Source organism: Paenibacillus sp. plas6, assembly GCF_057221655.1.
On the sequence record NZ_CM170151.1, the window covers coordinates 3,813,402 to 3,871,072 of the forward strand.

The window sequence follows — 57,671 nt, forward strand, 5'->3', positions numbered from 1 at the left end:
ATTCAAGATAAGAATGTTACAGGTGCTTCTGTTAAGAAAATACGCGATAGTGGTTTGGCACATATTCCTGAGGATCGTTATTTATGGGGAGTGTCAAAAGAAGCGACCGTTTCAGATAATGGAATTATGGGGCATTTATCCTCCACAAGTAAATATGGTATTTTGAATGGAAAGCGAATACGCTCTCTCGTTCAGGGTTGGGTAAATACGTTTGGTATTAAAACAGGTTCACTTGATACAAAGGCACAGTATTTGTCAGGCGGTAATTTGCAGAAGCTGATTGTAGCTCGCGAGCTTGCTCAAAGTTCACCATTTTTAATTGCTGCTGAGCCTACTCGAGGAGTTGACGTAGGGGCAATGGAAATTATTCATGGTGAACTATTGAAGCGACGCGAAGAGCGTGCAGCGATATTGCTTGTTTCAAGTGAATTGACTGAAATTATGAAGCTGTCTGATCGGATTCTCGTTATGTTCGAAGGGAAAATTGTTGGTGAGCTAGATGCTTCCACAGCAACCGAAGAACAAATTAGCTTACTCATGGCAGGAGGTAAGGCGGTTGGATAAATTTAAAGATACACTGAAGTCATTGATACAGCCGCTACTGGCAATTATCGTAGGGCTAATTGTTGGAGCAATCGCGATTGTTATTGATGGCGGAAATATTTTTGAGACTTATCAGGAAATGTGGAAAGGTGCATTCGGCAGCTTTTACTTTACTACGAATACATTTGCGCGTGCAACGCCGATTATTTTAATTGGATTAGGGGTAGCTCTTGCGTTCCGTGCAGGCTTTTTTAATATGGGTTCTGAAGGACAAATGGTGCTTGGAGCATTAAGTGCTGCATTAACTGCCATATACGTTCCAGGATCTGGTATTGTAAAAATGTTAGCTGCGATTTTAGTGGGGATGATTGTCGCTGGTCTGTACAGCGCATTAGCCGGCTGGCTTGAGTCGCGCTTCGGTATGAATTTATTGATTACAACGCTTTTGTTTAACTATATTGCATCATTGTTTGCAAGTTATATGGTAACCTATCCTTTTAAAGATCGGACAGGCTCATCAGCACTATCGCAAACTGAAATGATTGATTCAAGCGTTATGTTTTCAAAGCTATTTAAAGGTATGACGATTCATACAGGTTTTATTATCGCTATCATTTTAACCATCTTACTTCATCTGTTTATCAAATATACTACAAAAGGTTATGAAATACGGATGATGGGTGGAAATCCTTTGTTTGCCAGCTATGGCGGTGTTAATCGCGGTAAACTATTAATCATTAGTATGTTTGCAAGCGGCGCGTTTGCCGGATTAGCAGGTGCTTCCGAGGTATTAGGTACACAATATCGCTATTTGGATGGTGCTTTAACATCAGCAAACTATGCCTGGTCAGGCATAATGGCGACGTTGCTTGCTAACTCGCATCCGCTTGGTACTTTTTTCACTTCTGTACTGCTTGCAGCGTTGCAAACTGGCGGAATGGGAATGGAACGCAATACCGAGGTTCCATCAGAAGTATCCAGCATTATTCAAGCAGTGCTTATTCTATTCATTTCAGCTAAGTTCACGATTTCATTTATAAAACGTAAGAAAGCGGGGGCAAAAGATGGATCAGCTGTTTGATGTATCATTGTTCGCTGCGACGTTACGTATGGTTGCACCAATTTTGCTGGCTGCGCTTGGTGGAGCAATATGTGCTCGTGTCGGTTTGTTTAATGTAGGCTTAGAGGGATTAATCTTAGTCGGAGCATTCTCTGCGATTTTAGGTAACTATTTAACAGGAAGCATTACGGTTGCGATTGCTTTTGCAATTGTTATTACGCTTCTCTTTTCGTTAATATTCGCATATATGAGCATTAATTTACAGGCTAATGCGATTGTTGTCGGGATTGCGCTCAACTTTTTAGCAACAGGATTGACTACCTTTGCTCTACGGGCAATCTTTGACGTTAAAGGTGCATATTATGACAAAGATATGAAAGGATTGCCTAAGCTTGAAATTCCGCTGCTTAAGGATATTCCTTGGATCGGAGATGTATTCTCTGGACAATCATTGCTCGTTTATATTGCGATTTTGATCGTCATTTTGCTTCACATTTATTTATATAAGTCCGTATCGGGCTTTCGTCTGCTTGCCGCAGGTGAAAATCCAGTTGCCGCACGCAGTTTAGGGTTGCATGTCAAAAAAATTCAATATATGGCAGTGCTTATTTGCGGTGTTTTATGTGGACTTGCTGGTGCACAGCTGTCGCTTGGTAATGTTACAATGTTTAGTGAAGGCATGACAAATGGTCGAGGCTTTATCGCACTCGTTGCGACAATGCTTGGTCAATCTAACCCAATTGGTGTAGCTGGCGCGAGCCTATTGTTTGGTTTTATGGAAGCGTTAAGCTATCGTCTGCAAAACTTTTCTATTCCGTCGCAAATTACATCCATGCTGCCTTTTGTCGTGACAATTGTGGCGCTAATTTTCTTCAAAGATAATGGCTACAAGGATGAGGCGAAGAAGTCGAGCGGCAGTACACGTTAGTAATTGGGCTAAGTAAAATGTTTGAAATAAACAGCGATTAAATGAACAGCTAAGAATGAGACATAGGAAAAGGAGGCTTTAATAAATATGCATAATAAAGCAGAGCGATTAAAAAAGACAAAAGCTCCTCTAAAGGCAAATGTGCCACCTGAGCTGGCACATCGAGTTCCACCTGGACAAACGGTAACTGAGCGATTCCCTATTTTGCATGAGGGGGATGTACCAGAGTATGATATGTCCACTTGGAAATTAAAAATTTTTGGTGAGGTTGAGCAGGAGTTAAGCTTTACTTATGATGAGCTGATGAGCTTGCCGCAAACAGATATTACTTGCGACATTCACTGTGTTACACGTTGGTCGAAGTTGGATACGCATTGGCGTGGAATTAAGTTTTCAGATCTTCTTCCAAAGCTAGGTGTAAAGCCTGAAGCCAAATATGTGATGGTTCACGGAGATAATGACTATACAACAAATATTCCACTAGAGGATCTGCTGCGTGATAATATTATTTTAGCGCATACGTATGAAGGTGAACCATTAACTCCAAAGCATGGCGGACCGTTGCGCTTAATTGTTCCGCATTTATACTTTTGGAAAAGTGCAAAATGGCTTACTGGCTTTGAATTTATGAAGGAAGATGCGCCAGGCTTCTGGGAGCAAAACGGTTTCCATAACTATGCTGAGCCATTTGCTGAGCAGCGTTTTTCGCAAGAGGGATTTGATTTGCCTGAGGATGAATGGCATGGGAAGGAGTATGACTAAATGTTTCTATCTATACTAGAAGTTGATTCTGAGCAATTGCCAGGTCTTGCAATTGTATGCGGTGATCCAAGACGTGCAGCGAAAATTGCTGCTAAGCTGGATAATGCGAGAGAACTTGCATACGCACGCGAATACCGTACCTTTGTCGGCAGCTATAAAGGAGTTGAGCTTGCCGTAGTTAGTCATGGTGTAGGCTGTCCTGGGGCAGCTGTTTGCTTTGAAGAATTAATTAAAGGCGGTGTACATACGTTAATTCGCGTTGGTACAGCCGGATCTTATTCTGCTGAGCATCCAGCAGGAAGCTTAATTGTTAGTACAGGCTGTATTCGTACAGATGGGCTTACGAAGCAGCTAGTGCCAGATGGCTTTCCAGCAATTGGAGATAGTGCAGTTGTTGAAGCGTTATATGCTGCAGCAATTGAGCAAGGCGGTATCGTTAAAAAAGGGTTAACTTTAACGCTTGATATGTTTTTCAGTGGGGTAAATGACTTTCCTCATAAGCAATATAAGGCAGCAGGTGCATTAGCAGTAGAAATGGAAATTGCAGCATTATATGTAATAGCTGCATTGCGCGGCGCTCGCGCTGGTGCGATTGTTGCCTTAGATGGCTATGCAGATTCTGATCTTGCTGCAGATTATGATCCGCATACGAATGTAGTAAGCGAAGCAGTAGAACGAGAAATTCAAGCAGCGCTTGAGGCACTTGTAGCTTTGTCAGCTTAAAAGAAATTAAGCAGGAGGAGCAAGGATGAATCAATTATTTGCTAAACATGGACTTACTAGAGCCAGTTTACCGCTATTTAGCGCATATTATTATCGTCAATGGAACAATTATGAAATGGATTTTCATATTCATGATTCGATTGAAATTATGTATGTCATTAACGGAAGCTGTCAAATTGAGTTATGTTTAAGCAGAGCTGATTCTCCTGCTCTTTTTTCATTGAAAAAGGGAGAATTTATCGTTTTGGACGGTAACGTGCCGCATCGCTTAATTGTAAAAGCTGAGAGCGGTTGTCGAATGCTCAATGTTGAATTTACTTTTAAGCAAGGCCTGCCGCTACTTCCTTCCATTTATGAGCTAGCTAACAAAAATGATGAGCTAGCTTATTTTATTAAGCAAGTTAGTGATTATGTCGTTTTACGAGATGTTGATGAAGTATATGCAACCTTGAAAAGCCTTGTACTTGAGCTGGAATGGCAGAGAGAAAGCAGTAATAAGTCTGGCAAGCAAGCTAATCAAGAGCAGGGTAGTCTAAAGCAAGAACTATTATTTACAGGACTTATTTTACATATTGCCAATTTATATAAATTTGCTAACCAATTAGAAAATCGTTTAACGGCAGCACAACAATATGTGAAGCAAGTGCAACATTACATTCAACAAAATTATGATGGTGAGCTTTCAGTAGAGCAGCTTGCTAGACATGTAAATGTCCATCCAAACTATTTGCACCGTATTTTTCGTGCGGAAACAGGAATGACGATTATTCAATATTTGAATCAATTTCGCTTAGATAAAGCGATGATGCTGCTAAGTCAAACAGATATTGCAATCGCAGATATTTGTGAATTTGTTGGGATTAATAGCAGACAATATTTTCATGAATTATTTAAGAAGTACACAGGTTTGACGCCAGTCCAATATCGCGAGCAAAGCAATCGACAATTACCGGATCCTAATGCGAAAAGTATATAGGTTAGAATTGTTGACAGTTTAATAATGTAAAAGTCACTTTTTCGATAACGCTTTCTTTCTCGTTGTTGCTACAATTGAGGCAATTCGAGTTAAGGAGGCTTTTTTTATGTCAACATTTAAAGTAACTTTTATTGGAGCTGGATCAATTGGCTTTACTCGCGGTTTATTGCGCGATTTATTGTCTGTCCAGGAATTTAATCATATTGATATTGCTTTTACAGATATTAATGAGAAAAATCTAGAAATGGTTACTGCACTATGTCAACGAGATATTGATGAAAATGGGTTAAACATTAAAATCCAGGCAACGACCAATCGAAAAGAAGCGCTTCGTGATGCAAAATATGTGATTTGTACCATTCGCGTTGGTGGTTTAGAGGCGTTTGCGACAGACATTGATATTCCATTAAAATATGGCATTGACCAATGTGTCGGTGATACGTTGTGTGCTGGCGGTATTATGTATGGTCAGCGTGGAATTGCCGAGATGTTACAGATTTGTCGAGATATTAAAGAGGTGGCTGCCAAGGATGTGCTGCTGCTAAACTATGCAAATCCGATGGCTATGCTAACATGGGCATGCAATAAATATGGCGGGGTTAACACGATTGGGCTATGTCACGGTGTACAACATGGGCATCAACAAATAGCGGATGTGTTCGGCTTAACGAAAGATGAAGTAGATATTATTTGCGCAGGCATTAATCATCAAACTTGGTATATTTCAATTAAGCATAAGGGACGCGATTTAACAGGGGATTTGCTAGAAGCATTTGAAAAACATCCCGACTATAGCCGAACAGAAAAAGTAAGAATTGATATGCTGCGCCGCTTTGGCTACTACAGTACAGAATCAAATGGGCATTTAAGTGAATATGTTCCTTGGTATCGTAAACGTCCTGAAGAAATTAACGATTGGATTGATCTAGGTTCATGGATAAATGGTGAGACAGGCGGTTATTTACGAGTATGTACAGAGGGGCGAAATTGGTTTGAAACAGACTTTCCTAACTGGATGAAAGATAAGCCGATGGTATTTGCAGAAGAACATCGCGGGGAAGAGCATGGCTCCTATATTATTGAAGCATTAGAAACAGGTCGCGTATATCGTGGACATTTTAATGTCGTAAATCATGGTGTTATTTCGAATTTACCTCATGATGCTATTATTGAAGCGCCAGGTTACGTTGATCGCAATGGTATTTCTATGCCTGTTGTTGGAGAGCTTCCATTAGGACCTGCAGCGGTATGTAATGCAAGTATCTCCGTTCAGCGTCTCGCGGTAGAAGCAGCAGTGCATGGCGACGATTTTCTATTGCGTCAAGCATTTATGATGGATCCGCTTATTGGTGCAGTATGCAATCCAAAAGAAATTTGGCAATTGGTCGATGAAATGCTTGTAGCGGGTGAAAAGTGGCTGCCGCAGTATAAAGAGGCGATTGCAGCCGCTAAGCAACGCTTAGCAACAGAACCACTAATTGCAACGAAGAATTATCAAGGCGCTGCGAGACTTAAAGTAAAAACGATCGAAGAAATGGAGCAAGATCGCGAGCAAGCTAATCGAAATGCAGGCGAATCTGATAAGGGTAAGCAGCGATTCTAAAAAATTAGCAATTGTTCTCTGAAATGGATAGATTGTTAGGATGATGATCGATTATTTGTATCAGTAAATTTCATAATAGGCACTCCTCCCGTCTTATTTGTATGGTAAACTGTCAATGTCTAGACTAGAGGTTTAATACATACTAGGGAGAAAGCGAGATGTTACACTTGAACCTTGTTAGCAAGATTAGCAGCAGATTGAGCAGCAGCTCCATTCCACCACAGCAAAGGTTAAGCAAGGAAGCGATAGTTTCTCTAATTATTCATGCTTTCTTTCAATTTGGGGCATCGATGTCGGGATTGTTTCTTAATTTATATTTGTGGAGACTAACCGAGGATTTTACCATTAATGCTATATACAATATTGTAAACTTTACGTTGACTCCGATTGCTTTTGCCCTAGGTGGATTTATCGCCAAAAAGCTGGATCGTATGGTCGTATATCGACTTGGAATCATGCTTTGTGCAGCATTTTACCTTCTAGTAATCATTACACGGGAAGCAGTACCTGACTACTATATTTTATTTGCGATACTAAATGGAATATCTTCGGGTTTTTATTGGACAGGGTATTTAATTTTACAATATGATGTTTCGACTGATCAAAATCGTGTTCGTTATTTAGCAATTAATATGGTCACTTTTAATACTGCAGGATTAATTGGACCTGCATTAGCAGGCTCGATCATTTCGCGAATGGAAGGCTTGCAAGGCTATATTATTATCTTTATGATCGCATTTATTATGTTTGTCATTGCAGCATTCATTAGTACACGGATAAAAACGACTGTGAATCATCATAAAAAATATTATTTGAATTTCGTTGGCTTAATTATGAAAAAGAATAAGCTATGGCTGTATAGCTTATTCAGTTTCTTTATCTTTGGGTTATTTCAAGGCATTATGTTATTTTTGCCAAATATATTATTGTTCCAAGCATTAGAACGAGAGGACCTTGTTGGATATTTCGGTGTATTATTTTCAGCAATTACCGTTGCCACTGGTTATGTCATTTCTCGCTTTGCGCAAAAGGAGCAGATTCGAAAATATATTTTTTACTCGACAATCTGCATTGTTCTGGCAGCATCATTGCTGCTGTTTGATGTCAAGCTATGGTCTGTTATTCCTTTTATGATCGTGTTCTCAATTTGTAATCCTTTATCTAGCAATTCATTAACATCATATTTTTATCGTCTAATCAGTTTATTGCCACTCAAGGGACAGCTTAAGGTAGAGTCTGTTGTGATGCGCGAGGTATTTTTGAATGCGGGACGGGTTTCTTCGATTGCCTTGCTTGTCTTAATGGCAAATGATCTGCAATCTAGCTGGTTGCCAGTTGTCATCTTTGTCATGGCAGCAGCGCAGTTCTTAATATTATTGTTTGTCAAAGCATCGGAAAATGAATAGACATATTTTAATATTAAAGGGGCTGCTTACTGGTGGAAAATCTACATAGATTTTCTAGTACTTCTTTAACTCATGCAAAGCCTATTATTGGAAAGGCGAACTTTGCATGGGGCTAAACGTTTAATTTCGCCTAAGAAATTCAAAAATATGTTCAAGGGGAAACAATTTATATCCCAAAGCAGGAGCAAATTGATTTTATATTTGCAGCGATAGCAATGAATGTAACAAAAAAATAACAGCTAAATAAATGAGGAGAGGTACATATTAACCTCTCCTCATTTGTATGCCACAACTATTGTCGTATAGACGCGTCTTACATAATACAAGTATTTGCAGCAGCTATTCATTAGTTTAACTAAAGAAACTTAGTAGAAAATACTATATAGCCTTTCTTCTCCAAATTTGAATAATTACGCAGCCTAAAGCGAGCAAAACAATCCTAATTAATGTCAATTTCAAGTGTTTTTGCTGCTCTTCAATCGTTAAGGATGCAGGATTGACTTCATTATTAACATCTGCATCTTCAGTGTTCGTTGGCATCACACCATCCGAAGGCATTTGTGCTTGAACGATCTGAACAGTTTGATTAGTCGTATGCGAAAGCAACTGGACTTGTCCAACATTGCCTGTTTGAGCAGCCGCTTATGAAAATAATGAAAAGGAGTAAGTATAAAGCATAAAACTTATTATGCTGCTTCATCATAGCTCCTCCAATCTTAGGATACATAGTCACCGTTGTAGCTAATTAGTACAGCACTTTGTACTCCTGCGATGGCTGAGATACCGTTTACGAAAGCACCAGTTTTTTCTTTTAAGCGAACTTCATAAGTAACCTCTAAATTACCTGGTGTAACATTTTTTTGCTTAACATTGAATTTTTTAACACCTTTTGTTACGTATTGCTCAACTTGTTGTTCTGCTTGATCATTGCTGCAATTCACTACTAATAAATATGGAGTTTCTGGAGAACTTCCTTTAATAAAGAAGAATAGAATGAGACCTACAATTAACGAGCCGATAATGGCAAGTGTATAGAAGCCAGCACCTGTAACAATACCTGCAACTGCTGCCCAGAACAAGAAGATTAGATCTGTTGGATCTTTAATCGGTGTTCTAAAGCGAACGATCGATAATGCACCAACCATACCTAGTGATAAGACAAGATTTGAATTGATTGCGATAATTACCATAGCTGTAATCATTGTCATACCGATTAAGGCAACATTAAAGCTTTTAGAGTACAATACACCGCTAAAAATACGACGGTATAAGAAATAAATAAATAGACCAATAACAAAGGAAATGCACAATGTAACTAAAATTTCGCTAATCGCAATGTCAGTACCAAAATTATCAAGCACTGAATTTTTAATAATATCACTAAAATTAGTAGATGATTCTGTTGCTGAAGTAACCGTATTTGTTGTTTCCATTAATAGTCCTCCCAATGATTTGATTTATTATATTTGCGACAAATAACATATTTGGATGCTGATGTTCGAAAAATCCCTTCTAGCTGTAATGCTTGCTGAATGGGTGCAGGCAAATATTGATCATACTTAATTTCCATAATAATTTTGTCATCATCTAGCGCTGGAATTGGCTTTAAATCTGGATCGAAAATATTGAGCTGATTTAAGCCAGTATGCAGTTCCTTGTCGAATGTGATACGTACGTTGCCAAAGCGACAAACGTAAGGCTCACGTACATAATCAACAATAACGACTGGCCGTAATAAGCGATGCTTCATCTGATTATAGATCTCCAGCAGCAGCGGCTTATTTCCTTGCTTTAATACCTCGTAGTTTCCGCTCATCAATTGCTCATACATTTCTCTTGTAATTGGCTCTTTTAGCTTAGCAATGTAATCGCGAAACTTTACTTTCTTTTCAAAGTGAATCACTTTGTCAGATTTGTTATAGATGCGAATTCGGTATTTAGCACGTTCGGTTACTCCGCCTAATTTTTCATGCAAGGCGGTATTTGCTACATCGTCGAAGTATAAGCTGCGAATATGATATTCGCCAGATTCACTTGCATGCTGATCGAGAGCGAGAATACCTTTTAGCTTCTGAGCAATGACAAAACGTTGATGAGGGCTAATATAGTATTTGAATTCGTTGCGGTATTGCAGTGATAGATTCATTGGACACCTCATTTCTTGTTCATGTTGTAACGTTATGGCTTTATTGTAGAAGGAATAGCTTATAGTAATCTGAAGTCAAACTGAAAGTAAGCTGAATGATTGTTTAGCTGAAAGTATGTTAAACTTTTGTAAAGCTACAATATAGAGGAGTGAGCATCAATGAAAAATCAAACATTTTATATTATCGGGCTCATTGTTTTATTATTAGCACTACTGGCTTTTGTTGAGTGGGGAAAGTTTAAGTCGGAAGAAAGTGTATACGGTATGAAGCTTTCATTTGATAATGATCTGCAGCGCAGCTTTACTTGGTTATCGGCAAGTTCATATGAAAACAGCATATTGCAAATTAAACCAGAGGAAGCAAGCTGGCAAGGTGGAGAAGTAAAGGAAATCCCAGCGATGCAGAGCTACCTCCAAAACAAGGATGGAGTTCTCTTTACATATCGGGCACAAATTGACGGACTAGCGTGGGGGCAAAACTATACTTACCGCGTTGTTGCAAATAACAAAGTTATTTCAGATGAATATACATTTTCTGTAGCACAGCAGAATCAAAACACATTTCAGTTTATCCACGTTACGGATACGCAGGGGACAAGCGCAGAGCATTTTAAGCAATGGGGCAATACGTTGCAGCAAGCGCTAAAGTTAGCTCCAGAGGCGCAATTTATTGTACATGGCGGAGATATTACCGATGATCCGAGCAAGCTGCAACAATGGCAGTGGTTCTATGAAAATGCGGATGTATTTTCAAAACTTCCTTTGCTTATAACATTTGGTAATCATGAGATAGTGGATAATAAACCAGATTACTATCAAGCACATGTCACTTTCCCGAGCAATGGCACACAAGGCTTGCCAGCGTATACGAGTTACTATGCGTTATATCAAAATACGCTCTTTATTAGTTTAAATACAGAAGCAGATATATCTGCGCAGTCAATGTGGCTGCGTAACGTATTGGAGCAGCATGCCGAGCAAGTGACATGGATTATTGCTTCAATGCATCGCGGCTTATATGGTGCCAGTAAGTTTAAAGATGCAAAGGAATGGGGAGAGCTATTTGATCAATTTAACGTCGATCTCGTATTGCAGGGGCACAATCATTCATATTCTCGCAGCTATCCATTAATGGATGGCGAAGCTGTGAAAGATAAAGAACAAGGAACGGTTTATATTACAATGAATGCAGCGGGAAGTAAGCTGAATGAGGAAAAGAAAGAGAAATCTTATCAAGCAGTAGCTTTCCAAAACGGGAAGTCAATGTTTGGAATTGTTAATGTTGAACCAACGAGACTAACCTATACTGCTTATGATGTGGATGGAAAATTGCTAGACCAAGTGATATTAAGCAAGAATGATTAAAAGTGGTGTGTTCAGAGAAGCACTAGACTGTTTCTGAACACACCACTTTATTTTTGAAATCGTTAATTGCTTCGAAGGAGCGGGAAGCATATGATAAAGATCGTTCCATTTCCTAACGAGCTTTGTACAGAAATTTGTCCTTGATGCTGCTCAATGATCATTTTGCTAATCGCAAGACCTAACCCAGCACCACCTACTGTTCTTGAACGGGCTTTATCAATTCTAAAAAAACGCTGGAATATTTTATGCTGATGTTCTTCGGAAATGCCGATTCCATTGTCTGCAACAGAAAGGAAGAGCTGCTCACCTTTATGCTCTAAAGAAATAATAATGCTGCCTTTTTCAGGATCAGTATGTTGAACGGCATTACTAACCAAATTCAAAATTACTTGCTGAATTTGATGAGCGTTACCAAGGATTTGCAGTTTAGCGTGATCCTGTTCAGTAACATTAAACGAAATTTTTCGCTTTCCAGCCATTAGCTCAAGCTGGAATAGCATTTCTTGAATTAATGGAACAAGCTCAATCGGCTGCAGCTCTTTGACATTAGCTTCTTGATTATCTAGCTTGGCTAGCTGAAGTAAGCTTTCTACTAAACTTTTCATTCTCGTCGATTCCTGCTCCATCGCTTTTAATGACATTTCAAGTTGTTTTGGATGGTTCATTGCACCTCGTTGCAACACCTCGATAAATCCGTGAATGGATGTAATTGGCGTACGCAGTTCATGCGAGGCATCAGCAATAAATTGTCTCATTCGTTCATTGCTTCTTCGTTCAGATTCAAACGCTTTATCTAATCTTCTAAGCATATTATTATAAGCTTCTGCAAGCTGGTTTAGCTCTTCTATCTGCATTGGCGGTAACTGCTCTGTTAGATTTTCCACATTAGTGCGTTTAACGGCATCAATCATGCGATGAAGCGGCTTTAGCGCCTTGCGTAAGCTGAGCAGCATAAGGAAAAAGCCTGCTAACAAAGCAAAAAGTGCGATACCGCTATATATTGCAAGCTGTGTGTAAAGTTGACGCTCTAACGGACGTAAGTCAACATTTACTTGCAGCATTGTATCATTTTTACTAACTTTACCGGATTCACGGAATAACACCATATACGTATTACCGTTTGCGTCATCATATAAGTAGTAGCGAGCTTGAGGTTTATGACGCTTTTGCTTAAAGATCGCTTCATAGTCTTGCTTACTAATTAATGGCAAGGCATCAACGCTATGATCAGTTAGCATCGTTTGCTCTCCATTTTTTGATACAAGGTTAACGATCATATCAGTCTGAAAAATAATCGGGCGATTTGGAGATTTGCCATCCGGAGGATTGCGTTTTTCATCCAGCTCATTCAAATTTGAAAGAAAAAACGGATCAGGCGGCCAAGCACGAATTTGGGCAAGCACGGCTTCAGCCTTATTATTATATAGGAAGTCTTTCATAAAGGTGTACTGCAGTACACCTACTAGCATAAGCAAAAAGGCAATAATAAACAGCGTAATTGAGGTTAATTGACCACGTAAAGTTGCTTTCCATCGTTTCATTCTAAATCCAACCTGTATCCAGCACCGCGCAACGTTCGGATGAGACGATGCTCTTTATCTCCTAATTTTTCACGTAAAGAGCGGACATAAACTTCAACAATATTTTGTTCTCCGCCAAAATCATAGCCCCATACTTTATCTAGTATAGCTGCTTTACTTAAAACCGAGCCGTTATGAACGAGCAGTAGCTTTAATAGTTCATATTCAGTTGGCGATAGCTCCAATACATGATCATGCAGCTTTATTTCTTTACGTCGGTCATTTAATGTAAAATCACCGTATTTAACAGAGCTAAGCAGCATAGGAAATTGATTGCGAATTCGTGCATGAATTCGTGCAAGCAGTTCTGAGAAGCTAAATGGCTTAACTAAATAATCATCAGCTCCAAGTCTTAGTCCCTGTACGCGATCTGAGACATCATCCTTCGCACTTAGAATAATGATCGCCATTTCATCTCCGCTAGCTTTAAGCTGTTGACAAGTTTCAAATCCATCTATGCCCGGCATCATTATATCAAGAATAACAATATGCGGTTTAAATGTACTAGCGACTTCGATTGCTTCAATACCATTACTAGCAGTCGCAATTGTAGCCCCTTCATTGCTTAAACCAAGCTCTAAAAATTGTAAAATATTTTCTTCATCATCGACTAATAATATTTTTACTTCATCTAATTGACTCATTCAAATAGTCCTTCTTTCTCATAGTACCCTGCTGTACTTTTTTTAATTGCATTCCGAGGGATGCTTTAGTAAAAAAAGGATAGTATAATATCAATATTATTACATTATAGGAGTACTTACATGAAATTAAGCTTAAAACAGCGTGTAAATGGATTAATTATTACAGCGGTCATCGGTATGTTTATTTGCTTTCCATTTCAAGATTATTTTATAGGCGGATTGCTGCTTGCTGCATGCACTGCTGCGACTATCGGAGGTTTGGCGGATTCATTTGCCGTAAGTGCCTTATTTGGTCAGCCGCTGCGTATACCATGGCCTACTTGGATGGGAACGAATATTATCGCTCGTAATCGTCAAAGGCTAATTGACGAGTTAGTTGATATGGTTGAGCACGAACTATTATCTAAAGAAATGATTGCAAAACAGCTTGGGCAATACAATGCGATTCAAACGTTAGCAAATTATATTACGAGCACAAATGGGCGACAAGCGATTAGAGAGCTGAGCGCAAATTTAATTGTCGATCTGCTTAAGCTTGCCAACCCTGCAGTATTAAGTCTATCACTTAAACGGTTATTTGCAGAAGGCTTACGTAATACGGAGCCAGTTACATTGATAGCAAAGCTATTGCGTTGGTTAATCAGTGATGGGCGAGATGAAGTCGTAGTTCGAGTATTAAGTAAGCAACTAAAGCAATTTATCGAACAACCTGCAGTTAAGCAATTTATTTATGAATTTATTGCTACAGCTCTTCGTTCCTATGAGCAGAATAAAAAAAGCAGACAATTTGTTAATAGTATAGCTGGTCTTAATGCAGACGAGCTATCTGTTAAGATTATAAGTATTGCAGAGCAAACACTTACTGATTTAGAGCAAGGCAAGCATGAGTGGAACAATAAACTGCGTCAAATGGTGGCGGATCTGCTAGATAGCCTGGAGCAATCGGACGAGAAGGCTAAGCTTTGGAATACGCGTATGCAAACAGCAACTCAAGTTTTATTGCAACGTTTATTTACTGATGAAAAGCTTGCTGAGTGGAAAGAAAGCTTGCTAGCTCAGCTGCAAAAAGCAGAGTTAGAAGGTTCGGAAAGTCAATTAAAGCTTTGGCTAGGTCATAAGTTTGATGAACTTCTGCAGCATTTTGCTAGTCGAACAGAGCTGCTTAACCAACTTAATGATTATATTGTTGCTTCGTTAATCACTTTTGTGGAACGTAATCATAATTATATCGGTACATTAGTTCGTAATAAGCTAGACCAATTTGATACTGAGCAACTGATCGAGCTAGTTCAAGAGAAAGCAGGTAAAGATTTGCAATTTATCCGCTTAAACGGTACGCTAGTTGGCTCTCTTATCGGAATGCTGCTTTATGTGCTACAGGAGTTAATTGGAGGACTGTTATCATGACGATGAGAAAAAAAGCGAATATTAGCCTGCTGTTGCTAGCTATTTTATTTGTCGTTGCGTTAATTGTTAATTGGTCGTTAGATCATCCTTGGTGGGCAAAGGCAATGCTGTTTATTGCTGAGGCAGGGATGGTTGGTGCGCTGGCCGATTGGTTTGCGGTTACAGCTTTGTTTCGTCATCCATTAGGCATGCGCTGGATTCCGCATACCGCAATTGTACCGCGAAATCGCGACAAGCTAATAGATGGGGTAGTGCAACTTGTCGAGCAGCAATTATTAAATAAGCAAATGATTGCTGAGCAACTAAAAAAAATTAACTTTACTTCATTGCTGATTACCCTGTTAGATAAAAAGTGGAATATAAAATTTTCTGAGCAGCTAATACGAAAAATATTACCTTTGTTAATGAAGAATATTAATATTGAAGCAACTGCTAGCGGTATTGAAGATAGCTTAAAGCAGGCGGTACAAAAGCGGAAGCTTGCGCCTACTCTTAGTAACGGATTAGCTTACTTATTAAAAAAGGGTTATGATCAGCAATTGCTTGATTATGCGGTAAATGCGCTGCAAAAGCGAGCACTTTATAGCGATGTAAAGCCCGGCATTAAAAAGTTGCTGGAATCTGAAAAAGATAAAATGTTAGACAGAAGTGGAGGGGGCTGGCTGACAAAGGCACTATTTTCATTTGCTCAGGCAGCAGATGCAGTTAACCTTGATGATGCAGCTGATGTTATTTATCGTGATCTATTGTTGTTACTAGCACAGCTTAAAGATCATGACCATGAGCTAAGAGTGCTTTTGCAGCGCCAGCTATACAATCTTGTCGATGTGCTTGAGTCGGATGAGGCGAGCGAAAGACTTGAGCAATGGAAGAAGCAACTGCTGGAGCAACTATCCCTTTCTCCATTGATTCAACAGTTGCTTACTGCGCTTTTCGCTCAGCTAAACCCAGTTAAGAGAGAAATTAGCCACTATGAAACGACTCTATTGCAAAAATGGGTGGCACGATTAATTCACCAATATTGGCTCTGGTTTAAATCTGATGAGCGTTCACAGCAATTGGTAGAACATGCCTTGCAAGATTTTCTTTCTCATCTCATTGAACAGGAGCATGCTGTAATTGGGAAAGTGGTGCGCAGCACGTTAGATACTTTCTCTGAGGATAGACTTGTTCAGTTTATCGAAAGTAAGGTTGAAGTAGATTTACAGCGGATTCGTGTTAATGGTGCATTAATTGGTGCAGTAGTTGGCGCGATATTGTATGGATTACTTTATGGGGTGTATGAACCAATCGTGAAAAATTGGTTCTAAGCTTATTATTTTCATGAATTATAAGAAAAGAAGGAAGAATAAGGAATGTTGTGAGCAGTTTATTCATATGATTGTCCTAAAGCCGTTTGTTTCCAGCATGCTATAGTAAGGAGTGATCTAATGAATAAGCTAATTGCTCGCTATTATCAGCTTAAGCAAAAGAATAAGCAGATTGAACAAGAGCTTGCCGAACTAAAGGAGCAAATTGTTGAGCATATGAATCAAGAACAAGCGACTGAGCAAACCTTTGGCAACTATAGAGTGAAAATGATCGTATCGGAACGAAAGGAATATCATGAAAACTTACTCTATAATGCTTTGCCTGATCCTCAACTTTGGCGAATGCTCTCTAAGCCCGACCAAGGAAAGATTACTAGCTTATTAAAAGTCGGTGCGTTAAAAGAAGAACATTTAAAGGATACGTATACTGTGAAGCAGCAAGTAGCGCTTATTGTTGATAAGAGATAAAGTGAATGAAGGAAGATGTTTAAACAAATAACAGTTTAAACATCTTCTTTATTTTTAAGCAAATATTGTAAAAATAGAACATATGTTCTATAATAACATTATGCAGTATGTGCCTTTTCTTGCATAAGGTATTTACCACAAATCAAATTGTATGGAGGAATCGAAATGGTTGAGATTGTAAAGGTATATCGTCAGTCGGTCCCTGCAACTAAATTTATCGGCAAAAAATATGGAGATGAAGACCGTGTTAACGGAAGCTTTGGTGCTTGCTGGGAGAAGTGGCTAGGAGAAGGATGGGAAGATATAATTGATGAAGCAGTTGGGGGAAAAGAGGCAGCTAAAGCGTTCTTTGAAGACGGGGAAGCTTGTATCGGATATATGCGCTGTAAGGAAGGAGAACCGTTTCGTTATTATATTGGAAGATTTGTTCCTCCCGAGACAAAAACACCAGATGGTTTAGAGGAAATTCAATTGCCTGCCGCAGAGTTAGGCGTAAGCTGGGTTAAAGGCAAGGAACCGGATATTTATGGTAAAGAAGAAAAATGCGTTGAGGAGCTTGCTAAACAAGGACTAAAAATAAAGTTGGATGAACAAGGGGCGGTTTGGGCATTTGAACGATATTGTTGCCCAAGATTTTTTGAGCAAGACGAAGAGGGGAATGTCATTCTTGATATTTGCTACTATGTTCATCCGGAAGAGAACCTAGCTTAGGGGCCAAATAGAATACCCTCGTATTATGAGCATTAGTTTAACAACTTTTCATTCGCTAAAGCATATTAGCTTATTCTAGACTAATCTAATGTACAAGCTTTATGTGATATACATATCGTATAGTATTAGTGCATTAGATTAGTAGGAGGGGGAAATATGATCCTCGAGGATGAGCTATATGCAATGATAAAGCAATATATTGAGCCAGAAATGCTCATCTTAATTCCAGTCCTTATTTTTTTAGGCTGGGTAATGAAGATGACTCCTAAGTTATCGGATTGGCTAATCCCTTATATTAATATGTTAGTAGCCGTTGCAGGAGGCTTAATTATAACTGATTCTGTTTTTGATGGGATTGTCCAAGGAATTCTTACTGCAGCCATATCGACCTTTTCTCATAATTTATATAAACAATGGACCAAACGAAGGGATTGCTCGCCACCTTCCGAATAGGAGGGTGGTTTTTTATTGCTACTTGTGCAAATCATGCTTTAAACTATTGTGTAACATCAAAATAAAGGTGGAATTAAGATGAATGAAGTGATTCAATTACTTATGGAGCATCGTTCAATTCGTAAATATAGTGAGCGAAAAGTAACGGATGAACAGTTGCATCAAATTATAGCAGCGGGGCAGCAAGCTTCAACCTCCAGCAATATGCAAGCTTACAGTGTTATCCGTATTAAGGATGCTAAGCTGCGCGAGCAATTTGCCGAGCTTAGCGGTCAACAAATGCATATTGTAGAAGCGCCAGAGTTTCTTGTTTGGTGTGCAGATTTATCACGTATTAAGTTAGCGACAAATCATCCTGCTAATGGTGAAAGCAATTATTTAGAGCTGACGGAGAACTTTATCGTTAGTACGGTTGATGTTGCACTTGCGGCCCAAAATAGTGCAATAGCTGCTGAATCAATGGGGTTAGGCATTTTGTATGTCGGTGGCATACGCAACGATATTGTGAAAGCAAGCGAATTGCTACAGCTTCCACCATATGTTTATCCGTTGTTTGGGATGTGTATTGGCTATCCAGCAGAAGAGCCAATTTTAAGACCGCGCTTGCCGCTAGCAGCTATACTTCATGAAAATGGATACGATGCAAGAAAACAGAAAGATTTGGTTGCTCAATATGATGAACTTATGCAGGAGTATACATTCAAACGCAGCAATGGTAAGCAGCAGTTTAGCTGGACAGAGGCAATGAAGAAAAGATTAGAGGGAAAACAAAGAGATAACATTTTACCTTTTCTGCAAAGTAAGGGGTTTATACGTAGATAAAGAAGGAGTAGATAGCCTTGAAGGGGCTGTCTACTCCTAGTTTTATTCAGAGTAATTTTGTTTAGGGGCTGTTAAATATTTACGACCTGTCGCTAGTGAAATGATGAAACAGATGAACAAGACGAGTCCCGATACCCAATACGGATAGTCAATGTCTATATCGTAAAGTGCACCTGCAACAATTGGTCCGAGAATATTTCCTAAACTTGTATATGCGGAATTGAGACCAGCTACATAGCCTTGCTGGCTAATCGTCATTTTTGACATTAATGTGCCAAGTGCTGGTCGCAATATATCCATAGATAAAAATACAAGGAACGTAACTGCGAAAATGAGCCAGTACTTATGTACAAATAATGTCAATACAACAAAAATTGCTGCGCTAAGCAAGCAAAGGGCAATTACTTTAAATTCGCCAAAGCGATTGAGAATACGACCGAAGATAGTAGCTTGTACGACTGCTCCAGCAATGGAACCAAATGTAATAATATAAGCAATATCAAGAGTACTGAAGCCAAACTTATCATCCATAAATAAAGTAAAGATTGTTTCATAGTTGGCAAGGCCAAAGCTAACGATAAAAATAATGATTAAACTGAAAAAATAAGGCTCTCTTACTGACAAAGCAAGCTGCTTCCATAGCGGCAAGTTTTGCTTATCATCATGTTCAGCGGGAGCATGGCTTTCTTCCTCTACTTTTTGTGCATGAGGCAACAATAAAAACGTTATTGTTGCTGCCAATAAACCTGCAATGGCTGCACCGTAAAATGGAGCTCGCACACCAAGCTGAGCTAGTATTCCGCCAACTCCAGGCCCGATAATAAAACCTGTTGTTATTGCGGCATTAATAAACCCCATACCTTGTCCTCGTTCCTGAGCAGTTGTCACATCAGCCGCATAAGCTAGAACAGCAGGCATAATAAGCGCTGCTCCACCCCCTCCTAAAATACGTGCTGCAAATAAAATAAAAGTAGAATTTGCAGCACCGAACATCCATTCAGAAACGGCAAAAACAAGCATGCCGATAATAATAATTGGCTTGCGACCAACCCGATCTGACAATCGACCGGCAATTGGTGAGAACAATAACTGTGATAAAGAAAACACTGCAACCATAAGGCCAATTGTACTGCCGTCAATATTTAACAGCTCCATAAACTTTGGCAGAATTGGAATGACTAAGCCAATCCCCATGAAGACGATAAAAATGTTAATCATCAAAAGCAGAACTGCTCCGCGATTACGTATTAATAAATTCATGATGACCTCCAAGAAGTATAACTTACTACGATTGATTTAGCTTATGCAATTTTTACTGATTTTTATTGATTTTGTAGGAGGAGGAAAAAGGAAATTTCGGTAAGCTAAGAACCATTTAAAGATAAGCATATTATTATATATTAACATGAAAGTGAGCTGAAGTAAAACGCTTACCATGCAGCTTCACATATGCAAACAGGGCTTAAATGTGAAGGTAAACACATATATTTAGTGGTAACACATAGAGAGGGGAAAATGCTATATGAGCAGAAGAACGACACGGATTATCTCTCTTATTATGTACGCGCTGCTATGTGTGGCAGCAGTTATCTCTTATTGTACTCATCAAAGCTAGTTCATTGGATAATATGCAGGTGCAGAATATAATTTTTGGATTAACAGAAAAATGGGTTTGAAGGAAAAAGGCGTCTCATCAATTTGATTGATCGAGATGTCTTTTTTTATAAAAAACGAATTTTTATATGAAAAGATCTTCAATAAAGATAGTGTTCAGCAATGTTACTCATACGATACTTTAATGGTATGATACGGATAAACAAGCAGACTTATTTTAAAAAAAGAGGGTAGGCAACATGTTATTGAAACCGCTTCAAAAGCTGTTCCAGCTGCTAGATAATATCCGTTTGAAAAAGAAGCTGTTTATTTCCTATATTGTCGTAGCATTTGTACCAATTGTTATCGTTGGACTGTATTTAACAGAGCAGTTCCGTAATCATGTCTTAGATCAAGCAACTGAGCAATCGTATAACAATGTGGAAAGGATAAAGCTTCAGCTTGAGGAAGTGCTTCAACGACCGATTGATATTTCAGGCATGCTTATGAGCGACGCAGATTTATCAAGAATTTCAAATACGCATTTTGAAAATACTTATGAGGTGGTTGAAGCTTATCAAAATTATCGCAGCTTTAGAGAATATATTAAGCTGTATAGTGAAATATTTAATATTCGCTTTTATATGGATAATCCAACCTTACTAAATAACTGGGAGTTTATTCAGATTACTAAGGATATTACTGATTCTCCATGGTATGAATACAGCAATCAAAGCGGACTAATTTATTGGGGTTATATTGCTGATGAAACGAAAAAAAATAATAAGTATTTAACACTCGTTCGCAAGGTCGAGTTTCCTCTTTATCGCACTAAAGGCTTATTAGTAATGAACATTAATCCAGATTCCTTGCAAAATATTGTTCGTCAGGAAACCTTTGATACCTATATTTTTGACAGTGAGGACATTATTATCGCTGCAAAAGACCAAACGCTTGTCGGCAAAAAGCTCACAGAGCTTGATTTTGCCGAAGGACGCAATGGCTGGGAAGTAGGACAATATGAAATGAATATCGACAATGAGCCTTCTCGAATTATTGTAGAAGAGCTGCGTCCACAGTATAGTCAGAATAGCATAAAAATAATGTCTATATTTACAATTGAAAGCATTGTTGAAGGGGCAAATCGCATTTCTAGGCAGGGAGCAATGATTATTGCCATTAGCTTGCTGCTGTCGATGATTTTAATTTACGCAACCTCTTCACTTTTATCAAAAAGAATTTTATCGCTTGTTAAAAATATTCATAAGCTTGGCACTGGTAATTTAAATGTAACTTCAAATATTTCAGGTAACGATGAGGTAGGTTTGCTAGCGCGCCAATTTAACAATATGGTTAGCAGCATTCGCGAGTTAATGGAGCGTGTGCGAGTTACAGAGCATCAGCGCAATCAATTGCAACTGCGTCAAGGAGAAATAAAGTTGAAAATGATGGCTAGTCAAATTAACCCTCATTTTTTGTTTAATGCACTGGAGTCAATCCGTATGCATGCTCATTTAAAAGGGGATAAAGAGCTAGCCAATATTGTTCGAATGCTAGGTAAGCTGATTCGCAAAAATTTGGAAGTTGGTTCAGGTTATATTAAGCTATCAGATGAAATTGAAGTAATCACTTATTATCTAGCAATACAGCAATTTCGATTTGGACAGGAACGATTAACTTATGAAATGAACATTGATGAGGAAGCGTTATCAATTAAGCTGCCGCCATTGCTTATTCAGCCAATCGTGGAAAATGCAGTTGTACATGGTCTGGATCAGGTGATGGAGGAAGGAAAAATCGTTTTGCAAATTCGATATGAACATAACGAACTAGTTGTCTCTATTTCAGACAATGGATCAGGGATGAATGAGGATCGCCTAAGACAAGTAATCGAAATGATTAACCAACAGGACGAGGTAGAAGGAGCAAGAATTGGCTTGCGAAATGTCCATCAACGATTAATTTCATTGTATGGTCAAAGCGCAGCATTATCGATTCATTCTAAGCCAGGTGAGGGCACAACCGTTTCCTTTGTATTGAAGCTGGGAGGTGTAATTGATGTTTAAAGTTATGATTGTTGATGACGAACCCATGATTAGACAAGGACTACAATCATTAATTGACTGGGAAAGCTATCAATTTGAAGTATGTACAAGTGCTAGCAACGGTATAGAGGCTCTAGAGAAATTTAACGAGTATAAGCCAGATCTTATACTGCTTGATATTCGGATGCCAATGATGGATGGACTGCAAACGATTCATGAACTTCGCGCCTCTGGAGCGGATTGTAGAATATTAATTTTAAGCGGCTATGGTGAATTTGAATATGCGCAGAAGGCGATTAAATATCGAATTGATGGTTATGTGTTAAAGCCAATTGATGAAGAAGAATTAACGGAATATGTTGAAAAAATTAAAAAGGATTTGCTTAAACGTAAACGCGAGCAGGAATTAAACTCCCAATCAGTGCAATTATTAAAGGATGAATGGTTAAAAGGGCTGGTTAATCAGCAATTAGTAGAAGCCGAACTTAGCTCTGAGCATTGGAAAATACTGTTTCAAAGCGAACCAAAGCAAATTCGCTTAATTTTAATCGATACGTATAGCCGTGAGCACTCATTAACGATAACTCATCAGATTAAGCAACAACTTTCAAAACTGGCTAAACAGCAATGCCTAGGAGAAGTGTTTTTATGTGAAGCTTATATTATGATATTGCTGCAAGGAATTGAAATGAGCAGCTATAAGCGAGAACGACTTACCAGTATGATCGAGCATTCATGTGGCGCTCAGGTTTATTTTGTCGCTCTGATGAGTGATGAATGCAACGAGCCTGTAAGCTTGTATAAGCAAATTGCAGCAATAAAACAGTGGCTGCAGCAAAGATTCTTTTTAGATGAAAACAAACTCTACGAATTGCAGCAATTGGAGGACTTTCAGAAGAAGCAACCATCACTGGATGAAGCTTCCTTGGCATACCCAACTGAACAAGCTGCCCAGCGTCTGTTATACAGTATTGATGTCGGAAATAAAGAGCTTCTTGCAAATATAATTGAAGAGATCGACATGGAGTTAAAAGAGCTAGGGATGTCCGAGCAACAAGTTAAAAACAGTTGGGCTCAATTAGTGACCTTTGTTATTAATCGACTTAGCTCGCTTTATCCAAAACAGCAGTTCGAGCAGGAACTAAAGCTTGTAACTCAGCTTTATTTAGCTTTTCATAATCATCTTATGTTAAATCAGTTGCAGGAGAAGCTATACGCTGTTATTGATCGGCTTAAAATAAGCGACAACAGCAATACGATGGTCATTAAGCAGATGATAGATTTTATTGAGCGTCATTATATGGAACCGTTGCGGCTTGAAACATTGTCGGAAATCTTTAATTATAACAGCGGCTATTTGGGCAAATTATTTAAAAATTATACGGGAGAAAGCTTTAATACCTATCTTGATCGAGTACGAATTGAGCATGCTATTATTGGATTGCAAGAAGGGAAAAAGGTGCATCAAGTAGCAGAAATGGTAGGTTATGCGAATGTGGATTATTTTCATAGCAAGTTTAAAAAATATAAAGGAGTTTCTCCTTCGGCATTCAAGCCAAACGCTAGTCAAAAAGTGTATCAAAAATTGACATAACTGAGCTGTACATTAATTGGAGCTATGTTGTGCTAAGCTGCAAGGTTAGCATAACATAGCTCTATTTTTATTTGACAATGTGATAAAGTTATATGATTTTATCTCAAATTTTATAGGTATTAGAGCGCTTACATTTATTTTAGAATAACATTATCAATTGCTAAGTGAAATGTTGAAAGCAGCATGATCAGGGGGAATTACGATGAAGGTTCAATCAGTTGGAGCATCCAGAAAAACTAACTTTTTTCGCAAAATGTTTCAGCAGAAATATTTATACTTAATGTCTTTGCCGTTTGTCGTATGGATTATTATTTTCAGCTATGTACCGATTTGGGGATGGTTGATGGCTTTTCAAAACTATCGGCCACGGAATGGGATTTTCGATCAAGAATGGGTAGGCTTGAAGCATTTTATCGAGTTATTTTCTGATGAGCGCTTTTATCTTGTATTACGCAATACACTAGCTATGAGCGTGATGGGATTAATTGTTGGCTTTACAGTACCGATCATTTTTGCTTTATTGCTAAATGAGCTGCGTAACCAAATCTTTAAACGGACAATTCAAACCATTGCTTATTTACCTCATTTTGTTTCATGGGTTGTAGTATCGGGGATTGTTACTAAAATGCTGTCTACAGACGGCGGAGCTGTGAATGAACTGCTGCTAAGTCTTCATCTTATTGAACAGCCAATTCAATTTATGGCAAAAGGGGAATGGTTTTGGTTCATCGTAACGGTATCGGATGCATGGAAGGAAACAGGATGGAATACGATCATTTTCCTTGCGGCGATGGCAGGAATTGATCCTGAATTATACGAGGCAGCAACCGTTGATGGAGCTGGACGATTTAGAAGAATGTGGCATATTACGCTGCCGGGAATTCGTACAACATTTATGGTACTGTTTATTTTATCCATCGGTCATTTAATCAGTATTGGCTTCGAAAAGCAATTTTTACTTAGTAACCCGCTCGTTAACGATTATGCAGAGGTTTTAGATTTATACGCCTTAAATTACGGCATAAACTTGAGCAGATATTCTTACGGTACAGCCATCGGGATTTTTAACTCAGTTGTGAGCATTATTCTCGTATTCCTTGCCAACTCCATCTATAAAAAGATTACGAAGGAATCTGTCATCTAGGAGGATTAACGATGAGCACGCAAAAGGGCTTGCTAAAGCAGCGATCATTTGCAGATTATGTCTTTGATTATGTTAATATTATCATCATGATATTGGTTGGCATAGTTACGCTATATCCGTTTCTTAACGTATTAGCGATTTCATTTAACAATTCAATTGATACTGTACGCGGTGGAATTACGATTTTTCCACGAGAATTTACACTAGAAAACTATAAAACGATATTTGCATACGAAACGTTATTAACTGGCTTGCGCAATACAGTGCTAAGAACAGTGTTAGGAACCGCAATCGGGGTATTAACTTCTTCTATGCTTGCTTACACACTCAGTCGTGTAGACTTTCAGGCTAGAAAGTGGATGTCGCCACTATTTGCAATGACGATGTACTTCTCTGGCGGATTAATTCCTGGATATATGTTAATTAGACATCTAGGCTTAATCGGGACATTTGAGGTATATTTATTACCTGCATTATTAAGTGTTTGGAATGTGTTTATTATTCGCTCTTATATAGATGGCTTGCCGCTTGCTTTGCAAGAATCAGCAAAGCTTGATGGCGCTAATGACTGGATTATTTTTTGGAAAGTTATCTTTCCGCTATGCACGCCTGTACTTGCTACGATTGCATTGTTTGTTGCAGTTGGTCATTGGAATTCTTGGTTCGATACCTATTTATATAACAATCAAAAACCGCAGCTTACAACATTGCAATACGAGCTAATGAAGGTGCTGCAATCAACCTCTGCAAATACAAACTATCGCGATCCGAATGCACAGCAATTAATCGCTTCGGTTTCACCAGAGTCGATTCGCATGGCGATTACGATTGTAGTCACTGTACCGATTTTGTTTGTATATCCATTCCTGCAAAAATATTTTGTAAAAGGGATGACATTGGGCGCTGTAAAAAGCTAACTTTAACTTAGATAAGCTTGTATTAACTAAAGCATAAAGCTCTTTGCTGATGGTAGGTAGTCCTGAAAGGTCGATTAACGACCGCTCAAGTATATATAGATTAAAAAAAGGGAGGCTCTATTTATGAAATCTGTAAAGGTAGGTCTAAGCGTATTAGTAGCAATGACTATGTTATTGCTAGCAGCCTGCGGAAATAAAAGTAACAACAATCCAGTAACAAACAATACTAATGCAGAACAAGAATCAACACTTGAGCCGATGACGATTCGGCTAGCATCTGGCGATGTGAATCCACAATGGGATAATATGGAAAGCGACATTGGTAAATTTCTTAAAGAGAAGTTTGCAATTACGATTGAGCAAGAGTTTCCAGTAGGCGGTACTGATGCAGATATGTTTGCGTTAATGGTAGCAAGTGACGAATACCCTGATCTTGTTATGCCAAAAGGAAATGTAAATAAATTAGTAGATGCAGGCGCTCTGCTCGATCTTCGACCATTGCTTGAAGAGCATGCACCTAATATTTTGAAGGTATATGGAGAATACATCAATCGTCTTGTGTACAGTGAAGAGGATCCTTCAATCTATACATTACCGTTAGCTGGTGTAGGTCAAACTTACTTTGATGCAGGCGGTGGCTTTCAAATTCAGCATCAAGTGCTTGAAGCTTTAGGCTATCCAGAAATTCGCACAGTAGAAGATTATGAAAATGCAATTAAAACCTATTTAGAGCAAAATCCAACTACTGAGGATGGTCAGCCGCGTATCGGTCTATCACTTAATGGCGGTGAATGGCAAATTCTTATTACAGTAACCAATCCTGCATTTTATGCGACTGGTGCACCTGACGATGGTGAGTTTTATGTCAATCAAGAGACGTATGAAGTTATGATGCATTATCAACGTCCTGAGGAACGAGAATATTTCCGTTGGTTAAATCATATGAACGATATTGGTCTATTAGATAAAGAATCATTTGTTCAAAAGTATGATCAATATAAAGCAAAAATCGCTTCAGGTCGCGTAATTGGTATCATTGATCAAGATTGGGATTATGCTGAAGCGGAAAATGCGCTTAAAGCAGAAGGCAAATTCGGAGCAACATATGCGAACTTCCCTGTCACGCTTAACGAACAATATCAGGATGCTTCGTTTATGGGCACTGGTTATTTAGGCGGTTATGGAATTGGAATTACCGTTGATGCAAAAGATCCGGTTCGCATCATTAAATTCCTTGATTATTTGGCATCTGAAGAAGGACAAATTCTTGTTAACTGGGGTATTGAAGGTAAGCACTATTATATTGACGAAAACGGTAAGCGAACTTTTTATGATGAGGTTCGTGAACGATTAGCTAACGACAATAATAACTTTAAGAAAGAAACTGGTATTGGCAATTACTTTATATCTGCACGTTACGGGGACGGTGTGCTGGATTCAACAGGGAATTACTTTACAACAAACTTCCCTGAGCAAATTATTGCAAACTATTCAGAGGAAGATAAAAAAACATTAGCGGCATATGGAAAAACGGTATATAAAGATTTCTGGCCTGCAGATGATGCATTCCCAGAGCGTAAATATGGTGCTGGTTGGACGATTAATTTTGACACTGCATCAGAAGCGAACGTAATTTTCCAAAAATCACAAGATCTTATGAAGAAATATATTCCGCAAGCGATTCTTGCTAAACCAGAGGAATTCGATAAAATTTACGATGAATTCCTAGCTGAGCTGGACAAAATTAATGTGCAAAAGATGAATGATGAATACTCTAAACTGATAAAAGAGCGAGTTAAACTTTGGAGTGAATAAATTAGTAACTATTACAAGGAGCCTGTAATTGGGCTCCTTGTTTTTTTACAGGCAGCTGCTTCATACAGCGGACTTTAATGAGGGTAGCAAGACTAATCCGATACATAGAAATATTTCATGCTGTAAACAATAATATCGTTCAGCATCATGATAAGGAGGATGAAAGCATGAGCAACAATGGTAAGTCAAAAAAATATAAAAAACCTAATTTAAGTGCACAGGAATATCAAAGCTTAGCGAAAACAAAAGAACCGCCAAGAAGTGTATTGAAAAATTGTATTGTAGCATTTTTAGTGGGCGGGGCTATTTGCTGCTTTGGGCAAGGAGTAACCGAATTTTATATGCATTTTTTTAATATGAGTTCCGAAGAAGCAGGGGATCCAACGGTTGCAACCTTAATATTAATATCAGTAATTTTAACCTCATTTGGTGTGTATGATAAATTCGCTCAATTTGCTGGTGCGGGTTCGGCAGTACCAGTAACAGGCTTTGCTAACTCAGTTAGTTCAGCAGCGCTTGAGCATCGCAGTGAAGGCTTAGTGCTTGGTGTAGGCGCTAATATGTTTAAAGTAGCAGGTCCGGTCATTGTGTTTGGTACTGTTGCAGCTTTCTTTGTCGGGATTGCCTATATGGTGCTCGGAATAGGGGGACATTAATATGTTAACAGGGCAACAAACCTGGAAATTTGATCGTCAACCACATATTATTAGCACGGCAACAATAGTTGGACCTGATGAGGCGGAAGGTCCGCTGAAGGATAGCTTCGATAAATGCTACGATGCTTTAGAAATTGAAGAAAAAACATGGGAAAAGGCAGAACGAAAATTATTGTTTGAAGCGGCTACATTAGCCATGTCAAAAAAGAATTTAACAGCCAATGACTTGCAAATATACGTCGGTGGAGATTTGCTTAACCAAATTATTACAAATAACTTTGTTGCACGAGATTTGAAAATTCCATACTTAGGCGTATTTGGAGCATGCTCTACGTCGATGGAGGCACTAGCGATTGTAGCTCAGCTCGTAAGCACAGGAGCAGTAAAAAAGGGGATGGCAGCAGCCAGCAGTCATAACTGTACGGTTGAAAAGCAGTATCGTTATCCTACGGAATATGGTGCGCAAAAACCACCAACTGCTCAATATACTGTAACTGGTGCAGGAGCGGCTATATTATCACTTGAGGGCGAAGGACCTGCTGTTGAGGCTGCAACAATTGGAAAAGTCATCGATCTTGGCATTACTGACCCATTTAATATGGGAGCAGCGATGGCACCTGCAGCAGCAGATACTATTATTGCCCATTTCAACGATATGAATCGTGCTCCGAAAGATTATGATTTAATTGTTACTGGTGACCTTGCGACTGTTGGACATCAAATTGTAACTGATCTGCTGAAAAAAGAGCAAGTTCCAATCCATACTACGCAGTTTAATGATTGCGGTTTAATGATATATAACGTTCAAGAACAACTTGTACAGGCTGGCGGTAGTGGGGCAGCATGCTCTGCCGTTGTTACGTACGGTCATCTTATTGATGAGCTTAATAAAGGACATTTGCGCCGAGTATTAGTTGTAGCTACCGGTGCATTGCTATCGCCAATTTCCTATCAGCAAGGAGACAGTATTCCATGTATTGCCCATGCGGTTGCTTTAAAAGGAAAGGGGGTTGATTAAGTTGATGATCTATATATGGGCTTATATTGTCGGCGGGCTTATTTGTGTTATCGGACAGCTATTATTTGATGTAGCAAAACTAACTCCAGGTCATACGATGTCAATCCTTGTTGTTGCAGGAGCAATTGTTGACGGCTTTGGCTGGTATGAACCGCTTGTAGAATTTGCTGGTGCAGGAGCTACGGTTCCAATTACTAGCTTCGGTAATGCTCTTGTTCATGGAGCATTAACGGAATACTTTGAAACAGGCTGGATCGGCGTCATATCAGGGATATTTAAGCTGACAAGTGCAGGGATATCTGCAGCAATTATATTCTCCTTTCTCGCAGCGTTATTTGCTAGACCGAAGGGATAAACATCCGTTTTTCGGGCTTCTCTGCGCTTAGGATTAGTACGACAACTAGAGCATGATAAAAAAAGGGGTTCTACTGGTTTATTCAAGATTAAACAAGGTAGAGCCCCTATTTAAGTTAGTTAAGCTGATTTAATTGTTTTTGCAGGCTTAATACACTATTAATAAGCAATTGTTCAGATTGCTTAAGCGACTGTTCATTTAATGCAGCTTTGGTTATATTGGCAAGCTTGTTTTCTAGCTCAGCAGCTTGAGCTAGTGCAGCAGTACTGGCATTCATCTGAGTGCGATATTGAGATGCAATTCCCCTCAGCTCTGTTTTAAATCGTTCATCTGTATCTGGATTAATTGCAATAGCATACATATCAATTACTTCATCAGTTTCCTCGGTCGGCTCATATTCATGCGGTGCAGTGCTATCGAAAATAGCAAAGCCAAGTTCTCGACAAATAATCATATCAAGACTATTCGGATCAAGACCACATTGATATACCTCTAGTTCATATCCTAATTCTTGCCCACGCGCCAGTAGCTTTCTTAGCAATGTTGATTTTCCAGAACCAGGTCTGCCTTTAATTAAATAACGCTTTAATCCTTTGGTTAATTCTGGTACAAAATCAACTGCGCCTTGTGGGGTTGCTGCGCCTAAAAAGCGATAAATAGGCTGTGGCGCTAGTTGAGATGACTGTAATTCAGCCTTAGCTTTTGCTTCAGTTAGCAGTTTTTCCGCTAGCTCACTAGCAAATGCATTTGCCTTTGCAAAATCAATTTGCTCGATATAAATTTTTTCCCACTCATCATGAATTTCTAGTGCTTTTGCATAACCAAGATAGGCTTCTTGATGCTTCTCTATAATAGCAGTGGTAAGGTTATCAATTTCTGTTTGATGAGAAGTTATTACTTTAGTGTCGTAATAATCATACATATTGAGTATCGTAACGAAACCAGTATGCTGCTCATATGGAACACGATGATTTGGTGTTGAGCTAAAAAATGCGATTCGTAATGTCGGAATTATCATCCCTTGCAACTGACTGGGTGCAGATGGATGATAGATGAGCTCAAGTTCTTTAATTTGTGTAGATATTTCCTCGTACAAGCGCTGCAATACATTGCCGTTATCTGTTAAAAATGGTCCATCGATAACGATTAATGAATTAACGCGACTTAACGATTGTTGAATTAAACTCATATGTCCTTTGGCGGTGTTTCCAGTTAGAAAATATGATATATGTGTCAAGTAAGCACACGCACCTTTCTCACAAATTTCTTGGGGAATAGTACATAGTATTTTGGGGTTATAAAATGTGTGCTTTTCCTTTTAAAGACGCTATTGTTTTTTAGTTGGAAAAAATAACAAATAAAATTGTAATTACCTACAATAAATGTTAAAGTTAAGCCTTTCACTATTTATATTTAATTAGATGTTTTATAATTTAAGTAACAACTAGAGTATACGTGCACAATACTTTAGGAGGAAATCATATGAATAATCGTTCAATTGCGATGCAGAAATGTAATCAAATATTACAGCAGCTAAGCTCAGCTATTTTAGGTAAAGAAAACGAAATTGAGCGGTTACTAATAGCAGTGCTGGCTGGAGGACATGTATTGCTGGAAGATGTGCCAGGTACGGGAAAAACACAGCTTGTCAAATCTTTAGCAACAGTTCTTGGAGGACAGTTTCGGAGAATTCAATGCAACCCTGATTTACTTCCTACGGATATTACAGGTGTATCTATTTATCATCCTGCAGAGCAAAGATTTGTATTTCGAAGCGGTCCTGTTCATACCAATGTTTTGTTAGCCGATGAAATTAATCGAGCAACAACGAAAACACAATCGGCATTACTTGAAGCAATGGAAGAAGGGTATGTGACGGTTGACGGGGAGGGATATAAGCTCCCAGAGCCGTTTATTTTACTTGCAACACAAAATCCGATAGAGTTTGAAGGAACTTATTCTTTACCGGAGGCTCAGCTTGATCGCTTTATGCTCAAGCTTTCACTTGGTTATCCTTCTTTAAAGGACGAGCTAGCAATGATTCAACACATTGAACGAATTCATCCTGCAGAGCATCTTCAGCCAGTTATTGAAGTTCACGAATTGCTTGACATTCGAGCATATGTTGATGCAGTGCATCTCGACGATTCCGTTGCTGGTTATTTATTAGCCTTAATTGGAGCTACAAGATCGCATGTTTATTTACGATTAGGTGCCAGCCCTCGTTCATCGATTTCATTAGCTAAAGCAGCACGTGCTAGAGCATTTCTTCATCAGCGTGACTATGTAATTCCAGATGACGTGAAGTCATTATTCCCGCATATTATCGGTCATCGTGTTTTGCCGAGTATGGAGGCAAGAATGCAAGGAGTTACAACAGAGCAAGTATTGCAGCAAATATTGGAAGTGACTCAGACCCCACTATCCGTTTTGCGATAGGGAGGTACAGCATGAAGCGAAAAATGAAGTGGATTGCTTTAGTATCTTTATATATTAGCAGTTTATTATTTTACTTATTTCAAGGCGGCAGAAGCTCTATTCTCTTATTCGGTATTCTTAATGCCTTGCTGCTATATCTATTACTGTACTATTTGCTAGGAATACGCAAGCTTACTGGCCAGCGTCAGCTGGGGGACAGTCAGCAATACGATAAGCAATTTATGGCTGGTCAGCAGTTGCTGGTGCATGTTCAATTGCAACATCGAAGTATTTTACCAATGTCATACGTGAAGTTACAGGATACACTTGTACGGCATGATGGTTCAATCCAGCGCATACAAGGAACAGCTATTCCTAATACGTTTCGCGAAGTTGAATGGAACTATTCGATTGAGCAATTAAAGCGTGGCGTTTATCAGTTTAATCAAATCGTTTGTTCTACCTTTGATGTGTTTGGCTTAGTGGAGTATAAGCGAACGATTGAAAGTTCAGATACGTTTCAGGTTTTACCGCGCATTATGAAAGAAGTTAATTGGGAGCAAATGCTTAGCGGCAGTAAAGGCAGATTTCATTTGCATTCTCATGATCGCTTTGCAAAAGAAAGTAATCAGCAAAGCGGAATTCGTGATTATGTTTATGGCGATCGCTTAAGCCGTGTTCATTGGAATGCAACTGCTCGTACGGGACAATGGAAGTCCAAAGATTATGAAAAAGAAGCAATGCCTAAAGGGATTGTTATCTTAGATCGTTATTTATCGCAGGAGCAAAGAAAACAAGGCGGGGAATCGAATTTTGAGGAGCTTGTTTCAATTGCCGCATCATTAATTCATTACGGTATGGAGCAAAATCAGCTCTTTACATTGTTATCTCCAGGAAAAGAATATTGGAGCAGCAGTAGTTTTCATGGTTCAGCAGCTTATTGGCAAGCCATGAAGCATCTTATTACTGTAGTTCCTAATAGTGAGCGCCCCTTAAGCATACTGTTGCAGCGTGCTGTGGTAGAGTTGCCTTTTGCAAGTACACTAATGATTGTTACTTCTGATGTCTCAACTGAGATGGCTTCAGCAGCAACATTACTCAAGCAGAAAGGTTTTTATCCTGTTATTTTTTACAGCAATGAAATTGAACAGCGAGCAATCTATAACGCTCAACAGTCATTTGCTTATGCAGGTATCCCGTTTCATGATTTAAGTACTCATGCAACGCTTGTTAAGGCAGCAGGAGGTGAAGCGTGATGAGCAGTACAACTGTTAAGCAATATCGAAGATTCGAGCGAATATTACCGCTGCTTGCTGTTTTGTTTGTTGTGGATGTGCTTGCTGTATTTCAAAATTATTGGTGGCGTGATACCTTTACCTCTGTTTATTGGTCATTAGCAATTATTACACTTATCAATATCCTATTTCCTAACCGACATTGGTCATATCGAATACCGTTTGATTTGCTAATAGGGATTTTTATTACGTTTAGAGTAACTTGGCATCGACAGCCTGAATTGGTGGAGCATTTCTCTGAACGGCTTTATGTTATACATCCTTTTCTCGAAATCGTACTAGCAGTAATTATTATTCTCTTCTTGCTTGAACGGTATGTTATATCAAAGCAGCGACTAATTAACGCATTTGCTGTAGGCCTGCTTATTTTATGTATTCGAGATTCATTTTCACCGTTGCGACTTTGGTTAAATATTGCATGTCTCGTAGTCTTATTTTTAGTTTGGCACACATTGCTGCATTATCGTAGTCTTGATCGAGTGACGCTAGCTAAGCTGTTTAAACGTCCATTATCGTTAATAACGCCATTTATTGCAATTCTGTTATCAATAACGATAGTAGGATTTAGTTTACCGCATGGGCCACCGCTTTTAGAGGATCCGTACGCGTTATGGTTAAAATCACGCGGTGAGAAGGTTCCAGCATTTATCGGCGACAAAGGCTACGGCTTATATAATAGTAGAAATACATTGTTAACGACATCGGGCTACAGTAGAGATAGCTCGCTGCTAGGCGGCGGCTTTAACTATGATTACACACCTGTAATGCAGGTGGAAACAACACATAAAGGTTATTTGCGAGGCGAAACAAGAGGAATCTACGACGGCAAAGGGTGGATTCAGCGAGACGATCTATCATTGTTTGAACCTGTTGTTGTAGGCAAAATCCTGCCAACCTCTGATGAAGATAAAGCAACATACGTTGAAGTTAATCAAACGATAACTTTACTTAGCGATCACCATTATTCGGTTTTATTTGCAAATGGAATTCCGGATCAACTACAGACGATCACCTATAATCAAAGTAAAGGTAATAGTGAAATTACAATATTAGAAACATTGCCAACAGGAACGATAAGTAATGATTTTGTATGGGAATCTCCTTCTTATTCAGTAGTCGCTGCAACACTCGATGAACTTCCTCAATTAAATCAATATTCAATTGTTTCAAATACAATCATTACTGATATTGAAGGCTTAAAGGAAGCTTCGGCTTCATTTTCACAGAAAAAGCTTAATCAGCCATACTACAGCCAGTATTTATCGATTCCTGATGTCGTTCCTGAACGCGTATATGAGTTAGCAGCAAGTGTGACTTCTGCTGCAGCAAATGATTATGAGCGCGCCTTGTTGCTAGAGCAGCATTTGCGCTACAATTATCGTTATACCAATACCCCTGATCTTTCACGTTTAAGTGGACAGTCTGACGATTTTGTTGATCAGTTTTTATTCGAACTGCTAGAGGGTTATTGCGATTATTTCTCAACTGCGATGGTTATTATGGCACGCTCGCTAGGTATGCCAGCTAGATGGGTAAAAGGCTTTACTTCGGGAATAAATGAGCAAGAACAGATGCTTCTAAACAGCAATCCGTATTTAGCTGAAGATTATGAACCGGCAACAAGTGGAACATTTACGATCCGCAATGCGGATGCTCATTCATGGGTCGAAATCTATTTTGAAGGCTATGGATGGATTCCTTTTGAGCCTACTCCTGGCTTTAATATGCCGCAGCAATTTGGCGAAGAAGAAGCAGAAAATATTTTGCAATCTTTACTGCCTTCATTTCCTCCGGTTGCTGATGCTAATCAGACAGCCGATGATTCAACCTCATTTTTTACCGAAAGCCAAGTTCGTATGATCGTTTGGACTAGCTTAAGTTTGCTGTTTATTATCTTTATTGCAACGCTTATTTATTATCGTCAAGCTCTCTTGATTCAGTGGCGTAATTTGCGTTATATTACTTATACTAACAATCAAAAAATTGGCGAAGTAACGATGAAACTGCTTAAGCAAGGGCAAAAGAAGGGCTTGCCAGTCCGTAAAACATCAACAATGCGTGAAATATTACTGGAGTGGAAGCAATATTACCCTGCAGCATCAGAGGCTTTAGATGAGTTGCTATCTATGTTTGAACTAGCAAGCTATAGTAACGCGGTAATTAGCGATGAGCAGGTTGAGCGAGCTAGAATAGCCGTGGATAGTATTAGACAACACTGGAAAACCTAAAAATACAGTAGACTAATCTATAAATTTTATCTATATAATATATATGTAGAGAAAATTTTAGATGGTTAGTCTTTAGTCGATTAACCCGTCCATAAGCTTCTGCTGTGGGCGGGATTTTGTTTTGCAACAGATTAACAATCTATGGTATAGTTTCGTAAGAAACAAGAAGCAGAGGAGTTTAATAAATGATTGAAGCGTTTCTTCCCAAGTTAAAGGTGAAGTCCATTTATGATATTCCATTAGATGATCTGTACGCGCAAGGCATCCGAGGAGTTATTACGGATCTCGATAATACATTAGTTGGAGCAAAAACTCCGCTTGCTACTGAAGAGCTAGTGACGTGGCTAGCGACCGTCAAGGAAAAGGGGCTTAAAGTTGTAATCGTATCAAATAATGACGATGTTCGAGTTGGCAAATTCGCTGTTCCATTAAATTTGCCGTACATACATGCAGCGCGTAAACCGACGCAACGTGCATTTAGACAGGCTTTAGATTTACTTCAATTAAAACCTGAGCAAACATTAATGATCGGAGATCAAATGATGACGGATGTGTTTGGCGGAAATCGAATGGGGCTTTATACAATATTAGTTGCCCCAATTGCACCACATGAAGAAGGTTTTGGAACGAAAATCAATCGCCAATTAGAAAAAATTGCGATTGCAAGGCTGCGCAGGCGCGGCTTATGGCAAGAGGAGGATAATTAATCGTGACAGAAATGCAAAGTTTAAGATGTGCAGGCTGTGGAGTACGCATTCAAACGGAAAATAAAGAACTGCCAGGTTATGTTCCTGAATCAGCGTTACAGAAGGAGCCATTAATTTGTCAACGTTGCTTCCGTATTAAGCATTATAATGAAGCTGCATCAGTTGCTCTTGATCAAGATGACTTTTTAAGATTATTAAGCGGTATTGGCAATACGAAGTCATTAGTCGTCCACATTGTCGACATTTTTGATTTTGAAGGCAGCTTAATTTCTGGCTTGCAACGTTTTGTTGGTAATAATCCAGTTTTATTGGTTGTTAATAAAATTGATCTTTTACCAAAATCGTTAAATATGAACCGTATTCGCAACTGGGTTCAACGTAAAGCTAAACAAGAAGGCTTGCGTACAGTTGAGGTAGTATTATGCAGTGCAAAACGGAATATCGGATTTGATCGGGTAATTGAAGCAATTGAATATTATCGTGACAATCGAGATGTCTACGTTGTAGGTGCGACGAATGTAGGCAAATCAACGCTTATCAATCGCCTAATTAGCGACTATAGTGATTTGGATCAGGAATTAACAACTTCACGTTATCCTGGTACAACCTTGGACGCGATTCATATTCCGCTAGATGATGGTCATTCCATTATCGATACGCCAGGAATTGTTTATAGCAGCCGTTTAACAGAAATTGTACCGCGCAGTTTTCTCGGTACGTTACTGCCAGATAAGCCTATTAAGCCGCTTGTGTATCAGCTTAATCCAGGGCAAACGCTGTTTATGAGCAGCATTGCTAGATTTGACTTCGTGGAAGGCGAACGACAATCGTTTACGCTATATGTCGCAAATGGTTTGAATATTCACCGTACGAAGCTGGAAAGAGCAGAAGAGCTTTACGAAGAGCATAAAGGTGGATTGCTAGGCGGACCAACGCAAGAGCAGCTTGCTGAAATTCCAAGCTGGACAAGACACTCAATCAGAGTTAAAACAGGAAGTAAGAGTGATATTTACATTTCAGGCTTAGGCTGGATTAAAGTCAATAGCGATAGCGGTGCGCTTATTGAAGTTTATGCGCCAAAGGGCATTAAAGTTGTACAGCGAGATTCTATGATCTAGTCACAAAAGACTAGCGGCAAAATGAGGTGCATGTTTCGTGACAAGTAGTGTAGTACAGTTAAAGCAGCTTCGCGCTGCATATCCTAATAAAAGTCTGTACGCTGTCATTGGCGATCCGATTGCGCAATCTAAATCACCGCTTATGCAGAATGCAGCTTTTCAGGAATTAGGAATTGATGCGCTTTATACCGCATTTTTAGTAACGGAAAACGAACTGGCGAGCTTTATTGAAGAAATTAAAAATAGTAGAATTGCTGGATTAAACGTTACGATTCCACATAAATTGAATGTAATGAAGTATTTAGATACAATCGACAAGGATGCCGAGGAGCTTGGTGCTGTAAATACGATCGTGAATGATGGCGGCAAGCTGATTGGCTATAATACAGATGGTATTGGGTATGTACGTTCATTAAAAGAAGAGGCGATTGCTTCACTATCCGAAAAAGATATTGTTATTATCGGTGCTGGTGGTGCAGCACGCGGAATTGTACATGCTTTGCTTAAGGAGCAGCCTGCATCAATTACGATTGTGAATCGTACGTTAGAGCGTGCTGAAGAGCTTGTCGCTTCGTTAAAGCATAATGGCGAGTTGCGCGCTGCGGCAACGGATCAGTTACAGCAATTATGCGGAGCTGCGGATGTTGTTATTAATACAACTTCTGTTGGTATGTATCCGCATCCTGAACAGCAGCCTGCACAGGGAAGCTGGCTGAAAAAAGGCGCAGTTGCAAGCGACCTAATTTATAATCCGTTATATACTGCATTTGTTGAGGATGCTGCGCAACATGGCTGTATAAAGCATGGCGGTCTGGGCATGTTTATTTATCAAGGAGCTTACGCATTTGAATATTGGACGGGCAAGCAAGCACCAGTAGCTGTTATGAGGGAAGTTGTGTTAGCTGCATTACAGCAAAATAAATGATTGCAATTTTATTGAAGTCTTTTGATAATTTTAATTTGGATGAAAGAGGTTTATTACATGCTAACAGGAAAACAAAAACGATTTTTACGTGCACAAGCACATCATCTTACACCAATTTTCCAAATCGGTAAAGGCGGTAATAATGAGCAGTTAATTCGCCATATTGAAGAAGCGATTGAAAAGCGCGAGCTTATTAAGGTTTCAGTTTTAAACAATTGCATGGAGGATCCAAAGCAACTAGGAGAAGAAATCGCTGCTGCCTCAGGCAGTGAACTTGTGCAAGTAATAGGAAAGACCATTGTGCTGTATAAAGAATCAAAAGACCACAAAACGATCGAACTTCCGTAACAAACTGCGATGAGGAGCTGATTAAATGCGCAAAGTTGGGATTATGGGGGGGACCTTTGATCCGATTCATATCGGGCATTTAATTGCTGCGACAAGTGCGCTTGAAGCGGCAGGGCTCGATGAGGTATGGTTTATTCCTACCGCATCTCCGCCATTAAAACCTAATACTCCAGCCGCAGATGAACATCATCGTTTGGAAATGGTCAAGCTAGCAATAAGTGGTCAGCCGGCATTTCGCGCAATCGATATTGAACTGCAACGTGGTGGAACAAGCTATTCCATTGATACTGTGACAGCTTTGATGAAGCAATATAATCATTATCGCTTCTACTATATCATTGGCTCAGACAGAATTCATGATTTGCCGCAATGGCATCGTGCCGATGAATTAAGCAAGCTAGTACGTTTTATTGGGCTAAACCGTCCATCAGATCCGCTAAATTTAGAGAAATTATCCGACTACTGGCGCTCATTAGTTGAAATTGTGCCAATGCCGCTAATTGATATTTCATCAACTGATTTACGTAAGCGAGCTGCGCAGGGCAAATCACTGAAATATTTTGTGCCTGAGCCTGTGGAGCAGTATATAAGGAGGTATTCTTTATATGAATAAAGAAGAAATTATTTTATCAGTTTCCAGCGGGATGCCTGAAAAAAGATGGATTCATACATTAGGTGTAATGAGTACCTCGCGTAAATTGGCAGAGCAATACGGAGAAGAACCTGAGCGTGCTGAACTTGCAGCGATTATTCATGATGCTGCTAAATATTGGCCAGTAGAGCAACAAAAAAATTATATAATTGAGCATAAACTAAATGAAGAGCTGCTTCAGTATAATAAGGAATTGTGGCATGCTGAGATTGGAGCGCATCTTGCGCGTGCACAATATGGGATAGAGGATACTGGCATTCAAGATGCTATTCGTTACCATACTTCTGGTCGTGCAGGTATGAGTAAGCTGGAGAAAATTGTGTGGGTAGCTGATTATATTGAGCCTGGCCGCAATTTCCCTGGAGTTGATAAAGCACGTGAACTTGCTGCTTCTAGTTTAGAAGAATGTATGTTATACGGACTTAATTCAACGATTACTTTTTTAATTGAGAAAAATAGTGTTATTTATCCCGGTACATTAGTAGCAAGAAATGACTTGCTTCGCTTAATCTTCGAGTAAATGATTATTATCGTAAATCATTAATGGTATAAATAAAATGAACAATATTTGGAGGGATTAGATGAATTTAACAATTGAAAAAATTTTAGACACCGTTGTTAATGCTGCACAAGATAAAAAAGCTCATGACTTAATTGCGCTTGATTTGCGCGGGGTATCGCTTGTTGCAGATTATTTTGTCATTTGTAGCGGGAACTCTGAAACACAGGTGCTTGCTATATCTGCGGAAATTCGTAAGCAAGCTGATAAAATCGGCGTGAGAGTACGCGGTGTTGAAGGCGAGAATTCAGCACGTTGGGTATTAATTGATTTAGGTGATGTTGTTGTACATGTATTCCATCGTGAAGAGCGAGAATACTACAATATCGAAAAAATTTGGTCTGATGCGAAGGTTGTGGACATTATATGAGTTTTGTAGCGGGTACGCTCGATTCTTTAAAGGTTTCGCGTGAGGTTTCCCCATATGGTTATTTTTTAACTGATGGGCTGGATGAGGTACTGCTACCATATACTGAGCTTGTCGGTTCAAAGCTGCATATCGGTGATAATGTAGAAGTATTTTTGTTTTACGATTCAGAGGATCGAATATGTGCAACGATGAAAAAGCCATATATTACGCTTGGCGAAATGGCTCGTTTAGTCGTTGCAGACGTGCATCCAAAGCTTGGCTGCTTTCTAGAGATGGGCTTAGGCCGTCAACTTTTACTGCCAATAAGTGAATTGCCTGAAAAAGTGGAGTATCGTCCTCTTCCTGGCGATGAAGTATTTGTTATCCTAACTCATGATAAGAGTGGACGACAAATTGCAAGACTTGCACAGGAGGCTGATCTAGCTCCGCTTACTTTTCGTGCACCTGCAACTTGGCGAAATCAGTGGGTTGAGGGCTGGGTAACAAAAAGTTTGCAGATGGGCTCCTTTGTTCTGATTGATGGTGGAGTAGTTGGTTTTGGAGCATATGGATTAATTCCTAGCTCTGAACGTCGTACAAGCTTACGCTTAGGAGAGCGTGTGCGGGCGAGAGTTACCTTTGTGCGAGAGGATGGACGGGTTAACCTGTCTATGTATCAGCAGAAGGAAGTCGGGCGTCTGGAGGACGCTGAGCGGATTCTCCAGTTTCTTAAGGAACGTCCAAGCGGGGGCATGCCGTATTCTGACGAAACAGAGGCTGACATCATTCGCAGTCGTTTCGGGATAAGTAAAGGAGCGTTTAAGCGTGCACTAGGTAAGTTAATGCGGGATGGATTAGTTGTTCAGCAAGGGAGCTGGACATACTTAACTGAACATGCTCCTAAAAAGCGCTCTGCTGCAGAGTCAGAAGGTGAAGGGTTGTGACCTCTTATCAGGCTTTTGCCTCGGTGTATGATTGTTTAATGGCGGATATGCCCTATGACAGTTGGCTGCAATTTGCCGAAGGCATTTGGGAGCGTTATGGCAAGCCTAAACATGTTGTTGATCTTGGCTGCGGAACGGGGGCAATTGCTTTACCGCTTGCGCAGCGAGGCTATGAGGTAACAGGGATAGATCTATCCTCTGATATGCTGCAAATTGCTGCTGAAAAAGAGCGATTGCTGGTTCGAGAAATTGATTACCGAAAAGTAAATTGGCTGCAGCAAAACATGTGCCAGTGGAAAGCTGACAAATTAGCTGACTCAGTCATTTCTTTCTGTGATTGTTTAAACTATTTGCTGGACGAGGATGAGGTGCTTGCGACATTTTATGCTACCTATGCAGGCTTGCGAGAAGGCGGCAGCTTTATCTTTGACGTGCATCCAATCTCTCGTTTTGAGCAATATGCAGAAGAATCGCCATTCGTCTATGATGAAAACGGTATCGCTTATTTGTGGACGTCACAATATGATGAGGATGAGCATATAATCGAGCATCAATTGGCGATCTTTGTTTGTGAAGAAGGAGATTGTTATCGTCGGATTGATGAGCTTCATGTGCAGCGAGCCTATCATCCGCTATGGCTGAAAGGAGCTTTGCAGGAAGCAGGCTTTAGGGAAGTAAAGATATACGCTGATTTCCAGTGTGTTCCATATGACGAACGCTCAGAGCGCCTCTTTTTTGTAGCCATTAAATAATCCATTCTTGTTGAATAATGTAAAAACCTGACATTAGCTAGTTGTCAGGTTTTTTTGCTTGAGTTAAAATAAGTCTTTCGGTTTATGTTAACAGACTTATTTTTATGATAATATAATCATTTCTGATGATTGTTAGCCTGGTACCACATGTATGAGCTAGTTGCTGTTTGCGCAAACTACTCACGCAAAGCATCTGTCAGCTTACTGTGCATGCTGTTTACTGAACTGCTTTTGCTTAATTTACTTGTGCGGAGCTTGTGCAAGGAGCGCTTTAGTTGTTCATTTTCCAAAGCTAGTTGTTTCACATAAGCAAGCAATGCCTCATCACGTTCGTTGCTTTTTTGAAACAATAACTCGAGTCTATTGCTTGCATCTTCTATTGATTGAATGGTTGACATAAAAGTTCCTCCAATATTTCAATTTAGTTGGTTTAATTTTCTATCCGTGTTAATTAGTATGGTATACCTTTTATTTACATTTTTGTAAACTTTAAGAAATAAAGATAACCATAGCTAACGCATTTAACTCAGCCCTCTTCATCATAACGAATTTTATAAAATGAGTCGAGTCGCGCAAACCCACGTCGTTATTGGAGTTGTCGCTTTGAAAAAAATTTCATAGATGAAATTTGAGGATATTCAATTGACTACTTCAATATATTGATGTATTATTCTATTCAGCGACTACATATAGTACGTTTTATATAATTTATCGTCAGCATGATTCTAGCATACAAGCGCAACTACCTATTCTTTGAAAATAGAGTAGAGCGCTTTTTGATTGCTATATATGGGTAAAGGAGCGAGTTAAATGTTAGTTGTATATGATTCCAAAACGGGTAATGTGAAACGTTTTGTGAAAAAATTAAATATGCATGCGGTGTCCATTGATGAAATGCCTACCGTGGACGAGCCTTATGTATTAATCACATATACAACGGGTTTTGGACAAGTTCCCCCTAAGGTAACGAACTTTTTACAGAGAAACCACAAGCTATTGAGAGGCGTATCAGCCAGCGGAAACCGAAACTGGGGCGCAGGCTTTGCAAAAAGTGCAGATACCATTGCAGAAACGTACAATGTACCTGTATTATTAAAGTTCGAGCTTTCTGGAACGAATCAAGATACGCTACAATTTATCGAAAGGGTGAAATCCATTGAAGCATATTGAGTTAAACAATGAGCTGATGCAGCGCGGGCCTGACGGGTTTTATCAGCTAGAGAAGGATAAAGAAGCGGTAGCCGCTTTTATGGAAGAAGTCGAGGCCAAAACTATGAAATTTGGCTCTTTCGAAGAAAAAATGAATTATTTAATTGAAAATGATTACTATGACAATGTCTACGAAAAGTATACATACGATCAAGTTAAAGCAATTTTCGACTTGACCGCATCGGAAAATTTTCAATTTCAGTCATATATGGCAGCTTCAAAGTTTTATAAAGACTATGCATTAAAAACAAATGACAAAAAGCAATACCTTGAGCAATATCATGAGCGCGTAGCAATTGTTGCTCTTCATCTTGGCGAAGGAGATTTTGAGCGTGCGCAGCGTATTGCTAAGGCAATGATTGAACAACGTCTTCAACCAGCTACACCAACGTTCTTGAATGCAGGAAAAAGCCGTCGTGGCGAAATGGTATCTTGCTTCCTGCTAGAGATGGATGATTCATTGAACTCTATCAACTATGTGTTAGGAACTTGTATGCAGCTTTCTAAAATCGGTGGTGGTGTTGCTGTTAACTTATCTAAGCTACGCGGTCGTGGCGAGCCGATTAAAGGCGTTGATGGGGCTGCTAAAGGCATTATGCCAGTACTTAAGCTTATGGAGGATGCATTCTCCTATGCCGACCAAATGGGGCAACGTAAAGGTTCTGGCGCTGGTTATTACAATATTTTCGGCTGGGATGTTATCGAGTTTCTAGATTGTAAAAAAATTAATGCCGATGAAAAATCACGGATTAAAACATTATCAATCGGTCTAATCATTCCAAATAAGTTCTATGAGTTAGCTGAACAAAATAAACCATTGCATGTATTTGCACCTTATAGTGTTTATAAGGCTTATGGTCAGCATCTTGATGATATGGATCTTGATGTTATGTACGAAGAGCTGCTTGCAAATGACAAGGTTAAGAAAAAAGTTGTCATGAGCGCGCGCGATATGCTTACGAAAATCGCTTCGGTTCAATTGGAATCGGGTTATCCATATATTATGAATAAAAGTAATGCTAATAAGGCACATGCATTAAAAGACATTGGTACGATTAAAATGTCCAATCTTTGTACGGAAATTTTCCAATTACAAGAAACGTCCGAAATTAACGATTATGGCGTAGAAGATGTTATTCGTCGCGACATTAGCTGTAATTTAGCTTCGCTTAATATCGTGAATGTAATGGAACATCGTGCAATTAAAGATTCAGTGCATGTAGGTATCGAAGCACTAACAACCGTAAGTGATTTGTCGAAGATAGATAATGCACCAGGTGTGCGTAAGGCGAATGAAGAACTGCATTCTGTAGGTCTTGGAGCAATGAACTTAAACGGCTATTTGGCTAAAAATAAAATCACTTATGAGAGCCCTGAAGCACGTGAATTTGCTGGCGTATTTTTCATGATGATGAATTTTTATTCACTTGAGAAAAGCATGGAAATCGCTAAGGAACGCGGTGTAACCTTTAAGGATTTTGAGCGTTCTGAGTATGCGAAGGGAACATATTTTGATCGTTATCTTGAAACAGATTTCCGTCCTAAGTTGCCACGCGTTCAAGAGTTATTTGCAGATATGCATATTCCTAGTCCTGAAGACTGGGCAGAGCTTAAAGCAAAAGTACAAAAATATGGCTTATATCATGCATATCGTCTAGCAATTGCTCCAACACAAAGCATTAGCTACATTCAAAATGCAACATCTAGCGTAATGCCAATTGTTGAGCATATTGAAACGCGTACTTATGCAAACTCTACAACGTATTATCCAATGCCTTACCTATCACAGGATAATTTCTTCTTCTATAAGTCTGCATATAATATCGACCAATTCAAGCTAATTGATTTAATTGCAGAGATTAGTCAACATATTGATCAGGGTGTTTCTACTGTCCTTCATGTGAACAGTAATGTGTCTACAAGAGAATTGGCTCGTTTCTATATTTACGCTGCGAAAAAAGGCTTGAAGTCTCTGTATTATACGAGAACAAAACGACTTTCAGTCGAAGAATGTACAAGCTGCGCCGTATAAGGTGCAGCTATATTTCATCTTCAAAGGGGTATGTTTACAATGAAAGCAGTTAACTGGAATCGTCCAGACGATGATTTTACACAAACATTTTGGCAACAAAATATTATGCAGTTTTGGACAGATGAAGAAATCCCTTTATCTGATGATAAAATGGATTGGGAATTAATGAGTACGGAAGAACGTACATTATATAAAAATGTGCTTGGTGGCTTGACTTTGCTTGATACAGTGCAAGGCGGAATCGGCATGCCAAAAATTTTAGAGCATGTGGAAGGCTTGCAACGTAAAGCAGTGCTTGGCTTTATGGCGATGATGGAGCAAATTCATGCCAAATCCTATAGCAGCATTTTTACTACGCTAGCTTCTACAGAGGAAATCGATGAAATTTTCCGTTGGGTTGAAACAAATCCACAGCTACAGAAAAAGGCGAAAATTATTTCAGATTGGTACACTAGCATAAAAACACCACAGGACTTATACAAAGCTATGGCAGCTTCAGTATTGCTAGAAAGTTACTTGTTCTACAGCGGCTTTTTCTATCCGTTATATTTAGCTGGTCAAGGTAAAATGACTAGCAGCGGTGAAATCATCGACTTGATTTTGCGCGATGAAAGTATTCATGGACTATATGTAGGGGTGCTAGCACAAGAGCTTGCTGCTTCATTCCCGCAAGAAGAACAAGAAAGATTAGCGAAAGAAGTACTTGATCTTCTTTTAGAGCTATATGAAAATGAAGTCATTTATACGGATGAGCTGTATACACCGCTAGGATTGCAAGAGGAAGTTAAAGCTTATGTTCGTTACAATGCCAATAAAGCCTTAATGAATCTAGGTCTTGAACCTCACTTCCCAGAGGAACCTATCAACCCAATTGTATTTAATGGAATTAGCACTCATACCAAGCAGCATGATTTCTTCTCGAAAAAAGGAAATGGCTATATTCGTACATTGAATGTTGAGCCATTGACAGATGATGATTTTGTCTTTAACTTTTAATATATAACTATAAGCTTTTAGAACACAATGAATCGCTCTCGTACATAGCTACGAGAGCGTTTTTTAGCCATTGGGAGAGCATTGATTTTACGCATTGGAGAAAAGTCAGTAATCAAAGGAGGTATGCGTTAATGAAAGCTATAGAGGTGCAAAACATCGTACAGCAATTTGGGCTTGAAGTGTTAGCTGGAGCTACTCAGCTTCATAGCACAATTACAAAAGGACGCGTTTATCGGCCAGGCTTAGAGTTTGTAGGCTATTTTGACTACTTTCCGCAGCAGCATATTCAAATTCTTGGTCGTAAAGAAATTACTTATTTACATAGACTGACCGAAGAAGAACGAAATCATCATATCGGTAATATTGTAAAATACCATCCGCCTTGCTTTATCGTCACAGCAGGTCAGGATGGCTTAAAATATCTTAAAAAATATTGTGACGAGGAGCAAATTCCGTTATTGCGCACGTCTGAAGAAACATCCGTTTTTATTGGAAAACTTGATAATTATTTAATGAGAACTTTGGCTCCTGAGCAATCAATTCATGGTGTTTGTATGAATGTATCTGGTATTGGCGTTATAATTCGTGGTAAATCAGGGGTTGGGAAAAGTGAAACCGCGCATACGTTAATCCGACGTGGTCATCGTTTAGTAGCTGATGATATTATTGTGCTTAAAAAGCTAAGCCAGCATACATTGCTAGGTTCACACAATGAAAAGACGAGAGAATTTCTTGCTTTGCGCAGCATTGGCTTAATTAATGTCGTTCGTTTATACGGTCGCAAAGCTTTTCAAGATGAAACAAGAATTACGCTTGATATTGAATTAACGCGTTGGAAAGATAATGAATTAAATAACGATCTTGACTTAGAACCGCGTTTTGTTGAGTATATGGGGGTAAAAGTGCCGCATATAGAAATTCAGCTTCAACCTGGTCGCGATGTGGCTGGACTTATTGAAGCGGCATGCAATAATTGGTATTTAAAGCAGCAAGGGTATAGTGCGATGGAAGATTTTATGAAACGATTGCAAATGGAATAATATCGTAAAATGAGGGGATGCTTAATTAGTAGCACAATGGCTGTCTTTTTCATGGAAATTTATGCTACAATAGTGTACGTAGATTTACTTATTTATTTTTAACGAAACTGCAAAAGACCTAAAAGCTTCAACTGTTTTGGGTGAATGCTTCCACTGTACTTTTCTAATGATAGTGTTCACTGTGCAGCCAGAAAAGTTTAAGGAGGATTATAGCATGGAAGCTTGTTCAATCGTGTACAAATCTACTCTGCATCTTGTAGGTATTTCATATTGCGGACCATATTCTTTATTAGCGGATGAGTCTATTCGCTTGCAGTCCGATTTTTTGGCAAGAAGACATGAAATGAAACATGTTGTTCAGCCAGATATGCTATATTGCCCTTATTTTGGTAATGAAGTATTTGCGAGCTATTGGGCATGCTTTGAATGGGAGTATTCAGAAGATGAGTTACCTTCTGGATTTGTTGCGATTACGATTCCTGCACATAGATATGCTGCGATTAGTGTCACCTCTCATCGCATTGGTGAAGGGTATGATCTGCTAAACAGTTGGATTGAAGAAAACGGCTATCAAAAGCTGGATCAAGCAGTATCATTAGAAATTTATTATTTGGAAGCAGAGCGTTGGGAAAATGAGGTTGTAGATTTATTAATACCTATAGCTGATTAAAATAATAGCTGCCCTCGACAGTGGCTTATCCATAGAGCAGCTATTACATACATCAATTTTTATATGCAGCAGGAATGGACTTGTAGTTAACTACTTTATTTTTGCCTGTCTTTTTAGCATAATACATCGCTTCATCGGCGAATTTTATTAGCGAGGATATATCCTCGCTTTCTTTTGTTGTACAAAAACCTACACTAATTGTAACCTGAGCTTCTTGTTCTACTCTAGCACGGATTTTTTCCGCAACGGTTTGAGCCTTAACTCGACTAATATCAATAGCAGCTAGCAATTCTTCGCCTCCATAACGTCCAGCTACGCCATAAGGAAGCACTTCTTCTTTAATAATGCTTGCGGTTTGCTTTAAAGCTGAATCAGCAAATTGATGGCCTCTTGTATCGTTCAGTTGCTTAAAATTATCAATATCGCAAAAAATAACAGCTACAGGTTTCCGTTGCATCATAGAAGATAGCTTTTTCTGAAAATACTTCCGTATATAAAGCCCAGTAAGTTGGTCATAAATCGCATTTTGATATGTCGTAAGCAGTCGTTCCATAATCCATTCCAGCAGAATATAAAATATAAACACATAGTAAATGAATGGAAGTACTTGGATGATAATCGACAACCAAATTTCAGCCTGCTTGAATACGTACTGCTCAAGCATAAAAGCTATCTGATAAACAAACATTACGGTTAAGCCTATGTAGTATGAACTTGGAAGATAGAGCTGTCTGGTCACAATTACAAAAGTGATCAATAATATAAACATATAGATATCTAGCGCTGGAAAGGCTAGATTGCCATAGCTATCGACTTCATAGGGTTTTATAACTATGTTAATGACGCTAGCTGCAATTGCACCAATTGCAAGCAGCAGAATAGGAGTAAGTTTGAACTTGACACCGCTAGCATACATTTTCATAAGCATAAAATTAATTAAAATGAAGGAAAAGATAGCTGTCAATGTCGAAGTAATATAATATGACACGGGCATGTTTTTCGTGCTGCTTATTTGGATGATATCTAGAATTTTTGGCACTAATGCTAACATTAAACCGATAATTAATGTTACAAAGTTGTTTTTTTGCCGATAACGACGCATAAGCTGGATTGATGTAAGAATGCAAAGCCCTATGACAATTAGGCATAAGCAAGACGATAGAAAATCGATAAGAGTTAAAGAATTTTGTAAAATTGTCATGTGTTAACCTCTGCGCTATATTTTTTGTTTACAGAAACATATGTTCTATAATATCATAATTTGTCGTGTGGTAGAATGGTTATTACAGAATTAAGGAGCTGGTATCAGTGAAAATATTACAAGCATTGTTCTTCCCACCTGAACAGCCGGGCGGCGTTTCCTCAATGGTACCATACATTCAGGAACGCTTTAATCAAATGGGTTATGAAATGGAGCTATTTTCTCTACCGAAACGAATTCGCAATAAAGGTAATGATGAAATTAGCTTTAAAACCTTCGACTATACGCCATATATCGGTAATAAATTAATTGATAAATATATTCAAACTTACCGAGATTATCTTTGGTGGACTAAAATGCGAATCAAAAAGTCCTATGATCTTATCCATGCCCATCATCCAATTGCAGCTTTAGCAATGAAGCAGCTATTTCCAGATACGAAAATAGTGTTAACTTTGCATTCAAGTTATGAGCGAGAGCTAATTTTGAATAAATTGATTACACAAGATGGCGCGGAAGCAAAGTTTCTTACAAGTATATATCGGGAGTTAGAAGAAACGGTAGATCGAATATTGACAGTTTCGTACGCATTTAAATCCTACTTAAACAATTATGTAGTTGATGGAGATAAAATTAAGGTTATTCATAATGGCTTTGACGAAAAGCGTTTCCGTCCAATTGCCCATGAAAATGAAGTTACGCAATTGATTACAGTATGTCGGCTTGTTCCAGCAAAAGGGCTTGATATATTACTAAAAGCATGTGCTCGTATTAAAGAAAAAGGACATCCGTTTGTATTGCATATTATCGGTGATGGTCCGATTCGTAAAGAGCTTGAAAATATGGCTCAGCAATTAGGCTTATATGATGATATTATATTTTACGGATATATGCTTCATCCTGAGGAGTTTATCCCGTTCTTTGATATTTTTGTGTTGCCTTCGCGCGCAGAGGCATTTGGCTCGGTGTTTGCCGAAGCAGCGCTTTGCCAACTAGCATTAGTGGGAACTGATGTTGGAGGAATTTCTGAGCAAATTGAGAACGGGGTTAATGGTATATTAGTGCCGGCAGAGGATGATCAAGCATTAGCAGAGGCGTTGGAAACATTAATCATCGATCCAGATTATCGCTATCAGCTTGCGCGAGAAGCAAATAATAAAGCGAAAAAAGAATTTTCGTTAGAGCGTGTCATTGCGCAGCTTAAAAAGGTTTACCGTGAGGAGTTAGGTAAATAATTACAGACAAAAGGCTGTACCGCTAGTAAAGTTACAGACTAGCTGTACAGCCTGTTTTTGCGAATTAATTGCTGCAATAATTACAGTACTTATTTAAATAGAAATACGTCTACAATCGTTTTCGGGCAATGAGAATAAACCAACCAAGACTAATAAAGCCAAACAATGGATAAAGTAAAGATAATAAATTACCAAAGCCTAATTGGCTCATTAAATAACATATAATTATTGCACTTAGTACAATGAGGGATATAGGCAGCTTCGAACGTTCATGCACTTGTAGTGCTAGACCATAAATATCTGCTAAGAGCGTTGTAAAAACTTCGGCAAAAATGATGGCAATATAGATGTAATAAACAAATGTGCTCAAATTACGAGCAATTCCACCCATAGGAATAGCAAATTGCTGCACACCTGGCATATGTGCAGATAAGGCAATATGACCGACAAGCAGCATAAAGCCAATTCCAACTCCGCCAAGGATAGAGCCCCATTTTATAACGACAGTCTTTTTAGTTTGTGAGCCAATCGGAACTAACACCGCTTGCGCTAAGGCGAGGTTAAAAGCAGTGTATAGAAAAGGAGAGCTTATGGCTGTCCATAATGGATAGTCGGTTTTTATCGTCAGAAAGCTGCGAGTGTTCGGCATCTCAAGCGTATGGAAGAAGATGATTAACGTAAACAGCAGCATGATAGGAACGACAATTGAATTTACGGCAATAATCGCATGAATGCCGCGCAGCAATAATAAAAAGCAAATAAGCGCGGTTATTAATAAACCTAGCTGATAAGGCAGGTCCCAATTCTCTTCAAAAATTGTGCCTGCTCCCGCGAGCATAACAGCGGATACGCCCAGCAAAATAACTAGCATAATGATGCTTATTACGAATCCGAGTTTTTTTCCAAACAGGGCAATGTTAAGATCTTCGTATGATTTAGCTTGAATTTGATTTGCTAGAAGCATCACCTTATAACCTAGCCAAATAAACAGAAAGGTTGCTAGCATAATTGCAAAGGAGCCCCAATTGCCAAACCTCGTGAAAAATTGCAAAATTTCTTGTCCGGTTGCAAAGCCTGCTCCGACAATTGTGCCCATATAAATTGCAGCAATTTGCATTGCTCTAATCCAATCTTGTTTATTCATTTGCTCCCCTCACTTTTTTACAGCGAATAATTGATAAGTGCTACAAATTTGAGTATTTGTACTGTTAGTCATTATATGTAAGGAAGCTGACAAGCATGACAAGCTCTTACAGGAACTGAACATTTTGTTATTTGCAATTTAGAGGCAAATATTTGTAGAATGCTTCTCACCGCTTGCTAGATTAACGGACATATGGTATTTTACTGAAAAGAGTATGAAGCGGAGGTAATCGTTATGGAACAATTAAAGCAACTAATTTTACAGGAATCTGCAATTGTATCAAATGATATTTTACGTATGGATTCCATTATTAATCAGCAAGTAGATCCTTCGCTAATTATGGAAATTGGTAAGGAATTTGCACAAAGATTTTCTGATGAGAAAGTGACAAAGGTCATCACAATCGAGTCATCAGGTATTCCTGCAGCATTTGCTACTGCGTATGAGCTAAATGTACCCTTAGTATTTGCTCGACGTAAGCAAACTGTAATTAATGATCCGGACAGCTATGTTGAACGTGTACCCTCTTTTACAAAAGGGATGGTTTCTGATTTAGTGATTTCTAAGCAATTTCTTAATCCGGAGGATCGTATTCTAATAATTGACGATATTATTGCTAATGGGGATGGAGCTCGCGGATTAGTGAAGATTATTGATTCTGCAGGAGCACAGCTTGTAGGTATGGGAATTGTCGTAGAGAAATCATTCCAAGCAGGTGCTAACTATTTTAGAGAACAGGGCATTCGTGTTGAATCGTTGGTGAAAATCGCTTCACTTGATTCAGGTGAAATCGTATTTAAAGATTAGTTTCCAGCTTAATCTTGTTGAGAGATGCTTCTATTTTCTTATATAATGGAAGTAAGAGCGAAGGGGGACATAATTTATGAAACAGCTTAATGATCAATTTATGTATGATAAAATTGCAAGTGCTAAGTTATCATTTGAACGCGCATTAGACTGTAAGCATACTGAGTTTGATGATTTATATCCTTATATGATTGAGCACCCGCAATTTTTTTGGTATAAGCGCTATGTAGCTTGGTCAGAATTACTTACCATTGTTAAGCTATGCGATGAGCTTTCAATAGCTTGGCAGGATCAATTTTCTGAAAAACAAGTGGAATATATTAATAGTCGCGTTATGTCCTCAAGAGTGCTTGATGAATGGTTCGAAACAAATGATTCAAAAGAACATGCAATAAACGAATAGGGTACAACAAAGTCTTAACGAAATTTGTTTCGTTAAGACTTTTTATTCCTAAGGGAGGGTTAGAATGGTCTCCGAACAGCAATTAGATGCATTTCGTCAATCTGGCGAGCTTGTTAGAGTAGTGCGAGATAATATTGAGGAAAACGATGTAATTGGTATTGTAGTCGCTTGGGATGAGCAATCCGTTATGCTTCGTAAAAAAAATAAACGAGTCGTAAAGCTAAGTCGTACGTATACTTATATTGCAGCAAGTGAAGAAAGACCTAATCTTGTTTAGCAAAAATAAATAAAGGAGATGAAGTCTATGTTATGTCCTGTTTGTGATGGTATTACGTTACGTGAAGTAGAAAAGAATGGCGTTCTTATTGATGTTTGTCCTTCGTGTAAAGGGGTGTGGCTTGATCGAGGTGAGCTGGACAAACTGATGCACGATGTTCATGCCACACATCAAGAATACGAGGAACTGCAATCGTATGTACATAATATTCATGCAAAAGGATTACCAGTAAAGACAATATCTCATTCTCCTTATCCGCCGAACAGCTATCGTTCTAGTATAAGCAAAGGTTATCTCGATAGCTATAAAAGCAAATATTATGGGTATGATAAATACGGCCGACCATATAAGAAAAAGAAAAAAACTGTTTTTTCTATATTAGAGGATTTATTTGATTGAGCAAGAAGGATGAACAGAAGCTGAGCAGCTTCTGTTCATCTTTTTTTGTACATAAATAGTGATGCTGATGGTCAAAATAAAGTAACAAGCTTACTGTAAAGGAGATAAATGGATGAAACAAAGAGTGATTACTTCGATACTTTTCGCAATCATTATCCTATTTTATAATGGGTCTGTTTGCTATGCCCAAGCACAAAAGGCAGAGCGTGAACCCGCAAATTCAAGCGAGCATACTTTAGCTATTGTGATAGACGATCTTGGCAACAATATGGAGGGAACTGACGAAATATTAGCGATTGATGCGCCGCTTACTGTTGCCATTATGCCGTTTCTTCCCAGCTCACAATCGGATGCAGAACGGGCACATGCTGCTGGCCATGAAGTTATTTTACATTTACCAATGGAGCCAAATAAAGGGCTAAAAAGATGGCTTGGGCCTGGCGCGATTACTTCAGACTTAACAGATGAGCAAGTTAGAGAGCGCGTTGAGGCAGCGCTCGCTCAAGTACCATATGCAATCGGTATTAATAATCATATGGGCTCGAAAATAACAGCTAATGAGCGCATTATGCGCGTTGTGCTGCAAGTATGCAAGGAACATAATCTATTTTACTTAGACAGCAAAACAACAGATAAATCAGTTGTAGCTAAGATAGCAAATGAGCTAGGTGTGCCATATGTTGAAAATAAGCTGTTTTTAGACGATGAATATACAGCAATGCACGTACATAAGCAAATGCAAAAGGTTTATCAATTGATAAAGGACAATGCAGCAACGATCATTATTGGTCATGTCGGTATGCCGGGAAAATATACAGCAGCAGAGCTTGCTCGCTCAATTCCAAAATTGCAACAGCACTGCAAAATTGTTTATTTAAGTGAGCTGGTGCGTGCTACTCTAATTGATCCAGAGATAATGTGATATTCCATCGGCAATACTTTCAGCGATTTTTGTTTGCTCTGTGTTCGAGGTGAGACGACGCAAGTCATCGTCATTACTGATAAACCCCATTTCAACAAGAATTGCAGGGGATTTGACATATTTAAGCACATAGAAGCTTTTTACTGCAAGCGGTCGTTTGCGAGTAGCAAACAATTGATTTAACTGCTCTTGTACATGATGAGCCAGCATTGCACTTTCGCCATACGGCTGATGCAATACAAGAGGCCCATGTGCTCTCTTATTTGGCACCGAATTTACGTGCAGGCTAACAAATAATGTATGGTCAATTTCTCGCGTTAATCCCATACGCTGAGATAAATCCTTTAAGTGTCGGGACGAGGTGCGATGCCAACGATTATCATCACTTAGCGCATAATCATGCGTACGATTGAGAATCGTTGGGATTCCACGACTTGTAAGTACCGCATACAGTTTTTTTCCTATCGCCAAATTAATATCTTTTTCCTGAACACTCCCGTTTGTTGCTCCGCCGTCAATCCCGCCATGACCAGCATCAATAATGACTGCTGTAGTCGGCAATAGCTGCTTCATATCGCTATGATGGGCACTCTCTTGCTCATCAGCACTGCTTTCATTTTGTAATAAACTTGCAGCAGAATAAACGATTGAAGTGCGATAGAGCTCATAACAAAGCAAATTACATAGTGCAATGATAAGTAAAAACTTGTTTAAATGATATAAGCCATGTAATCCCCATTTTTTTAGCTTCATAATCAGCCCTCTTTCAACAAAAAGTGTCTTGCATTAGGATGGCATTTTGCTTAAAGTTTCATACGTCGTTTGATTTTTGACTGATGGGGAATACTACAGTTAAGAAGCAGTTCTATAGTAAAAGGAGTGATTGATCGTGGGAAAAATAACTGGTACTGAGTACTTACAATATTTAACTGAACAGTTTGTCGAATATATTGAAAAACCGGCTGAGGAGCGAAAAAAAGCAAAAGAAAGAGCCAAAGCTCAAAAGGAGCAATGGCTTTTCCGTTGGTTTGGTGCCGGAGGCATGGGGATCATGTTTTACTTAAATAAACGTAAAAGTAAGTAATAAGAGCTAATAAACAGTTGGTTCGTAGAAAAATCCTTGCTTCCATAAACTATCATAATCAATATAGCGTGTAAGAGCTTCATTTTCGTCCTGTAATGCGACGTATAAATGAAGCTCATTCCATTTATGATAGCCTGTTACCGAATAGGCAGCAAATACAGTGTTATCCCAGCTTTCTGTTGTATAGCGTATTTGACTGCCTAATTCAATATTTGTTTCAATGGAATAATCATCAATCATTTTGTCATTTAAGACGAAACAGAGCGGATTTCCGGTTAACCAAGGCATTACATCGTAAGGTGAAAAGTATGCTACATTGATCGCGTCTGTCAGCACAGCAGAGGAGTCAGACGGCAAATAAGCGTATTCATCTTCTAATTGAAAAGTGCTTTTACCGGCAATATGTTGTTCCGTAATTGGAAACTGCTCCTGTAGAAAAGGCTCGATGTACGCAATTCCTTCATCAGTTTCCAGCGTTAAGATGACATGAAATGGATCGTAGTAGCTTAATAAGCTGCTATGTTCAGCAAGTAATCGTAAGCTAGTAACATCGCCTACGCCATATTCTCCTAAAATATAACCACCATCCTGTTTAGCATGAACGATCATATAGCCAATAACCTCTTTATCCTGATAGACAAGCACTAGCCAGCTATGTGTACCTGGTCCAAGTGCACTAATCGAAATTGTGGCATCTTTCCATTCCTCAAAGCCTTGCTGCTTTGCTAGTTCCTGCTGCCATTCGTTTACGGCTTGAGAAAGCTCATTTTGCTGTACAGTATGCAATAATGCTATTACCGTATGATAAGCTGCTGGCAAGCCAACTGTAAAAAGTATGCCAGCAAGCTTTATCGTAAGTAATGCAAGCTTTAGTTTCATTTAATCACCTCACTAATGTTAGCGGCTTGTCCTAAGCCGGCCTCTTCACTTATCGTAGCGAATTTGACATAAAAAGGCTGTTAGTTCTTGTCACGCATATTTCCCACAGCGAGCTTCTTTTTTTGTAGACTCTAGTCGTATTACCGTAACTATAGGCTAGTCAATCCCATCGAGATGAAATATTCCGCAATTCATGACAGATGCCGTAACACGAGGTTCATATTGCCAGCGAATTTCCTCCTTGCGTTTTTGTTGTAATTGAACAATTTCTTCTCGTTGATCTTCTTCGGCTCCCTTTAGCAACGGAGAGTAAAAGCTATCTAATCGTGCTAATTCCTCTGCTAGTCTGTTTTGTGCTTCAATTGCCCAGTCATAATTGTAATTTTTTAGTTTCCGCTCAAGATAGGCTTCCGCAATCGCTAATGCCTTGGAATAGGAGATGCCATTTTTCGTAATATGAACATTAGGAGGGATGCGCGGTGTAAGTCGTAAAGACTGTAATTGCTCATAAAAATTTTCGACACAGTGACCTGTAACAAGCGAAATACCTAAGCTGTGCAGCTCTTCACGCTTGCGGTCAGAGCTAAACTCCACAACATAATTAATCCCTAACCAAGCAGTGTATGGCCTGGAGGCATAAGGATTCATTGCACGTTGCTGTGGTTCCTGATAAAGGCATACATAACTGCCATTGCGTTCTGCAGATTGAAAAAGCTGCTGCAGTCGATTAGAGCCAAAATGCAAATGCTCTTGCGGCACTCGCATGATCGGTTTGGCAACAATGCCAAGTGCGCGCTCCAATGCTTTTTCGCCGGCTATTACAGATTCTTGTCGTTGCTCTGGTTGAGCTGCAACAAGTTCATTGTATTTTTCTGGATCAAATACAAAAAGAAAACTCATTGTTTCTGGCGTTTCATTTAAGCGATCGATGAAGCTCCAATAATAGGGGCGGTTTGTAAGCTCTCGGTCTGCTTCAGGGGAGAGCTTTACTTTAATATGATATGGTGATTTTTCTAAGATGGTACAATTTGTTG

The 57,671-nt window shown here is 39.0% G+C and carries 60 protein-coding genes (2 of these 60 cut by a window edge); 47 read left to right on the forward strand and 13 right to left on the reverse strand.

Annotation, left to right across the window (positions count from 1 at the left end):
* The 8 genes from AC2TDL_RS16765 to AC2TDL_RS16800 form a co-directional block, all read left to right on the forward strand.
* On the forward strand, positions 1 to 564 hold the 3' end of the coding sequence (locus AC2TDL_RS16765; protein WP_484697204.1) for an ABC transporter ATP-binding protein. Its footprint begins 936 nt before the window's first position; 564 of the gene's 1,500 nt are visible here — the last part of the coding sequence; the start codon falls outside the window, past its left edge; the stop codon is at positions 562 to 564.
* A complete protein-coding gene (locus tag AC2TDL_RS16770) occupies positions 557 to 1,624 on the forward strand; it encodes an ABC transporter permease (protein ID WP_484697205.1) in 1,068 nt (355 codons plus the stop codon). Before AC2TDL_RS16765 ends, AC2TDL_RS16770 begins: the two co-directional genes overlap by 8 nt.
* Positions 1,608 to 2,531 (forward strand): ABC transporter permease, encoded by a 924-nt coding sequence (locus AC2TDL_RS16775; protein ID WP_484697206.1) that lies wholly within the window; start codon positions 1,608 to 1,610, stop codon positions 2,529 to 2,531. Before AC2TDL_RS16770 ends, AC2TDL_RS16775 begins: the two co-directional genes overlap by 17 nt.
* An 87-nt stretch (positions 2,532 to 2,618) precedes the next feature.
* Positions 2,619 to 3,293, forward strand: coding sequence for a sulfite oxidase-like oxidoreductase (locus tag AC2TDL_RS16780; RefSeq protein WP_484697207.1), 675 nt, complete (start codon positions 2,619 to 2,621; stop codon positions 3,291 to 3,293).
* Positions 3,294 to 4,016, forward strand: a complete 723-nt coding sequence (locus tag AC2TDL_RS16785; protein WP_484697208.1) for a nucleoside phosphorylase — start codon at positions 3,294 to 3,296, stop codon at positions 4,014 to 4,016.
* Between the two features lie 25 nt (positions 4,017 to 4,041).
* A complete protein-coding gene (locus AC2TDL_RS16790) occupies positions 4,042 to 4,992 on the forward strand; it encodes an AraC family transcriptional regulator (protein WP_484697209.1) in 951 nt (316 codons plus the stop codon).
* Between the two features lie 106 nt (positions 4,993 to 5,098).
* Positions 5,099 to 6,595 (forward strand): alpha-galactosidase, encoded by a 1,497-nt coding sequence (gene melA, locus AC2TDL_RS16795; protein WP_484697210.1) that lies wholly within the window; start codon positions 5,099 to 5,101, stop codon positions 6,593 to 6,595.
* A 158-nt stretch (positions 6,596 to 6,753) separates the two neighbouring features.
* Positions 6,754 to 8,001, forward strand: a complete 1,248-nt coding sequence (locus tag AC2TDL_RS16800) for an MFS transporter (protein ID WP_484697211.1) — start codon at positions 6,754 to 6,756, stop codon at positions 7,999 to 8,001.
* A gap of 378 nt (positions 8,002 to 8,379) precedes the next feature.
* Here the strand turns inward: AC2TDL_RS16800 and AC2TDL_RS16805 are convergent, their stop codons facing one another.
* The 3 genes from AC2TDL_RS16805 to AC2TDL_RS16815 all read right to left on the reverse strand — a co-directional run bounded on the left by AC2TDL_RS16805 (position 8,380) and on the right by AC2TDL_RS16815 (position 10,147).
* Entirely contained in the window at positions 8,380 to 8,607 is a 228-nt protein-coding gene (locus AC2TDL_RS16805; protein ID WP_484697212.1) for a hypothetical protein, read from the reverse strand.
* Between the two features lie 110 nt (positions 8,608 to 8,717).
* Positions 8,718 to 9,434 (reverse strand): DUF4956 domain-containing protein, encoded by a 717-nt coding sequence (locus tag AC2TDL_RS16810; protein WP_484697213.1) that lies wholly within the window; start codon positions 9,432 to 9,434, stop codon positions 8,718 to 8,720.
* A complete protein-coding gene (locus AC2TDL_RS16815) occupies positions 9,434 to 10,147 on the reverse strand; it encodes a polyphosphate polymerase domain-containing protein (RefSeq protein ID WP_484697214.1) in 714 nt (237 codons plus the stop codon). Before AC2TDL_RS16815 ends, AC2TDL_RS16810 begins: the two co-directional genes overlap by 1 nt.
* A gap of 159 nt (positions 10,148 to 10,306) precedes the next feature.
* On the opposite strand from AC2TDL_RS16815, the gene AC2TDL_RS16820 reads away from it, so the two are divergent.
* On the forward strand, positions 10,307 to 11,512 hold the full coding sequence (locus tag AC2TDL_RS16820) for a purple acid phosphatase family protein (protein ID WP_484697215.1): 1,206 nt from the start codon (positions 10,307 to 10,309) through the stop codon (positions 11,510 to 11,512).
* 62 nt (positions 11,513 to 11,574) lie between these two features.
* On the opposite strand, the gene AC2TDL_RS16825 is transcribed toward AC2TDL_RS16820, so the two are convergent.
* Positions 11,575 to 13,053, reverse strand: coding sequence for a sensor histidine kinase (locus AC2TDL_RS16825; protein WP_484697216.1), 1,479 nt, complete (start codon positions 13,051 to 13,053; stop codon positions 11,575 to 11,577).
* A complete protein-coding gene (locus tag AC2TDL_RS16830; RefSeq protein WP_484697217.1) occupies positions 13,050 to 13,736 on the reverse strand; it encodes a response regulator transcription factor in 687 nt (228 codons plus the stop codon). The genes AC2TDL_RS16825 and AC2TDL_RS16830 overlap by 4 nt, the downstream gene beginning before the upstream one ends.
* Positions 13,737 to 13,856: 120 nt before the next feature.
* On the opposite strand from AC2TDL_RS16830, the gene AC2TDL_RS16835 reads away from it, so the two are divergent.
* The 6 genes from AC2TDL_RS16835 to nfsA all read left to right on the forward strand — a co-directional run bounded on the left by AC2TDL_RS16835 (position 13,857) and on the right by nfsA (position 18,907).
* On the forward strand, positions 13,857 to 15,143 hold the full coding sequence (locus AC2TDL_RS16835; protein WP_484697218.1) for a DUF445 domain-containing protein: 1,287 nt from the start codon (positions 13,857 to 13,859) through the stop codon (positions 15,141 to 15,143).
* A complete protein-coding gene (locus AC2TDL_RS16840; protein ID WP_484697219.1) occupies positions 15,140 to 16,453 on the forward strand; it encodes a DUF445 domain-containing protein in 1,314 nt (437 codons plus the stop codon). The genes AC2TDL_RS16835 and AC2TDL_RS16840 overlap by 4 nt, the downstream gene beginning before the upstream one ends.
* A 120-nt stretch (positions 16,454 to 16,573) precedes the next feature.
* Positions 16,574 to 16,921 carry a hypothetical protein gene (locus AC2TDL_RS16845; RefSeq protein ID WP_484697220.1) on the forward strand — a complete coding sequence of 116 codons (348 nt, stop codon included), beginning with the start codon at positions 16,574 to 16,576 and terminating at the stop codon, positions 16,919 to 16,921.
* A 165-nt stretch (positions 16,922 to 17,086) separates the two neighbouring features.
* Entirely contained in the window at positions 17,087 to 17,632 is a 546-nt protein-coding gene (locus AC2TDL_RS16850) for a hypothetical protein (protein WP_484697221.1), read from the forward strand.
* Positions 17,633 to 17,788: 156 nt separating this feature from the next.
* Positions 17,789 to 18,085, forward strand: coding sequence for a phage holin family protein (locus tag AC2TDL_RS16855; protein ID WP_484697222.1), 297 nt, complete (start codon positions 17,789 to 17,791; stop codon positions 18,083 to 18,085).
* A gap of 78 nt (positions 18,086 to 18,163) precedes the next feature.
* Entirely contained in the window at positions 18,164 to 18,907 is a 744-nt protein-coding gene (nfsA, locus tag AC2TDL_RS16860) for an oxygen-insensitive NADPH nitroreductase (protein WP_484697223.1), read from the forward strand.
* A 42-nt stretch (positions 18,908 to 18,949) separates the two neighbouring features.
* Here the strand turns inward: nfsA and AC2TDL_RS16865 are convergent, their stop codons facing one another.
* Entirely contained in the window at positions 18,950 to 20,167 is a 1,218-nt protein-coding gene (locus AC2TDL_RS16865; RefSeq protein ID WP_484697224.1) for an MFS transporter, read from the reverse strand.
* Positions 20,168 to 20,811: 644 nt separating this feature from the next.
* Here AC2TDL_RS16865 and AC2TDL_RS16870 point away from each other — a divergent pair.
* From AC2TDL_RS16870 to spoVAE, 8 genes are all read left to right on the forward strand, one after another.
* Positions 20,812 to 22,566: a cache domain-containing sensor histidine kinase gene (locus tag AC2TDL_RS16870; protein ID WP_484697225.1), complete on the forward strand. Its 1,755-nt coding sequence runs from the start codon at positions 20,812 to 20,814 to the stop codon at positions 22,564 to 22,566.
* Entirely contained in the window at positions 22,559 to 24,139 is a 1,581-nt protein-coding gene (locus AC2TDL_RS16875) for a response regulator transcription factor (RefSeq protein WP_484697226.1), read from the forward strand. Before AC2TDL_RS16870 ends, AC2TDL_RS16875 begins: the two co-directional genes overlap by 8 nt.
* Before the next feature lie 202 nt (positions 24,140 to 24,341).
* Complete coding sequence (locus AC2TDL_RS16880) at positions 24,342 to 25,283, forward strand: ABC transporter permease (RefSeq protein ID WP_484697227.1); 942 nt, start codon at positions 24,342 to 24,344, stop codon at positions 25,281 to 25,283.
* Positions 25,284 to 25,294: 11 nt separating this feature from the next.
* Positions 25,295 to 26,200 (forward strand): carbohydrate ABC transporter permease, encoded by a 906-nt coding sequence (locus AC2TDL_RS16885; protein WP_484697228.1) that lies wholly within the window; start codon positions 25,295 to 25,297, stop codon positions 26,198 to 26,200.
* Between the two features lie 123 nt (positions 26,201 to 26,323).
* Positions 26,324 to 28,015 carry an ABC transporter substrate-binding protein gene (locus AC2TDL_RS16890; protein ID WP_484697229.1) on the forward strand — a complete coding sequence of 564 codons (1,692 nt, stop codon included), beginning with the start codon at positions 26,324 to 26,326 and terminating at the stop codon, positions 28,013 to 28,015.
* Between the two features lie 167 nt (positions 28,016 to 28,182).
* Positions 28,183 to 28,671 (forward strand): stage V sporulation protein AC, encoded by a 489-nt coding sequence (spoVAC, locus tag AC2TDL_RS16895; RefSeq protein ID WP_484697230.1) that lies wholly within the window; start codon positions 28,183 to 28,185, stop codon positions 28,669 to 28,671.
* A 1-nt stretch (position 28,672) separates the two neighbouring features.
* Positions 28,673 to 29,689, forward strand: a complete 1,017-nt coding sequence (gene spoVAD, locus AC2TDL_RS16900; protein WP_484697231.1) for a stage V sporulation protein AD — start codon at positions 28,673 to 28,675, stop codon at positions 29,687 to 29,689.
* A gap of 4 nt (positions 29,690 to 29,693) precedes the next feature.
* Positions 29,694 to 30,044, forward strand: a complete 351-nt coding sequence (gene spoVAE / locus AC2TDL_RS16905) for a stage V sporulation protein AE (RefSeq protein WP_484697232.1) — start codon at positions 29,694 to 29,696, stop codon at positions 30,042 to 30,044.
* Between the two features lie 115 nt (positions 30,045 to 30,159).
* Here spoVAE and AC2TDL_RS16910 read toward each other — a convergent pair whose 3' ends face one another.
* Complete coding sequence (locus tag AC2TDL_RS16910; protein ID WP_484697233.1) at positions 30,160 to 31,281, reverse strand: hypothetical protein; 1,122 nt, start codon at positions 31,279 to 31,281, stop codon at positions 30,160 to 30,162.
* A 245-nt stretch (positions 31,282 to 31,526) separates the two neighbouring features.
* On the opposite strand from AC2TDL_RS16910, the gene AC2TDL_RS16915 reads away from it, so the two are divergent.
* The 12 genes from AC2TDL_RS16915 (at position 31,527) to AC2TDL_RS16970 (ending at position 42,339) form a co-directional block, all read left to right on the forward strand.
* Entirely contained in the window at positions 31,527 to 32,483 is a 957-nt protein-coding gene (locus AC2TDL_RS16915) for an AAA family ATPase (RefSeq protein WP_484697234.1), read from the forward strand.
* Between the two features lie 11 nt (positions 32,484 to 32,494).
* The gene (locus AC2TDL_RS16920) at positions 32,495 to 33,718 is read left to right on the forward strand and encodes a DUF58 domain-containing protein (RefSeq protein WP_484697235.1); all 1,224 of its coding nucleotides are present in this window, start codon (positions 32,495 to 32,497) and stop codon (positions 33,716 to 33,718) included.
* Positions 33,718 to 35,985, forward strand: coding sequence for a transglutaminase domain-containing protein (locus AC2TDL_RS16925; protein WP_484697236.1), 2,268 nt, complete (start codon positions 33,718 to 33,720; stop codon positions 35,983 to 35,985). Before AC2TDL_RS16920 ends, AC2TDL_RS16925 begins: the two co-directional genes overlap by 1 nt.
* A gap of 185 nt (positions 35,986 to 36,170) precedes the next feature.
* Positions 36,171 to 36,692 (forward strand): YqeG family HAD IIIA-type phosphatase, encoded by a 522-nt coding sequence (locus AC2TDL_RS16930; protein WP_484697237.1) that lies wholly within the window; start codon positions 36,171 to 36,173, stop codon positions 36,690 to 36,692.
* Between the two features lie 11 nt (positions 36,693 to 36,703).
* Positions 36,704 to 37,810, forward strand: coding sequence for a ribosome biogenesis GTPase YqeH (gene yqeH / locus AC2TDL_RS16935; RefSeq protein ID WP_484701252.1), 1,107 nt, complete (start codon positions 36,704 to 36,706; stop codon positions 37,808 to 37,810).
* A gap of 37 nt (positions 37,811 to 37,847) precedes the next feature.
* Positions 37,848 to 38,735 carry a shikimate dehydrogenase gene (gene aroE / locus AC2TDL_RS16940; RefSeq protein ID WP_484697238.1) on the forward strand — a complete coding sequence of 296 codons (888 nt, stop codon included), beginning with the start codon at positions 37,848 to 37,850 and terminating at the stop codon, positions 38,733 to 38,735.
* Positions 38,736 to 38,792: 57 nt separating this feature from the next.
* Positions 38,793 to 39,083: a ribosome assembly RNA-binding protein YhbY gene (gene yhbY / locus AC2TDL_RS16945; protein ID WP_484697239.1), complete on the forward strand. Its 291-nt coding sequence runs from the start codon at positions 38,793 to 38,795 to the stop codon at positions 39,081 to 39,083.
* Between the two features lie 25 nt (positions 39,084 to 39,108).
* Complete coding sequence (gene nadD / locus AC2TDL_RS16950; protein WP_484697240.1) at positions 39,109 to 39,696, forward strand: nicotinate-nucleotide adenylyltransferase; 588 nt, start codon at positions 39,109 to 39,111, stop codon at positions 39,694 to 39,696.
* The gene (gene yqeK, locus AC2TDL_RS16955; RefSeq protein ID WP_484697241.1) at positions 39,689 to 40,255 is read left to right on the forward strand and encodes a bis(5'-nucleosyl)-tetraphosphatase (symmetrical) YqeK; all 567 of its coding nucleotides are present in this window, start codon (positions 39,689 to 39,691) and stop codon (positions 40,253 to 40,255) included. Before nadD ends, yqeK begins: the two co-directional genes overlap by 8 nt.
* A gap of 61 nt (positions 40,256 to 40,316) precedes the next feature.
* Entirely contained in the window at positions 40,317 to 40,664 is a 348-nt protein-coding gene (gene rsfS, locus AC2TDL_RS16960) for a ribosome silencing factor (protein ID WP_484697242.1), read from the forward strand.
* A complete protein-coding gene (locus AC2TDL_RS16965) occupies positions 40,661 to 41,587 on the forward strand; it encodes a CvfB family protein (RefSeq protein WP_484697243.1) in 927 nt (308 codons plus the stop codon). Before rsfS ends, AC2TDL_RS16965 begins: the two co-directional genes overlap by 4 nt.
* Positions 41,584 to 42,339 (forward strand): class I SAM-dependent DNA methyltransferase, encoded by a 756-nt coding sequence (locus tag AC2TDL_RS16970; RefSeq protein ID WP_484697244.1) that lies wholly within the window; start codon positions 41,584 to 41,586, stop codon positions 42,337 to 42,339. Before AC2TDL_RS16965 ends, AC2TDL_RS16970 begins: the two co-directional genes overlap by 4 nt.
* Positions 42,340 to 42,515: 176 nt before the next feature.
* Here the strand turns inward: AC2TDL_RS16970 and AC2TDL_RS16975 are convergent, their stop codons facing one another.
* Complete coding sequence (locus AC2TDL_RS16975; RefSeq protein ID WP_484697245.1) at positions 42,516 to 42,737, reverse strand: hypothetical protein; 222 nt, start codon at positions 42,735 to 42,737, stop codon at positions 42,516 to 42,518.
* Positions 42,738 to 43,149: 412 nt separating this feature from the next.
* On the opposite strand from AC2TDL_RS16975, the gene nrdI reads away from it, so the two are divergent.
* The 5 genes from nrdI (at position 43,150) to AC2TDL_RS17000 (ending at position 48,286) form a co-directional block, all read left to right on the forward strand.
* Positions 43,150 to 43,509, forward strand: coding sequence for a class Ib ribonucleoside-diphosphate reductase assembly flavoprotein NrdI (nrdI, locus tag AC2TDL_RS16980; RefSeq protein ID WP_484697246.1), 360 nt, complete (start codon positions 43,150 to 43,152; stop codon positions 43,507 to 43,509).
* Positions 43,496 to 45,580 (forward strand): class 1b ribonucleoside-diphosphate reductase subunit alpha, encoded by a 2,085-nt coding sequence (gene nrdE / locus AC2TDL_RS16985; protein WP_484697247.1) that lies wholly within the window; start codon positions 43,496 to 43,498, stop codon positions 45,578 to 45,580. The genes nrdI and nrdE overlap by 14 nt, the downstream gene beginning before the upstream one ends.
* A 39-nt stretch (positions 45,581 to 45,619) precedes the next feature.
* Positions 45,620 to 46,576: a class 1b ribonucleoside-diphosphate reductase subunit beta gene (nrdF, locus tag AC2TDL_RS16990; protein WP_484697248.1), complete on the forward strand. Its 957-nt coding sequence runs from the start codon at positions 45,620 to 45,622 to the stop codon at positions 46,574 to 46,576.
* A gap of 131 nt (positions 46,577 to 46,707) precedes the next feature.
* Positions 46,708 to 47,616 (forward strand): HPr(Ser) kinase/phosphatase, encoded by a 909-nt coding sequence (gene hprK, locus AC2TDL_RS16995; RefSeq protein WP_484697249.1) that lies wholly within the window; start codon positions 46,708 to 46,710, stop codon positions 47,614 to 47,616.
* A 214-nt stretch (positions 47,617 to 47,830) separates the two neighbouring features.
* On the forward strand, positions 47,831 to 48,286 hold the full coding sequence (locus tag AC2TDL_RS17000; protein ID WP_484697250.1) for a GyrI-like domain-containing protein: 456 nt from the start codon (positions 47,831 to 47,833) through the stop codon (positions 48,284 to 48,286).
* A gap of 52 nt (positions 48,287 to 48,338) precedes the next feature.
* On the opposite strand, the gene AC2TDL_RS17005 is transcribed toward AC2TDL_RS17000, so the two are convergent.
* Entirely contained in the window at positions 48,339 to 49,388 is a 1,050-nt protein-coding gene (locus AC2TDL_RS17005) for a GGDEF domain-containing protein (RefSeq protein ID WP_484697251.1), read from the reverse strand.
* Between the two features lie 206 nt (positions 49,389 to 49,594).
* Between AC2TDL_RS17005 and AC2TDL_RS17010 the strand changes: the two genes are divergently transcribed.
* Positions 49,595 to 50,722, forward strand: a complete 1,128-nt coding sequence (locus AC2TDL_RS17010) for a glycosyltransferase family 4 protein (RefSeq protein WP_484697252.1) — start codon at positions 49,595 to 49,597, stop codon at positions 50,720 to 50,722.
* Positions 50,723 to 50,831: 109 nt separating this feature from the next.
* On the opposite strand, the gene AC2TDL_RS17015 is transcribed toward AC2TDL_RS17010, so the two are convergent.
* The gene (locus AC2TDL_RS17015; protein ID WP_484697253.1) at positions 50,832 to 51,866 is read right to left on the reverse strand and encodes a YkvI family membrane protein; all 1,035 of its coding nucleotides are present in this window, start codon (positions 51,864 to 51,866) and stop codon (positions 50,832 to 50,834) included.
* Between the two features lie 234 nt (positions 51,867 to 52,100).
* On the opposite strand from AC2TDL_RS17015, the gene AC2TDL_RS17020 reads away from it, so the two are divergent.
* From AC2TDL_RS17020 to AC2TDL_RS17040, 5 genes are all read left to right on the forward strand, one after another.
* Positions 52,101 to 52,673, forward strand: coding sequence for a xanthine phosphoribosyltransferase (locus tag AC2TDL_RS17020; RefSeq protein ID WP_484697254.1), 573 nt, complete (start codon positions 52,101 to 52,103; stop codon positions 52,671 to 52,673).
* Between the two features lie 76 nt (positions 52,674 to 52,749).
* Positions 52,750 to 53,076 carry a hypothetical protein gene (locus AC2TDL_RS17025; protein ID WP_484697255.1) on the forward strand — a complete coding sequence of 109 codons (327 nt, stop codon included), beginning with the start codon at positions 52,750 to 52,752 and terminating at the stop codon, positions 53,074 to 53,076.
* Between the two features lie 64 nt (positions 53,077 to 53,140).
* Positions 53,141 to 53,353: a hypothetical protein gene (locus AC2TDL_RS17030; RefSeq protein ID WP_484697256.1), complete on the forward strand. Its 213-nt coding sequence runs from the start codon at positions 53,141 to 53,143 to the stop codon at positions 53,351 to 53,353.
* A 27-nt stretch (positions 53,354 to 53,380) separates the two neighbouring features.
* Positions 53,381 to 53,752 (forward strand): TFIIB-type zinc ribbon-containing protein, encoded by a 372-nt coding sequence (locus AC2TDL_RS17035; protein WP_484697257.1) that lies wholly within the window; start codon positions 53,381 to 53,383, stop codon positions 53,750 to 53,752.
* A gap of 112 nt (positions 53,753 to 53,864) precedes the next feature.
* Positions 53,865 to 54,674, forward strand: coding sequence for a divergent polysaccharide deacetylase family protein (locus AC2TDL_RS17040; RefSeq protein ID WP_484697258.1), 810 nt, complete (start codon positions 53,865 to 53,867; stop codon positions 54,672 to 54,674).
* On the opposite strand, the gene AC2TDL_RS17045 is transcribed toward AC2TDL_RS17040, so the two are convergent.
* Positions 54,651 to 55,427, reverse strand: coding sequence for an N-acetylmuramoyl-L-alanine amidase family protein (locus AC2TDL_RS17045; protein ID WP_484697259.1), 777 nt, complete (start codon positions 55,425 to 55,427; stop codon positions 54,651 to 54,653). The genes AC2TDL_RS17040 and AC2TDL_RS17045 overlap by 24 nt on opposite strands.
* A gap of 136 nt (positions 55,428 to 55,563) precedes the next feature.
* On the opposite strand from AC2TDL_RS17045, the gene AC2TDL_RS17050 reads away from it, so the two are divergent.
* Positions 55,564 to 55,758, forward strand: coding sequence for a YqzE family protein (locus tag AC2TDL_RS17050; RefSeq protein WP_484697260.1), 195 nt, complete (start codon positions 55,564 to 55,566; stop codon positions 55,756 to 55,758).
* Between the two features lie 6 nt (positions 55,759 to 55,764).
* Here AC2TDL_RS17050 and AC2TDL_RS17055 read toward each other — a convergent pair whose 3' ends face one another.
* On the reverse strand, positions 55,765 to 56,637 hold the full coding sequence (locus AC2TDL_RS17055) for a hypothetical protein (RefSeq protein WP_484697261.1): 873 nt from the start codon (positions 56,635 to 56,637) through the stop codon (positions 55,765 to 55,767).
* Positions 56,638 to 56,793: 156 nt separating this feature from the next.
* Positions 56,794 to 57,671 carry the 3' portion of a YqhG family protein gene (locus AC2TDL_RS17060; RefSeq protein ID WP_484697262.1) on the reverse strand. 46 nt of this gene lie beyond the right edge of the window, so 878 of the gene's 924 nt are visible here — the last part of the coding sequence; its start codon lies off the right edge, out of view; its stop codon occupies positions 56,794 to 56,796.

Bases quoted from the DNA above. Each gene is read 5' to 3' on its own strand.
- AC2TDL_RS16845 (WP_484697220.1), top strand. From the start codon at position 16,574: ATGAATAAGCTAATTGCTCGCTATTATCAGCTTAAGCAAAAGAATAAG.
- AC2TDL_RS16975 (WP_484697245.1), bottom strand. From the start codon at position 42,737: ATGTCAACCATTCAATCAATAGAAGATGCAAGCAATAGACTCGAGTTA.
- spoVAE (WP_484697232.1), top strand. From the start codon at position 29,694: ATGATCTATATATGGGCTTATATTGTCGGCGGGCTTATTTGTGTTATC.
- AC2TDL_RS16930 (WP_484697237.1), top strand. From the start codon at position 36,171: ATGATTGAAGCGTTTCTTCCCAAGTTAAAGGTGAAGTCCATTTATGAT.
- AC2TDL_RS16840 (WP_484697219.1), top strand. From the start codon at position 15,140: ATGACGATGAGAAAAAAAGCGAATATTAGCCTGCTGTTGCTAGCTATT.
- hprK (WP_484697249.1), top strand. From the start codon at position 46,708: ATGAAAGCTATAGAGGTGCAAAACATCGTACAGCAATTTGGGCTTGAA.
- yhbY (WP_484697239.1), top strand. From the start codon at position 38,793: ATGCTAACAGGAAAACAAAAACGATTTTTACGTGCACAAGCACATCAT.
- AC2TDL_RS16815 (WP_484697214.1), bottom strand. From the start codon at position 10,147: ATGAATCTATCACTGCAATACCGCAACGAATTCAAATACTATATTAGC.
- AC2TDL_RS16785 (WP_484697208.1), top strand. From the start codon at position 3,294: ATGTTTCTATCTATACTAGAAGTTGATTCTGAGCAATTGCCAGGTCTT.
- AC2TDL_RS17040 (WP_484697258.1), top strand. From the start codon at position 53,865: ATGAAACAAAGAGTGATTACTTCGATACTTTTCGCAATCATTATCCTA.
- spoVAC (WP_484697230.1), top strand. From the start codon at position 28,183: ATGAGCAACAATGGTAAGTCAAAAAAATATAAAAAACCTAATTTAAGT.
- AC2TDL_RS16865 (WP_484697224.1), bottom strand. From the start codon at position 20,167: ATGAATTTATTAATACGTAATCGCGGAGCAGTTCTGCTTTTGATGATT.
- AC2TDL_RS16790 (WP_484697209.1), top strand. From the start codon at position 4,042: ATGAATCAATTATTTGCTAAACATGGACTTACTAGAGCCAGTTTACCG.
- nfsA (WP_484697223.1), top strand. From the start codon at position 18,164: ATGAATGAAGTGATTCAATTACTTATGGAGCATCGTTCAATTCGTAAA.
- AC2TDL_RS16855 (WP_484697222.1), top strand. From the start codon at position 17,789: ATGATCCTCGAGGATGAGCTATATGCAATGATAAAGCAATATATTGAG.
- melA (WP_484697210.1), top strand. From the start codon at position 5,099: ATGTCAACATTTAAAGTAACTTTTATTGGAGCTGGATCAATTGGCTTT.
- AC2TDL_RS16965 (WP_484697243.1), top strand. From the start codon at position 40,661: ATGAGTTTTGTAGCGGGTACGCTCGATTCTTTAAAGGTTTCGCGTGAG.
- rsfS (WP_484697242.1), top strand. From the start codon at position 40,317: ATGAATTTAACAATTGAAAAAATTTTAGACACCGTTGTTAATGCTGCA.
- AC2TDL_RS17000 (WP_484697250.1), top strand. From the start codon at position 47,831: ATGGAAGCTTGTTCAATCGTGTACAAATCTACTCTGCATCTTGTAGGT.
- AC2TDL_RS16835 (WP_484697218.1), top strand. From the start codon at position 13,857: ATGAAATTAAGCTTAAAACAGCGTGTAAATGGATTAATTATTACAGCG.
- AC2TDL_RS16880 (WP_484697227.1), top strand. From the start codon at position 24,342: ATGAAGGTTCAATCAGTTGGAGCATCCAGAAAAACTAACTTTTTTCGC.
- AC2TDL_RS17055 (WP_484697261.1), bottom strand. From the start codon at position 56,637: ATGAAACTAAAGCTTGCATTACTTACGATAAAGCTTGCTGGCATACTT.
- AC2TDL_RS16890 (WP_484697229.1), top strand. From the start codon at position 26,324: ATGAAATCTGTAAAGGTAGGTCTAAGCGTATTAGTAGCAATGACTATG.
- AC2TDL_RS16820 (WP_484697215.1), top strand. From the start codon at position 10,307: ATGAAAAATCAAACATTTTATATTATCGGGCTCATTGTTTTATTATTA.
- nrdF (WP_484697248.1), top strand. From the start codon at position 45,620: ATGAAAGCAGTTAACTGGAATCGTCCAGACGATGATTTTACACAAACA.
- AC2TDL_RS17025 (WP_484697255.1), top strand. From the start codon at position 52,750: ATGAAACAGCTTAATGATCAATTTATGTATGATAAAATTGCAAGTGCT.
- spoVAD (WP_484697231.1), top strand. From the start codon at position 28,673: ATGTTAACAGGGCAACAAACCTGGAAATTTGATCGTCAACCACATATT.
- AC2TDL_RS16850 (WP_484697221.1), top strand. From the start codon at position 17,087: ATGGTTGAGATTGTAAAGGTATATCGTCAGTCGGTCCCTGCAACTAAA.
- yqeH (WP_484701252.1), top strand. From the start codon at position 36,704: ATGCAAAGTTTAAGATGTGCAGGCTGTGGAGTACGCATTCAAACGGAA.
- yqeK (WP_484697241.1), top strand. From the start codon at position 39,689: ATGAATAAAGAAGAAATTATTTTATCAGTTTCCAGCGGGATGCCTGAA.
- nadD (WP_484697240.1), top strand. From the start codon at position 39,109: ATGCGCAAAGTTGGGATTATGGGGGGGACCTTTGATCCGATTCATATC.
- AC2TDL_RS16920 (WP_484697235.1), top strand. From the start codon at position 32,495: ATGAAGCGAAAAATGAAGTGGATTGCTTTAGTATCTTTATATATTAGC.
- AC2TDL_RS16915 (WP_484697234.1), top strand. From the start codon at position 31,527: ATGAATAATCGTTCAATTGCGATGCAGAAATGTAATCAAATATTACAG.
- AC2TDL_RS17020 (WP_484697254.1), top strand. From the start codon at position 52,101: ATGGAACAATTAAAGCAACTAATTTTACAGGAATCTGCAATTGTATCA.
- AC2TDL_RS17035 (WP_484697257.1), top strand. From the start codon at position 53,381: ATGTTATGTCCTGTTTGTGATGGTATTACGTTACGTGAAGTAGAAAAG.
- AC2TDL_RS16885 (WP_484697228.1), top strand. From the start codon at position 25,295: ATGAGCACGCAAAAGGGCTTGCTAAAGCAGCGATCATTTGCAGATTAT.
- AC2TDL_RS16780 (WP_484697207.1), top strand. From the start codon at position 2,619: ATGCATAATAAAGCAGAGCGATTAAAAAAGACAAAAGCTCCTCTAAAG.
- nrdI (WP_484697246.1), top strand. From the start codon at position 43,150: ATGTTAGTTGTATATGATTCCAAAACGGGTAATGTGAAACGTTTTGTG.
- AC2TDL_RS16925 (WP_484697236.1), top strand. From the start codon at position 33,718: ATGAGCAGTACAACTGTTAAGCAATATCGAAGATTCGAGCGAATATTA.
- AC2TDL_RS16875 (WP_484697226.1), top strand. From the start codon at position 22,559: ATGTTTAAAGTTATGATTGTTGATGACGAACCCATGATTAGACAAGGA.
- AC2TDL_RS16810 (WP_484697213.1), bottom strand. From the start codon at position 9,434: ATGGAAACAACAAATACGGTTACTTCAGCAACAGAATCATCTACTAAT.
- AC2TDL_RS17030 (WP_484697256.1), top strand. From the start codon at position 53,141: ATGGTCTCCGAACAGCAATTAGATGCATTTCGTCAATCTGGCGAGCTT.
- AC2TDL_RS17045 (WP_484697259.1), bottom strand. From the start codon at position 55,427: ATGAAGCTAAAAAAATGGGGATTACATGGCTTATATCATTTAAACAAG.
- AC2TDL_RS16800 (WP_484697211.1), top strand. From the start codon at position 6,754: ATGTTACACTTGAACCTTGTTAGCAAGATTAGCAGCAGATTGAGCAGC.
- AC2TDL_RS16830 (WP_484697217.1), bottom strand. From the start codon at position 13,736: ATGAGTCAATTAGATGAAGTAAAAATATTATTAGTCGATGATGAAGAA.
- AC2TDL_RS17015 (WP_484697253.1), bottom strand. From the start codon at position 51,866: ATGAATAAACAAGATTGGATTAGAGCAATGCAAATTGCTGCAATTTAT.
- AC2TDL_RS16775 (WP_484697206.1), top strand. From the start codon at position 1,608: ATGGATCAGCTGTTTGATGTATCATTGTTCGCTGCGACGTTACGTATG.
- AC2TDL_RS17005 (WP_484697251.1), bottom strand. From the start codon at position 49,388: ATGCGTCGTTATCGGCAAAAAAACAACTTTGTAACATTAATTATCGGT.
- AC2TDL_RS16825 (WP_484697216.1), bottom strand. From the start codon at position 13,053: ATGAAACGATGGAAAGCAACTTTACGTGGTCAATTAACCTCAATTACG.